We start from the raw sequence: 57671 nt of genomic DNA, 5'->3' as shown, positions 1-57671 counted from the left end.
TACAGTGATTTCAGAAGTGAAGCCTTTCGCTTCTTTAACAAACTGAGCAGCAGGGCGGGTGTGCAGACCGTTCGGAGCGGTAATGGTAACTTCTTGCTGGAACATTGTATTTCCCCAACTTATAGGTTTAGTGTTGTGGAACTAAAGTCTAGCCTGGCGGCTTAACTTTAGCCTGTATTGTTAGCGCTGACGTTTCAATCGTCATTAAACATTATGCAGCGAAAGGAAGACTTGAACCAAATCATAAAATCGATTCAGCAAGGGTATTTCGTTCACTGATTAATTTCACGCTTCAAAATAATTGCTGGTTTAAATACCAGACACATCGGGGTGAAGCAATGCCAGGAGGGGCAAAAGTCTGAAGCAGGTCACAAAAAAGCACCCGAAAAGGTGCTTTTTTACGCGTTATTAACATACTGGCACTACTGTTGCAGCTCTTTTTCCGTGAACAGATCGGCAAACAGTGCGGTGCTCAAGTAACGCTCACCCGAGGAAGGAAGGATAACCACAATATTCTTATTGGTAAAGGCTTCATCTTCCTGAAGTTTGAGCGCTGCCGCAACGGCCGCACCGGAAGAGATACCCGCCAGAATGCCTTCTTCATCCATCAGACGACGCGCGGTAGAGATGGCTTCTTCGTTCGTGATGGCAACGACTTTATCGATCAGCTTCAGATCCAGGTTACCCGGAATGAAGCCCGCGCCGATGCCCTGAATTTTATGCGGGCCAGGCTTAAGCTCTTCACCCGCCAGCGCCTGAGCGATAACAGGGGAGTCGGTAGGTTCAACGGCAACGGTAATCAGCTCTTTTTTACCTTTTGTGCCTTTAATATAGCGAGACACGCCGGTCAGCGTGCCGCCGGTGCCGACGCCGGAGATAAATACGTCAACCTGGCCGTCAGTATCTTCCCAGATTTCCGGGCCGGTAGTCTTCTCGTGAATTTCAGGGTTAGCCGGGTTGCTGAACTGCTGCAGCAGAAGATATTTCGCCGGATCGCTGGCCACGATCTCTTCCGCTTTCTGAATGGCACCTTTCATGCCCTTCGCGCCTTCGGTCAGGACCAGGTTCGCCCCCAGCGCTTTCAGCAGTTTGCGACGTTCGATGCTCATGGTTTCCGGCATGGTCAGGGTCAGCTTGTAGCCGCGTGCGGCAGCAACATAGGCCAGAGCGATACCGGTATTACCGCTGGTCGGTTCCACCAGCTCAACGCCTGGCTTCAGCACGCCGCGTTTTTCAGCATCCCAAATCATGTTTGCACCGATGCGGCATTTTACGCTGAAGCTCGGGTTGCGTGATTCGACCTTCGCCAGAATGCGTCCATTACCGATACGGTTCAGTCGAACCAGGGGCGTATGACCGATAGTCAGCGAGTTGTCTTCATAAATCTTACTCATGGCCTGTCCTTAACTGTATGAAATTGGGATACCGACCCAGCATACCTGCTAAGCAGGTAGGGGGAAGTAAGGAATTCGCATATCTATATACTGCAAGGAAATAATGGGGATCAGTATGGAATAAGGGGCGGCATAAGCCACCCCTGCTTTACACATTTTTGCATTATTTCCATAACGCGTGCTTAGCACGATAACAGTCCACCCACATCGCCGTCGCGCCGCAAACCGCAACCGGCATGATGAACAAGTTAAGGAAGGGAATCATGGTGAACAGGCTGGTCAGCGCGCCGAACTGCATATTGGCGACCTTCCGGGTGCGCAGCGCGGTGCGCATCGCTTTGAACGGCACCTTGTGGTTATCGAACGGATAGTCGCAGTACTGGATGGCCAGCATCCAGGCGCTGAACAGAAACCACAGCACCGGCGCAACCGTCTGGCCAATGCCTGGGACAAAATAGAGGGCAAGGAGTACAACCGCGCGGGGGAGGTACCAGGCAAACTTCTGCCACTCGCGCTTCATAATGCGCGGGATATCTTTCACGATCCCCAGCACGCCCGTGTCCGGTGGCGTCGCGCCGGTAAGCCGCGCCTCCAGCTGTTCCGCCAGCAGGCCGTTAAACGGCGCGGCTATCCAGTTCGCGATCGTTGAGAATAAATAGCCGAATACCAGCAGCACGGAGATGACCGCCACCGGCCAGAGCAGGTAGTTAAGCCACTGCAGCCAGTCCGGCACGTAGCTCATCAGCGACGGGATCCAGCTTTCGAGCTTTGTGAACAGCCACCAGAACGCGCCGCCCATCAGAATAATGTTGATCAGCAGCGGCAGAATGACGAAGCGACGGATACCTGGCAGTGAGACCAGCTTCCAGCCCTGAGAAAAATACCAGACGCCGCTGCGCGGGGGAGAAGACGATGTTGAAACCATAACCAGGCTGTACTCCTTTTTTCACAACCAGTGGAATTGCCCGCCTATATTATCCACTTACGGACCAATGACCAGTTCGGAAATGTTCGAAAAACCAGCAAAAAGCACGATTTACTTCATCTTTATGCTGCGAATGCTCTGCACACACTTGCACTTGACGTAAACGGCAAATACTCTTAGTGAGTAAATGTTTGCCGTGGTGGCAAGGTGTTAGAACAACAGAGAATATAATGATGCAGGATTTGCGTCTGATATTAATCATTGTTGGCGCGATCGCCATAATCGCTTTACTGGTACATGGTTTCTGGACCAGCCGTAAAGAGCGTTCCTCGATGTTTCGCGATCGCCCACTGAAGCGCATGAAGTCCAGTCGTGATGATGATGACACTGAAGATGACATCACCGGTAGCGACGACGACGGCGTGGGTGAAGTTCGTGTTCATCGGGTCAATACTGCGCCCGGCGCGGCTCATGGGGAGCATGAAGCCCCCCGCGCTCCGCAGCACCAGTATCAACCGCCGTATGCCTCTGCCCAGCCGCGCCAGCCAGCGCCGCAGCCAGTGGAAGAACCTGTACGTCAGCCGCCGCAACCGCCTGTCCAACAGCAGCCCGCTGCGCCACAGCCGGTTCAACAGCAACCTGTGCAGCAGCCCGTGCAACAGCAACCTGTGCAGCAGCCGCAGCAGCCTGTTCATGTACAGCCTGCGCCGCAGCCCGCTCCGGCTCCGCACGTTGAGCCAGAGCCGGTCGTCGAGCCTGAACCGGTTGTTGAAAAGCCGCAGCGTAAAGAAGCGGTGATCATCATGAACGTGGCCGCGCATCACGGCAGCCATCTCAACGGTGACGTGTTGCTCAACAGTATTCAACAGGCAGGCTTCAAGTTTGGCGATATGAACATTTTCCATCGCCACCTGAGCCCTGACGGTAGTGGTCCGGCGCTGTTTAGCCTGGCCAATATGGTCAACCCAGGCACCTTTGACCCGGAAATGACCGGTGATTTCGTGACGCCGGGTGTCACTATCTTTATGCAGGTGCCGTCCTACGGTGACGAGCTGCAAAACTTCAAGCTGATGCTGCAGTCCGCTCAGCACATCGCTGATGAAGTGGGTGGTGTGGTGCTCGACGATCAGCGTCGAATGATGACCCCGCAGAAGCTGCGCGAGTATCAGGACCGCATCCGCGAAGTGAAGGAAGCCAACGCGTAATTGTCGCGTTTACTTCAACTCCTCCTCAACCCCCGCCTGTCGGGGGTTTTTTCTCATTGATGGTGCGATATGGACTCAATCGAACAACAACTCACTGAACTGCGAACCACGCTTCGCCATCATGAATATCTCTATCATGTTATGGACGCACCGGAAGTGCCTGATGCGGAGTATGACCGGCTGATGCGCGAGCTGCGCGAGCTGGAGGCGCAGCACCCGGAACTGATTACGCCAGATTCTCCGACCCAGCGCGTCGGCGCCGAGCCGCTGGGGGCTTTCAGCCAGGTGCGTCACGAAGTGCCGATGCTGTCGCTGGACAACGTCTTTGATGAAGAGAGCTTCCTCGCGTTTAACAAGCGCGTGCAGGACCGTCTGAAAAGCAGCGATTCCCTCACCTGGTGCTGCGAGTTGAAGCTCGACGGCCTGGCGGTCAGCCTTCTCTATGAAAACGGCGTGCTGGTGCGCGCCGCCACGCGTGGTGACGGTACGACGGGTGAAGACATCACCACTAACGTGCGAACCATCCGCGCGATCCCGCTGAAGCTGCAGGGAGACAACATTCCCGCGCGTCTGGAAGTGCGCGGCGAGGTGTTCCTGCCGCAGGCGGGATTCGAGAAAATTAACGAAGAGGCGCGTCGCACCGGCGGGAAAGTGTTTGCTAACCCGCGTAACGCGGCGGCAGGCTCTCTGCGCCAGCTTGACCCGCGCATCACCGCGAAGCGACCGCTTACTTTCTTCTGCTACGGCGTCGGTATTCTGGAAGGTGGTGAGTTACCGGATACGCACCTCGGGCGTCTGCTGCAGTTTAAAGCCTGGGGCCTGCCGGTGAGCAACCGCGTTCAGCTCTGCGACTCGCCGGAAGCGGTGCTGGCGTTCTACCACAAAGTGGAAGAGGACCGTCCGACGCTCGGCTTTGATATCGATGGCGTTGTCATCAAGGTCAATTCGCTGGCGCTGCAGGAGCAGCTGGGCTTTGTGGCGCGTGCACCGCGCTGGGCGGTGGCGTTTAAATTCCCTGCCCAGGAGCAGATGACCTTCGTTCGCGACGTGGAATTTCAGGTGGGCCGTACGGGCGCTATTACTCCGGTCGCTCGACTGGAGCCGGTGCAGGTCGCAGGCGTGCTGGTGAGTAACGCTACGCTGCACAACGCCGATGAAATCGAACGCCTCGGCCTGCGCATCGGTGACAAAGTGGTGATTCGCCGCGCGGGCGATGTTATCCCGCAGGTGGTGAACGTTGTTGAGTCAGAACGTCCTGATGATACGCGCGAGGTCGTTTTCCCGACCCACTGCCCGGTATGCGGCTCTGACGTAGAGCGTGTGGAAGGCGAAGCGGTGGCCCGCTGTACGGGCGGCCTGATCTGCGGCGCGCAGCGTAAAGAGTCGCTTAAGCACTTTGTTTCCCGTCGCGCAATGGACGTTGAGGGCATGGGCGACAAGATTATCGATCAGCTGGTTGAGAAAGAGTATGTCCATACGCCAGCGGATCTGTTCAGGCTCACGGCGGGCAAACTGACCGGTCTGGATCGCATGGGGCCGAAGTCAGCCCAGAACGTGGTTAACGCGCTGGAAGCAGCGAAAGAGACGACCTTCGCCCGCTTCCTGTACGCGCTGGGCATTCGTGAAGTCGGCGAAGCGACGGCGGCAGGTTTAGCCACGTACTTTGGTACGCTGGAGGCGCTGGAAAAGGCAAGCATCGACGAGCTGCAGAAAGTGCCGGACGTCGGCATCGTCGTCGCCACGCACGTCTTTAACTTCTTTGCCGAAGAGAGCAACCGCGAGGTCATCGGCAAGCTGCTGGAAGAGGGCATTAAATGGCCCGCGCCGATGGTGGTCAACGCCGAAGAAATTGATAGCCCATTTGCCGGTAAAACCGTGGTGCTAACCGGTAGCCTTAGCCAGCTTTCACGCGACGATGCAAAAGCGCGTCTGGTGGCGCTGGGGGCCAAAGTGGCGGGCAGCGTGTCGAAGAAAACCGACCTGGTGATTGCCGGCGAAGCTGCGGGTTCGAAGCTGACGAAAGCCCAGGAGCTCGGCATTGAGGTTATCGACGAAGCGGAAATGATGCGCCTGTTAGGAGAGTAACGTGGAGAAAGAGCAGCTCGTTGAGATCGCCAATACGGAGATGCCGTTCGGTAAATATAAGGGCCGCAGGCTGATCGATTTGCCGGAGGAGTACCTGCTGTGGTTCGCCCGCAAGGACGAATTCCCCGCCGGGCGCCTGGGCGAGCTGATGGCTATCACGTTACTGATCAAAACCGAGGGGCTGACTCAGCTGGTGCAGCCCCTGAAGCGTCCTTAAGCCTTCGCGGCGCGGGTCTCTTCCTGCGCCAGCTTTTCCGTCTGGCGCTTGTAGCGACGCGCCAGCACCGCGCAGACCATCAGCTGGATCTGATGGAAAATCATCAGCGGCAGCACCATCATCCCGATCACCGAGGTGGGGAACAGAATGTTCGCCATCGGGATGCCGTTCGCCAGGCTCTTTTTGGAGCCGCAGAAGACGATGGTGATCTCATCGGCTTTGCTGAAGCCGCACTTGCGCGCCACAAAAACGTTCACCGCAATGACAATTGCCAGCAGAACGAGGCTGACCACCACGATAAACAGCAGCGAGCCTGCGCCCACCTTATGCCAGATCCCGTTCACGACCGCTTCGCTGAAGGCGGAATAGACCACCAGCAGAATCGACGACTGGTCGGTTTTGGAGATCCATTTCTTATGCTTCGCCACGAACGCCCCGGTCCACGGACGCGAGAGATGGCCCAGGACAAACGGCAGCAGCAACTGCAGGCAGATTTTCCCGACCTGCTCAAGGTTACCCTCCGCGCCGTGCATGTTCATCAGCAGGCCCACCAGCAGCGGGGAGACGAATATCCCTAACAGGCTGGATGCCGAAGCGGAGCAGACCGCGGCTGCAACGTTCCCTCCGGCAAGAGAGGTAAAGGCAATGGCAGACTGCACGGTGGCCGGGAGAATACAGAGATACAGGAAACCGGTGTAGAGCGCCGGATCGACGTTAACCGGTGCCCACCAGGCAAACAGCACCCCGAGGATCGGGAACAGAATAAACGTGCTGCACATCACCCAGAGGTGCAGTCGCCAGTGGCTACCGCCAGCGATAATCGCTTCGCGGGAGAGCTTTGCGCCGTGCATAAAGAACAGCAGCGCGATGGCGGCTGTCGTCAGTCCCTCAAAAAAAGGGACGAAACCGCCGCGAGCAGGGAAGAACGAGGCCAGTAAAACGGTAGCCACCAGGGTGAGCGTAAACGGATCAAGAATACGAAATAGTTTCATAATGACTCCTGAAAACAGATGTCGCTATTGTGCTTTTTTCCATTTGAGAAATAAAATTGATTTATTGCATCCATTCATGAATTAAACAGATGAATTATTCCCTACGCCAGCTTCGCATTTTCGTCACCGTCGCCCATGCCCGCAGCTTTAGCCGGGCAGGTGAAATGATCGGCCTGAGCCAGTCGGCGGTCAGCCACAGCGTGAAGGAGCTGGAAAACCAGACCGGCGTTAGGTTGCTTGATCGCACCACGCGCGAAGTGGTCCTGACCGAAGCGGGGCAGCAGCTGGCCCTGCGTCTTGAACGGCTGCTTGATGAGCTGAACAGCACGCTCAGAGACGTGGGGAGGCTGGGGCAGCAGCTGTCGGGCACCGTGCGGGTTGCGGCCAGCCAGACGATATCCGCGCACCTTATCCCGCAATGTATTGCCGAGGGAAACCATCGCTATCCTGATATTGATTTTGTCCTGCATGACAGACCGCAGCAGTGGGTGCTGGAGAGCATCCGCCAGGGGGATGTGGATTTTGGTATTGTGATCGATCCTGGCCAGGTGAGCGATCTGGAATGCGAAAGCGTTCTTTCTGAGCCTTTTTTGCTGCTCTGCCGTGACGACGACCCGCTGGCAGCGTTGCTCGAGGTCAGCTGGCAGTCCCTGCAGGGGGCGAACCTGGTTTTACAGGATTATGCCTCAGGCAGCCGTCCGCTGATTGATTCCGCGCTGGTGAATCAGGGCGTTAAGGCAACGATCGTGCAGGAGATTGGTCATCCAGCCACGCTGTTTCCGATGGTGGAAGCCGGAATTGGCATCAGCGTGTTGCCCGCTCTGGCGCTTCCCCTGCCGCAGGGAAGCCAGCTGGCGGTGAAGCGGCTGACGCCCGTTGTCGAACGAAAGCTTATGCTGGTGCGGCGAAAAAATCGTTCGCTCTCGGGTGCGGCGCAGGCCATCTGGGAAGTGGTGCGTATCCAGGCACAACGATTAACCGAGGCCCGCATACGCGATCCACTGTTTAACGCATCAGACGATTAGATGTAGATATCAATCTGATTAGTGTCTGACGGGCTATTCACGCCTTCTACTTTACCCAGTTTTTGATCCTGCTTCTTCTGAGCTTCTTCGGCCTGCTGGCGCTGCAGTGCGGCGAGCTGTGCCTGCAGCACTTTGATCTGGGTCTGAATCAGTTCCTGCTGCTTCTTCTTCTCATCTGCACTGCCGGGGCTGTTTGCCAGCTCTTTTAACTGCTGGGTCAGCTTTTTGATCTTGTCGAGAATGCGGGTGATTTGCGCAGAAATATCGTTACTGCTCGAAGTGCCACTCGCGCCGCTGGTTTGAATCTGTTGGGTTGAAGCCTGAATGGTCGTCATACTTTTTCCTCGCGTTATAAAACAGAGGTATCGGCACCGACGGGATTAGCTTGAGGAAAATGCGGCAGGTTCACATTTTTATATCGCAGATAGCAAAAAAGCGCCTTTAGGGCGCTTTTTTACATTGGTGGGTCGTGCAGGATGACTCGCTTCGCTCGCCCTTCGGGCCGTCGCCGTAAACGGCTCCGGTGCCTCACTGCGTTCGGCTCGAACCTGCTGCAGGTTCGAATCATCCAGATCGCAGATAGCAAAAAAGCGCCTTTAGGGCGCTTTTTTACATTGGTGGGTCGTGCAGGATTCGAACCTGCGACCAATTGATTAAAAGTCAACTGCTCTACCAACTGAGCTAACGACCCGAAATGGTGGGCGATGACGGGCTCGAACCGCCGACCCCCTCCGTGTAAAGGAGATGCTCTACCAACTGAGCTAATCACCCCCGCTGTGTGGAGTCGCATTATAGGGAGAGTTGAAAATGAGTCAACGCATTTTCTAAAGTTTTTATTCGTTCGTCGTAAAATTAAACAAAACGATCGCAAAACGGGCGGTGGCGCATGATTTCTAAACAAAAACAGCAAACTCCGCCACGATAAAGGGATCGACATTGAGGAATCCCCCCACAGTGATAGAATATTGCCCATCGTTTTTTCCCCGGGATTTGCCGATTGCCGGCATCTTTATAACGTAAGGCCATTTCATGAAAATCAAAACTCGCTTCGCGCCGAGCCCGACAGGCTATCTGCACGTCGGTGGTGCTCGTACTGCTCTCTATTCCTGGCTTTTTGCACGCCACAACCAAGGTGAGTTCGTGCTGCGTATAGAAGATACCGATCTTGAGCGCTCCACGCCGGAAGCAATTGAAGCCATTATGGATGGTATGAACTGGCTGAACCTGCAGTGGGACGAAGGCCCGTATTTCCAGACCAAACGTTTTGACCGCTATAACGCTGTTATTGATGAGATGCTGGTCGCGGGCACGGCGTATAAGTGCTACTGCTCCAAAGAGCGTCTGGATGCGCTGCGTGAAGAGCAGATGGCGAACGGTGAAAAACCGCGCTATGACGGCCGATGCCGCCACGATCACAGCGAGCATGCCGCTGATGAGCCATGCGTGGTGCGTTTTGCTAACCCGCAGGATGGCTCGGTGATTTTCGACGACCAGATCCGTGGCCCGATCGAATTCAGCAACCAGGAGCTGGACGATCTGATCATACGCCGTACCGACGGTTCCCCAACCTATAACTTCTGCGTCGTGGTTGATGACTGGGATATGGAAATTACCCACGTTATCCGTGGTGAAGACCATATCAACAATACCCCACGCCAGATCAACATCCTGAAAGCGCTGAATGCACCTGTTCCGGTCTATGCGCACGTCTCCATGATCAACGGCGACGACGGTAAAAAGCTGTCTAAACGTCACGGTGCGGTCAGCGTCATGCAGTATCGCGACGACGGCTATCTGCCGGAAGCGCTGCTGAACTATCTGGTGCGTCTGGGCTGGGCTCACGGCGACCAGGAGATCTTCAGTCGCGAAGAGATGATCGAACTGTTCTCTCTGAGCTCTGTGAGCAAATCTGCCAGCGCATTCAACACCGACAAGCTGCTGTGGCTCAACCATCACTACATCAATACCATGCCGCCGGAATATGTGGCGACTTACCTGCAGTGGCACATTGAGCAGGCAAACATTGATACCCGCACTGGCCCTGAGCTGGCGGACCTGGTAAAACTGCTCGGCGAGCGCTGCAAAACGCTGAAAGAAATTGCCGAAAGCTGCCGCTACTTCTATGAAGAGTTTGATGAGTTCGACGCTGACGCCGCGAAGAAGCACCTCCGCCCGGTTGCGCGTCAGCCGCTGGAAGTGGTGCGCGACAAGCTGGCTGCGCTCACCGAGTGGACCGCTGAGAATGTGCATCACGCCATTCAGGCGACCGCAGACGAACTGGAAGTGGGCATGGGCAAAGTCGGTATGCCGCTGCGCGTTGCGGTGACCGGCGCGGGTCAGTCTCCGGCGCTGGACGTGACTGTCCATGCCATCGGCAAGTCACGCAGCGTGGCGCGCATCAACAAGGCGCTGGATTTTATTGCAGAACGTGAAAATCAGCAGTAATTAAGCCATCTATAAGAAAAACGGCAGGGTATCCTGCCGTTTTTTTTGCCTTTTATTCGGCAATACCCAGACGAGCAAGAAAACCGCGTATGCCTTCGCGCTTCAGTAAGGTATCCAGACGCTGCTGTTCAAGCTCAGTCATACTCTCCAGCGTTTCGATAATGCCCGGACGCAGACGTGAAGACTGTTCATTGTAGGATGAGGCCACCTCAGCCAGATGATAAACCGCCTGGCGGTTACGGATAGCCGGGAGGCTCATAATATGCTCCTTCACGCGTGCATCAACGTGAATGAGCCGCGCCCGACCGCCTTTTACGCCATTGAGTCCTTCGGTTTTCCACCCCTGCTGCCGTATCCAGCGATTTACCGTTTGTCTGGCAACACCCAAATTCTCCGCCAGCTCTTCCGTGGTCATTTTGCTACGTAGTCTTTTCATATTAATTCTGGTCGCGAATCCCTAAACGTTGCAACAAACCGCTAATCCCTTCCCGCAATAGTAGCGATGTCATCTGCTTCTGCTCTTCCGGCGTCATTTCATTGGCCAGCGTCAGGAGTAGGGTATGAAGCGAACCGTCAGTGCTGATGCCGTCAGGCACAGCGGATGTTTCCGTTGCCCGGCGTGCGCTGCGGATAAAGTCACGCACCTTTTCGTTCACATGCACCAGGCGCGCTTTACCCCCCTGGACACCGGGCTTGGGCGACGTTATCCAACCCTCTTTGCGTACCCATTTATTGATGGTCTGTCGGCTATAGCCAGTGAGCAGGGCTAACTCTTCCGGCGTCATTCGTTCCTTGATCATGCAATTTCCTGAATATTCGTGGGGTTAATTAACGGCTCATTTTATAGCACCGTTTTACGTGAAAACGTGACAGGCTTAACTCATGACTGCGAGCAGGCTCGCAAAGTGATTCATTTGCATGATTTTTCGGCGATTGAACCGCGGCTATTGATTTTGCCGTTGACACTACGCGGCGGAATTCATATTATGCCGCCCGTCAACATGACAGCTTTACGATGGGGCTATAGCTCAGCTGGGAGAGCGCCTGCATGGCATGCAGGAGGTCAGCGGTTCGATCCCGCTTAGCTCCACCAAACTCTGAACCCAACAGAGTGTGGTTAGTAAAGTCACATGTGGGGCTATAGCTCAGCTGGGAGAGCGCTTGCATGGCATGCAAGAGGTCAGCGGTTCGATCCCGCTTAGCTCCACCAAAATTTTAAACCCTCGTCAAAAGACGAGGGTTTTTTTTATGTTTTTGTAACACCCCTAAACGTATTTTGTTGCCAAAATGGTTTTTTTCCATATCTCACCTCAACCGAAATCAATAAATCAGTCTATAAATAGACTTCAACTTGATTCGCGTAATTAATAAACCTATTATCCATGCGGTCAATGATATGAACGGATAATAATCTCCCCAGCTTAATGAATAGAAAATCGTATAATAATGTAAAGATATTTATAATTGCTCTGGCGATCTGTCTGATTGCGGTTCCCGTTTCCCGGTATCTCTCCCCGCGTGCAATTGTTAATGAACACGACGTTTATTTAGCGTGGCTCCCGTTAAGCGTTATGCTGGCGATTATGCTGTTATTGGGGCGCCGCGGTATTCTGCCTATTCTGATAAGTTTTATGGTTGCTAATATATTTAACGTTAATTTAGCACCGCTACAATATTCAGTATTACTGTTCTGTCAGACTTTCTCCGTATTCGCTGCCTGCGGTGTTCTGCGCCTTCTGCTGGGCCGGCGCTGGCGCTACTGTATGCCCAACAGGCACATTGGGTTACGCATATTTTGGCTCGGCTTTATGGTGCCGATAGGCATTAAAATGTCGATGTATCTCGCTGGCTATTTCTTTGATTTTCCGGTCACAATCTCAACTTTCTTCGGCGAAGGAACGGTAATTTATAACGTTGTTGATATTCAAAGCCTGATATGCGCGGCGATGATTTTTACCATGATGTTCTATTATCCGTTAAGAATGATTATTAATCCTCGTTATGCCATCAAGTTCTGGCGGCGAAGTGTGAAGCCCGTGTTTTTACACAAGAAATCATTATATATATTCGTCTGGTTGATGCTGTTAATCGCCATCATCGCAATTTTATGTGCGCCTTTTGAGTCGCCTGTTATTGCGGGCTATTTGATGCCGATTATTTTCATTCTCTTTACGTTAGCGATTAGCCGTCTGAGCTACGCGCTTATCTCTCTGCTGTGGGCCACCTCTGCGCTTCTGCTGTTGACCTACAACTACAACTTTCTAAACGGAGTGGAGTCGGGCCATTCGCTCTCCTTTATCCTGTCGGTACTGATCTCTTTTGCTATCTGCCTGCTTTATATGTCGCGTATCTATCAGCGAAGCGAATGGTTGAAGCAGGGCTGGCAGGACAGAGCGCTCACCGATCCGCTGACCGGATTACCCAACATTCGTGCGCTGGAAGATTTTCTCCTCGACCACCCGGATGCCAAAGTGTGTTGCCTGAGAATGGATAATCTGGAGTTTTTGAGCCGCCATTACGGCATTCTCATGCGGGTGCACTGCAAACGAATGATCACGTCCTCTCTCCAGCCGCTGTTGCAAAAAGATGAGACGCTTTTCCAGCTGCCGGGAAGCGAGCTGGTGCTGGTATTGCTTGGGCAGGGAACGGCCGAGCGCCTCCAGCATATGGTTGATCGGCTGAACAGCCGTAAGATTTTCTGGAACAATACCGGGCTGGATATCGAATTTGGCGCGTCCTGGGGAATGGTCGAAAACGGTGAGAAACTGCACCACACGCTGGGGCAACTGAGCTGGCTGGCCGAGCAATCCTGCGGAGCGCACAACGTTCTTGCGCTGACGAATAGCCTGGAAGCTGCATCAGGACAAACAACGGAGCGTGTCCTGATGCTGGCGCGGATTAAGCACGCCCTGGAGGCGGGGCAGTTCCATTTGTATGCGCAGCCGATCCAGAAGGCGGACGGTAGCGGGTACTACGAAATTCTGGCGCGTATGGAGAGCGAGGGCGAGATCATCACCCCTGACCGCTTTATTCCCCTGATTGCCCAGTTCAACCTCAGCCACCGGTTTGATATGTGCGTCATGGAAAAACTACTGCTGTGGCTGCGCGATCACCCAGCGACGCAGGCTGGTGCCCGTTTCTCTGTCAATCTGATGCCGCTTACGCTGATGCAAAATGAGGTGGCGACTGAGATTTGTGCGCTCTTTGAACGGTACGGCGTTGCGCCTCAGGCTGTCGTGATTGAGATCACCGAAGAGCAGGCCTTCTCCAATTCCGGCTGCAGCATCCACAACATTCAGCAGCTGCGGGACTACGGTTTCAGGATTGCCATCGATGATTTTGGTACCGGCTACGCCAACTACGAGCGTCTGAGACGCCTGCAGGCAGACATCATTAAAATTGACGGCTGCTTCGTGAAAGATATTTGTACTGATGATATGGACGCAATGATCGTCCAGTCGATATGTAATCTGGCGAAGACGAAATCACTGTGCGTGGTGGCCGAATATGTTGAGACGCCAGCGCAGCGGGAGATGCTGTTACGCTTCGGCGTGGACTATCTCCAGGGCTACCTGATAGGCAAACCCAAACCGCTGGAAGAATTGCGGGCATAAAAAACCGGGAGTAAGACTCCCGGTTTTTTTTTACGGTAAACGTTACAGAACCAGCGCAGCGATAGAAGCAGACAGGACGCTCACCAGGGTGGAGCCGTAAACCAGTTTCAGGCCAAAGCGAGAAACCACGTTACCCTGTTCTTCGTTCAGGCCTTTAATCGCACCGGCGATAATACCGATGGACGAGAAGTTCGCGAAGGAGACCAGGAATACAGACAGAATGCCTTCCGCACGTGGAGAGAGCGTGCTGGCGATTTTCTGCAGATCCATCATCGCAACGAATTCGTTAGAAACCAGTTTAGTCGCCATGATACTGCCCACCTGCAGCGCTTCGTGAGCCGGAACACCCATCACCCATGCGACAGGGTAGAAGATGTAGCCCAGGATGCCCTGGAAGGAGATGCCCAGCACGGCGGCGAACAGGGCGTTCAGTGCGGAGATCAGGGCGATAAAGCCGATCAGCATCGCGGCAACGATAATCGCCACTTTGAAACCTGCCAGGATGTACTCACCCAGCATTTCGAAGAAGCTCTGACCTTCGTGCAGGTTAGACATCTGGATGTTCTCTTCGCTGGCGTCAACGCGATACGGGTTGATCAGCGACAGAACGATAAAGGTGCTGAACATATTCAGAACCAGCGCTGCAACCACATATTTTGGCTCCAGCATGGTCATATATGCTCCCACGATAGACATGGAAACGGTAGACATCGCGGTTGCCGCCATGGTGTACATGCGGTTACGGGACATTTTGCCGAGGATATCTTTATACGCGATGAAGTTCTCAGACTGACCGAGGATCAGGGAACTTACGGCGTTGAAAGATTCCAGCTTGCCCATGCCGTTTACTTTGGATAACAGGAAACCAATGCCACGAATAACGAACGGCAGAACGCGGATGTGCTGCAGAATACCGATCAGCGCGGAGATGAAGACGATTGGGCACAGTACCTTCAGGAAGAAGAATGCCAGACCTTCGTCGTTCATTTTACCGAAGACAAAGTTTGTCCCTTCGTTGGCGAATCCGAGCAGTTTTTCGAACATTTCGGAGAAGCCTTTCACGAAGCCGAGGCCTACGTTGGAGTTCAGGAAGAACCACGCAAGTAAAACTTCAATGACCAGCAGCTGGACAACATAACGAATACGAATTTTTTTGCGGTCTGTGCTGACCAGCAATGCGAGTGCAGTAACGACAACAAGTGCCAGGACAAAATGAAGGACGCGGTCCATATTTGCTCCAAATATGAGGCAGGTTTAATTTTCGTGCACATTCTATGTAACAACCGAAAAGAAAACGAGATCAGGGACACACTATAGTTACATCCTGTGACGAGTCTCAAAATTAGTGATCCACAATACATTTTTGTTATGTTAGGTAAATGAGTGAAAAGTTAAGTTTGTGTGCTACGCTTCACAAATGACCGCGCATTTTCACATTCTGTGATGTCGCACCACCTGCCCATCTATTGTTCTTAGCTATCAGAGAAATCATTTTAAACTTTCTAAATGATCTTGATAATCATTCTCATTTTGGTAGCATTAAACATAGCAAAGGCTATATTTCCAGAGGCAGATAATGACAAACAGTCGCGTAGAGGGTAGCAGTGGTAGAGCCGCGCGCAAGTTGCGGTTCGCATTAATGGGACCTGCTTTTATTGCTGCCATCGGCTATATCGATCCGGGTAATTTTGCGACCAATATTCAGGCCGGGGCCAGTTTCGGCTATAAGCTGCTGTGGGTGGTCGTCTGGGCAAACCTGATGGCGATGCTGATTCAGATGCTCTCTGCAAAACTGGGGATTGCCACGGGTAAAAACCTGGCGGAGCAAATTCGCGACCATTATCCCCGTCCGGCGGTGTGGCTCTACTGGGTTCAGGCGGAAATTATCGCCATGGCAACCGATCTCGCTGAATTTATCGGGGCAGCGATCGGCTTTAAGCTGATTCTGGGCGTGTCGCTGTTACAGGGAGCGGTGCTGACCGGGATTGCCACATTCCTGATCCTGATGCTGCAACGTCGGGGTCAAAAACCGCTGGAGAAGGTCATTGGTGGCCTGCTGCTGTTTGTTGCTGCGGCGTACATCGTCGAGCTGATTTTCTCACAGCCGAATCTGGCGCAGCTCGCGAAAGGCATGGTGATCCCAAGCCTGCCAACCTCGGAAGCGGTTTTCCTGGCCGCCGGGGTCCTTGGGGCGACCATTATGCCGCATGTCATTTATTTGCACTCCTCGTTGACCCAGCATCTGCACGGCGGGACGCGTAAAGAACGCTACTCGGCAACCAAATGGGATGTGGCAATCGCCATGACCATCGCGGGTTTTGTGAATCTGGCGATGATGGCCACCGCAGCCGCCGCTTTCCACTTTAACGGTCATACTGGTGTCGCCGATCTCGACCAGGCTTACCTCACGCTCGAGCCGTTACTGAGCCATGCTGCTGCCACGATATTTGGTCTGAGCCTGGTTGCCGCCGGTCTCTCCTCCACGGTGGTGGGGACGCTGGCAGGACAGGTGGTGATGCAGGGATTTGTTCGCTTCCATATTCCATTGTGGGTGCGTCGTTTTATCACCATGCTTCCGTCGTTTATCGTGATTATGATGGGGCTCGATCCAACGCGAATTCTGGTGATGAGCCAGGTGTTGCTGAGCTTTGGTATTGCGCTGGCGCTGGTGCCGCTGCTGATTTTCACCAGCAATAAAACTCTGATGGGCGAACTGGTTAATACGACGCTGGTGAAACGGGCCGGGTGGGCCATCGTGGTGGTCGTCGTGGCGCTGAACTTGTGGTTGTTGGTGGGAACCGCGCTGGGTCTTTAACAAAAAAGGAGCCGCAGGGGCTCCTTTTGGATTAATGATGATGGCCGTGACCATGACCTTTGCCGCGACCCCAGCCGCGACGGTCGTCACGATCCCGCCAGCCTTCACGGTAACCGCGCTCATAGGCGTTGTCTTTATACCAGCCGCGGTGTCTGCCGTTGTCATGTTTCCACCAGCGATCGCCGCGCCACTCATAGTGACGATGCCAGTAATCACGGTCGCGCCAGTAGCCACCGTCCCAGTATCTGCCGTAGTCGTCACGATCGCCAATTTGTAATTTTACTGATGGCAACAGGGTGATTTCGCCCGCAGTGGCGACGAGCGGGGCCGAAGCCAGTAATACCGCTGCAAGAATCAGTGACCTGAACATACTCTTTCTCCTTCACGATCGGGGCCTTCGTGGGGCCTGTTAACGCAATATTACGAGTTGGTAAAGGCTCGTTTCATCGCCTCAACTCCGAATTCCCGAGGGAGAGCACTTTTTGCTAAAAGTGGTTTTATTTTGAACTGCTCAGGATCTGGTCGATTAGAGAAAGTTCTTCTGCGGTAAACTGGCGGTTTTCCAGCATACCCACGGCATCATCAATCTGAGCCGTTTTGCTGGCTCCGATCAGCACCGACGTGACCTCCTCATGGCGTAATACCCAGGCAAGCGCCATCTGCGAGAGTTTCTGGCCGCGGCTTTCTGCCAGGGCGTTTAGCTGGCGCACTTTCTCAAGCTTCTCTTCGGTGATCTGTTCCGGGTTAAGGAATTGACTGCCGCTTGCCGCACGGGAATCGGCGGGAATACCGTTAAGATACCGGTTGGTCAACTGTCCCCCTGCCAGCGGCGAGAAGGGAATACAGCCGACCCCTTTTTCCTGCAGAACATCCAGCAAACCCTCTTCCGGCGCACGTTCGAACATCGAGTATTTCGGCTGGTGGATCAGGCAGGGCGTGCCCAGGTCATTCAGGATATCAATCGCTTTTCGCGCCAGCTCGGCAGGATAGTTGGATAACCCGACATACAGGGCTTTGCCCTGGCGCACCAGATGGTCAAGCGCTTTCATGGTTTCCTGTAGCGGCGTTTCCGGGTCCGGACGGTGATGATAGAAGATATCGACATATTCCAGCCCCATGCGCTTCAGGCTTTGATCGAGGCTTGCCAGCAGATATTTACGCGATCCCCAGTCGCCGTAAGGGCCGTCCCACATGGTATATCCCGCTTTCGTGGAGACGATCAGCTCGTCGCGCCAGGGCAGGAAATCCTCCTGCAAAATACGGCCGAAATTACGCTCGGCGGACCCCGGCGGGGGACCATAGTTATTGGCAAGGTCGAAATGTGTAATACCCAGATCGAACGCGCGCTGTAAAAGTTGACGGCTATTTTCGATAAGCGTAACGTCACCAAAATTATGCCACAGCCCCAGCGAGACCGCGGGCAACCTGATTCCGCTTCGCCCACAGCGGCGATACTCCATTGTCTGATAACGATTTTTGTCCGGCTGATAACCCATTCGTATGACCTCTCGTGCTGAAGAGAAAAATCAGTGTATACGTTTACATTAACGTGAAAAAAAGCAGCATAGCTCAGCATTTTTTGTAAAGCATTCTTTCCATAGCCTTCTTATCGCCAATTCTGGACAGCCATCACGCTTATTTAATACTCAAAGTGAGGTCAACATCAGAAGGATACCTGTTTATGCGTACCCCGTACTGCGTCGCCGATTACCTGCTGGACCGTCTTACAGATTGTGGAGCCGATCATCTGTTTGGCGTGCCGGGCGACTATAACCTGCAGTTTCTCGACCACGTAATAGACAGCCCGGATATCTGCTGGGTGGGCTGTGCCAACGAGTTAAACGCCTCTTATGCCGCTGACGGATATGCCCGCTGTAAGGGCTTCGCCGCGCTGCTGACGACGTTTGGCGTCGGAGAATTAAGTGCCATGAACGGCATTGCGGGCAGCTATGCCGAGCATGTTCCGGTGCTGCATATTGTTGGCGCGCCGGGGATGGCGTCTCAGCAAAGGGGGGAACTGCTGCACCATACGCTGGGCGATGGTGAGTTCCGCCATTTTTACCATATGAGCGAGCCGATCACCGTTGCACAGGCGATCCTGACCGAACAAAACGCCTGTTATGAAATCGACCGGGTACTGACGACGATGCTCCGGGAACGTCGCCCCGGCTATTTGATGTTACCTGCCGATGTGGCAAAAAAAGCCGCTACGCCGCCTGTAAACGCTCTCACGCTCCGGCATGCCCATGCCGATAGCGCCTGCCTGAAAGCGTTCCGGGATGCTGCGGAGCGTCAACTGGCAGCGAGTAAGCGTACCGCGCTGTTAGCGGATTTTCTTGTCCTGCGCCATGGGCTGAAGCACGCGCTGCAGAAGTGGGTGAAGGATGTGCCGATGGCGCATGCCACGATGCTGATGGGCAAAGGCATTTTCGACGAACGTAACGCCGGTTTTTACGGTACCTACAGCGGTTCGGCCAGTGCCGGTCCGGTAAAAGAGGCGATAGAGGGAGCGGATACGGTGCTGTGCATCGGCACGCGTTTTACCGATACTCTGACGGCCGGGTTTACCCATCAGTTAACGCCTGCACAGACGATAGAAGTCCAGCCTCATGCCGCCCGCGTCGGCGATATCTGGTTTACCGGCATCCCGATGGCCCAGGCCATTGAAGCGCTGCTGGAGCTGTGCAAACAGCATATTCACGATAAGCCTGTTCCGGCATCGCACAGCGCGATGAATTTCCCTCAGCCGGACGGCTCGCTTACGCAGGAGAATTTCTGGCAAACGCTGCAAACGTTTATTCGCCCGGGAGACATCATCCTGGCCGATCAGGGCACCTCGGCCTTCGGCGCGATTGACCTGCGTTTGCCTGCCGACGTGAATTTTATCGTCCAGCCGCTGTGGGGCTCGATCGGCTACACCCTGGCCGCGGCGTTCGGTGCGCAAACGGCATGCCCGAACCGGCGGGTGATTGTGCTGACGGGGGATGGCGCGGCACAGCTGACCATTCAGGAGCTCGGGTCAATGTTGCGTGATAAACAACATCCCATCATTCTGGTGCTCAACAACGAAGGATACACGGTTGAAAGGGCAATTCACGGGCCGGAACAGCGTTACAATGACATTGCGCTATGGAACTGGACGCAAATCCCGCAGGCCCTGAGCCTCGATCCTCAGGCCCAGTGCTGGCAAGTCAGTGAAGCGGAGCAGCTGGCGGACGTGCTGGAAAAAGTGGCGCACCACGAGCGGCTCTCGCTAATTGAGGTGATGCTGCCAAAAGCGGATATCCCGCCGCTGCTGGGAGCGATTACCAAAGCGCTGGAAGCGCGCAATAGCGCCTGATTATTTGTCGTTTCGCCAGGCCATCATCATCGGTTTGCCCGCCAGCAGGAGCCAGGCGGGCAACATCACGATGCAGAGCAGCGGGAACAGCGTCGAATCCGGCACCACCACCGCCGCCATAAACAGGCTCAGCCATGCATCGCGCGTCACCACCAGTACCAGCCCCAGAATAGAGCAAGAAACGGTAATCGCCGCCGGAACCGCGTCGACATGCTCGTGCAGCATCAGCCCCAGCGCCACGCCGACAAACACCGCCGGGAAGATACGCCCGCCGCGGAAACCGCACGCTGCAGCAACGACAAGCGCCGCCAGCTTGATGACGGCAAACAACAGGTAATCGGACACGCTAAATACCTGGCTGAAGGCCAGCTGCTGCATCTCGTCCAGACCTTTGAACAGGGTCACCGTTCCGCCAATTGCCCCTAAAACACCGAGGATTAGCCCCCCTGTTCCCAGAATCAATACCGGATGTTTGAGTTTATGCACCAGCCGGTGCAGGCGCGGAAGACACCATACCGCTACCATGCCCAGCGCGATGGCGATCGCGACGACGATGGCGCCGCTGAATATATCTGCAATCCGCATCTCTCCGTAGTGCGGCAGAGAGAGGGAAAAATGGGGATGGAAAAACAGGCTTGTCGTCAGCGCGCCGGCAGCCGCGGCCATCAGTGGAGCGAACAGCTTATCCCAGAGTGGGACGTCGTTATCACTGGCCAACGTCTGAGAAAAGATCAGGGCAGCAGCGACAGGCGTGCCAAAAAGCGCCCCGATGGTGCCTGCGGAGGCGAGGATGGTCCAGTCCAGCGCGCCGACGCGAGGCAGAATACGTGCGCCGAGGAACACCGCCAGGCCAATATTCACCGCCATAATCGGATGCTCGGGACCCAGGCTGACGCCGCCCGCCAGGCCCACGATCAACGCGACGATCAGCCCCGGCAGTGCAGAGGGGGGAACCGGAGCGCCAATCAGAGGTTCCAGCGCCGGGTCCGGTCCGGCGTGGCCGGGACTGAAACGGATCGCCAGACCCACCGCAATACCGGTTAACGTCAGCATCAGGATGATCCACGCCGAAGAATCCGCGGTGACCCCCAGTTTTGCCGGAAGCGCTGTCCATAAGAGAGTTTGCAGCACCGACGCGATTTTCATCACGACGATAAGGACCAGGCTTGAGGCCACGCCAATGATCAGCGCCGGAATTGCCAGCAACAGCATGGTTCTGGCTCGCGGGTGGAGCATGATGATTTCCTTGTACAAAATGCAATGACGTTACTTTGCACATTAAGCCTTATGGCAATAGTGCAAAAGGTGCTGAAACGGTAAAGTTATTCTGTGACGAAGATCGATAATCCATGGGCATTCACCTTCCGGTCGTTGTTGTTATCACGCCTTGAATTTACAGTGTCCCAAAGATTTATTCTGACTTTAGCGGAGCAGTAGAAGAATGACAAAGTATGCTTTGGTAGGTGATGTGGGCGGCACGAACGCGCGCCTCGCATTATGCGATGTAAGTAGCGGTGAAATTTCCCGGGCGAAAACCTATTCCGGGCTGGATTATCCAAGCCTTGAGGCCGTTGTTCGCGTCTATCTGGAAGAGCATCAGGTGAGCGTCGAGGACGGCTGCATCGCCATTGCCTGTCCGATAACCGGCGACTGGGTCGCCATGACCAACCATACCTGGGCATTCTCCATCGCAGAGATGAAAAAGAATCTCGGTTTTGCGCATCTGGAAATCATCAATGACTTCACCGCGGTGTCCATGGCGATCCCGATGCTGAAGCCGGAACACCTGATTCAGTTTGGCGGCGCTGAACCGGTCGAGGGCAAGCCGATTGCGGTTTACGGCGCCGGTACCGGCCTGGGCGTGTCGCACCTGGTGCATGTTGCTCAGCGCTGGGTGAGCCTGCCGGGTGAAGGCGGCCATGTGGACTTTGCGCCAAACAGCGAAGAAGAGGGCATTATCCTTGAAGAGTTGCGCGCGGAGATCGGCCACGTTTCCGCCGAGCGCGTCCTGTCAGGGCCGGGGCTGGTGAACCTGTATCGTGCGATTGTGAAATCGGACGGTCGTCTGCCGGAAAACCTGCAGCCGAAAGACGTCACTGAACGCGCGCTGGCGGACAGCTGCATCGACTGCCGTCGCGCTCTTTCGCTGTTCTGCGTCATTATGGGACGGTTCGGCGGCAACCTGGCGCTGACGCTGGGCACCTTTGGCGGGGTCTATATTGCGGGCGGGATCGTGCCGCGCTTCCTCGACTTCTTTAAAGCCTCCGGTTTCCGCGGTGGGTTTGAAGATAAAGGGCGTTTCAGAAGCTACGTACAGGACATTCCCGTTTATCTCATCGTGCATGATAACCCAGGCCTGCTGGGTTCGGGTGCCCATCTGCGTCAGGTTCTCGGCCAAATCCTCTGATGCCTCATTACCCTCTCCCGCGGGAGAGGGCTCTTTCGTTACAGGTGCATCAGCTGGCGGAACTCTTTCACTTTGCTGCGGCTCACCGGCACCTGAAAATCCAAATCCTTCAGGCGCAAAATATAGGTGTTGTTAAACCACGGTTCGATCTCGCGGATCTTATTTAAATTGACGCAAAACGAACGGTGGCAGCGGAAAAAGTGGGCTGCCGGAAGCTTGCTGCAGAATTCAGTAATGTTCATCGCCATGACATACGATTCCCGCCGCGTATAGACAAACGTCATCTTTTCGTGCGCTTCGGCGTAGTAGATATCGTTGACCGGGGTCACGATGATGCGCTCATCTTTGACCAGATTGATGGTGTCGTTTTCCCGTATCGTCGGGCTGGCGGTAGCCGGAGCGCTCTGTTGCTGCCATGCAGCCTCCAGCTTTTGCAGCATGCTGACAATTCGCGACTCCTGGTAAGGCTTCAGAATATAGTCAAATGCCTCCAGCTCGAAGGCTTCTACGGCATGCTCTTTCCATGCGGTAACGAACACAATAAACGGCTTATGGGCAAACTGATTGATATTTTGCGCCAGCAGCACGCCGTCCAGCGAGGGAATATTGATATCCAGAAAAATCGCGTCAACCCGGTTATGCTGCAGAAACTTCAGCACGTCCAGACCATCATCAAACGTACCCACAATCTCCATCTGGCTGTGGGTTTTGATAAGCCAGGTTAGTTCCTGTTGAGCCAGGAATTCATCTTCAACGATGATGACTTTCATATTACTCACCCTGAGGTAATAAAGATGTCGCCGCATGAACAGGGGAGCGCTCATTCGGGACGTAAAAAGCGATTTCAGTGCCTGGTTCAAGACGATGAATATGCAGCCCGTCGCCGTAGAGAAGCTTGACTCTGTGGTGCACGTTCAGCAGCCCGATTTTATTCCCGGGCATCTCGTTAGACTCCACGCGCTCAATGACTTTTGGGTCAATCCCGTGGCCGGTATCGCGTACCGCAATTCGCACCCGGTTGCCGCTTTCGGTGATGCTGATGGTGACCACACCTTTGCCTTTACAGGGCTGAATACCGTGAACAATCGCGTTTTCAACCAGCGGCTGGATCAGCAGGCTCGGGATCACGCAGTTGACCTCTTCATCAATATCGTAAATCACCGTGAGCTTGTCGCCAAAGCGCGCCTGCTCAATCGCGATATAGTCTTTGATCTGATAAAGCTCTTTTTTAATGTCGATCTGCTCGTCATCTTTCAGTTCGATGTTGTAGCGCAGATAGCGCGACAGGTTAAAAATCAGCTGGCGCGCGGTGTCCGGATTCAAACGAATGGAAGAGGAGATAGCGTTGAGCGCGTTAAACAGGAAATGGGGATTAATTTTGCTCTGCAGCGCGCGCAGCTCTGCCTTATTTGCCATCTCACGCAGCTGTTCTGCCCGGGAGACCTCAAGCTGAGTAGAGATAATCTGCGACAGGCCAATGGCCATCTCCTGAAGCGTGGAGGTGATCTGATGCGCGTGGCAGTAATAAATTTTCAGCGTGCCCGTCACAACGCCTTTTTCCCATAGCGGGATCACCAGCATCGAGTGAATTTCCGGCGTTCGGTGAGCTTCATCATTGTTTTTAATGATGATTTTTCCGTAGTTAATCGCCTGTCTGGTGGTCGGACTAATGGTATCATCACTGTCGCGATAGTTGTGTTCTCCAACGCCTACGTAGGCCAGCACGTGGTCGATATTGGTGATGGCGACGGCGTCAGCGTGAATGTCGTGGCGGATAATCTCGCAGACCTGGCGCAGCGACTCCGCGTTAACGTGGCGAAAGAGCGGCAGCGTTTTGTTGGCAATATCCAGCGCCAGCTTGGCCTGACGGGCGGCGCTGGCCTCTTTTTCCCCTTCAACGCTCTGTACCAGCAGCACGATAAAACCGATGCAGACGCTGCCCAGGATCATAGGAATACCGATTTTCGAGACGATATCCAGCCCCAGCGCGGTGGTGGGGGCCCAGACGACGACAAGGATCATGGTCAGCGTTTCGCACACCATGCCCGCAGCAATCCCGGCGCGCCAGCGCTGTTTTTTGGGGATCTTGCGGCCGATCCAGCCGGAAAGCACCCCGGCGATAATGCTGGTGATAAAGCATGGCACTGCCGTTACGCCACCGATATCAATCAAGTAGCGATGGGTCCCGGCAATCACGCCGGTGATGACACCCACCCACGGGCCAAACAAAATTCCGCCGGACATGACGGCGATAATGCGCACGTTAACCAGCGAACCCTCTACCGGCACCCCGGACCAGGTGCTGAACAGTGCGAACAGGGAAAAGATGGCGGTAACGGCCAGCAGCTCTTTCGGCGAGTGTGCGGATTTATGCAAAAGCTCGCGAAACAGGCGAATGCGAATCAGGAAGAACAGGCAAATTAGCATTAATGCCGCACGGTCAAAAACCGCCAGCAGCATAGTGAATATCTCGTGCACGGAGCAGACCTGGGCAAACGGGAAAGGACCATGATAAAAAACCTGGGGCGTATTGACCAGCTATCCGTCGGGTTTATCAAATGAGGAAAAACCATATTTTACAAAGGGGATTGTCAGATGAGGATTGATGCTACCCGATTTTTTCTCAGCGCCAAATCACCAGGTAACTGTTTTGATATCATTGTGTTAAATAACGGCTAACGGAAAGCCAATATCAGAACCCTGCTTTCACTTTCATGTATTGCAGTGTTCCGGTTTTCACGCGGGCGCTTTTTTTTCATTTCCCTCTCGACAGGGTGATTTTTTTCAGGTTATTTTCTAAGCACGCCACATCGGTGGCAGCGTCGCTCGGACGGTCCGGGCGCTAACGTTAATCTGAGGAATCTATGGCTGAATTCAGTCCTGAACGCCGTTTTACGCGTATCGATCGTCTCCCCCCTTATGTTTTCAATATCACTGCTGAACTGAAGATGGCTGCGCGTCGGCGCGGCGAAGATATTATCGATTTCAGCATGGGTAACCCTGACGGCCCAACGCCACCGCATATCGTTGAAAAGCTCTGCACGGTTGCCCAGCGCCCGGATACGCACGGCTACTCAACCTCGCGCGGTATTCCCAGGTTACGTCGCGCGATCTCGCGCTGGTATCAGGATCGTTATCAGGTTGATATCGATCCTGAAAGTGAGGCGATTGTCACCATCGGCTCGAAAGAAGGGCTTGCACATCTGATGCTGGCCACGCTGGATCACGGTGATACGGTGCTGGTACCCAATCCAAGTTACCCAATCCATATCTACGGCGCGGTGATTGCCGGGGCGCAGGTGCGCTCTGTTCCGCTGGTGGAAGGTGTCGATTTCTTTAACGAACTGGAACGTGCCATTCGCGAAAGCTACCCGAAACCCAAGATGATGATCCTCGGTTTCCCGTCGAACCCAACGGCCCAGTGCGTGGAGCTTGATTTCTTCGAGAAAGTTGTCGCTCTGGCCAAGCGTTATGACGTGCTGGTGGTTCATGATTTAGCCTACGCCGATATCGTCTATGACGGCTGGAAAGCCCCGTCGATAATGCAGGTTCCTGGCGCGCGTGACGTGGCGGTGGAGTTCTTTACCCTGTCGAAAAGCTACAACATGGCGGGCTGGCGTATTGGCTTTATGGTGGGTAACAAAACGCTGGTAAGTGCACTGGCGCGTATCAAGAGTTACCACGATTACGGTACCTTCACGCCGCTGCAGGTTGCCGCTATTGCCGCTCTGGAGGGCGATCAGCAGTGCGTTCACGACATTGCTGCTCAGTATAAACGTCGCCGCGACGTACTCGTAAAAGGGTTACATGAGGCTGGCTGGATGGTGGAGATGCCGAAAGCGTCCATGTATGTCTGGGCGAAAATTCCGGAACCGTACGCAGCGATGGGTTCGCTGGAGTTTGCTAAAAAGCTGCTGCAGGACGCGAAGGTGTGTGTGTCCCCGGGTATCGGCTTTGGTGATTATGGCGACACCCACGTGCGCTTTGCTTTAATCGAAAACAGCGACCGTATTCGTCAGGCGGTGAGGGGCATCAAGAGTATGTTCCGGGCCGATGGCCTGCTCTCAGCAAAGAGCGTTGCTGAAAACCCCGTGTCCTCATGACAAAAAAACAGGAGCCAAATGGCTCCTGTTTTTTTGACTGCATGTTCTCACTAGATCATCAGGGCAAAGGTTCCGGCCCAGACTAAAACGATCACCGAAATGCCCATAAAGAAATATTTCACGTTTCATCGCTCCGCGTATCTTGTGGTACGCATTTAAAAACAGAGTCCAACTGATTATAGAGAACTGAAATCCCGGCTAAACAGAAATGAGAATTTTCCCGTTACGCCGATGACTCCCGCTCAGAATTCTGTGCTTTCCTGGTGCCAGACGGCGCTAATGTACGCTTAAAAATGAGGGGTGACAAGAGGGATTTTTTTAAATAATTTCCGCCACTTACGAGTGTCGTGGAACGGCGACAGTTTGATTTCACAGCGCAATAAATTCACTTTGGGCGACGCCATCAAAGACGGTTTTGCAGTGAGATGACAGGTGATTGAAAAGGCTAGTTTCTTAGCGAAACTAACCTTCATGCAGGGCTTAAATATAGAGGGAGGCTTCGCCAAGAGGACGCGTTTTGAAACGGCGATGCATCCAGAGATATTGCTCCGGTGCGCGCATGATTTCAGTTTCGATGACCTTATTGATAAACGCTGCCGCTTCACACTCGTTTTCCGGATAGTTAGCCATTTCCGGAGAGATGTGCAGACGGTAGCCTGACTTATCCGCTTTTCTCACCATCGTCACGGTCAGCATGGAGGCACCTGACAAACGCGAAATGACGAAAGTCCCGTTGGTCGTCGCTACATCCTTCACGGCAAAGAAGGGGGCAAAGCTGCTGCCTTTGCGTCCGTAATCCTGGTCAGGAGCGAACCAGACGGCCTCACCTTTCTTCAGGGCGCCAACCATACCGCGCAGGTTGTTACGGCTGATCATCGCTTTATTGGAGCGCATGCGGCCTCGCGTCTGAACCCACTCCATCAGTGCACTGTTGTGCGGTCTGTAGGTTGCCATCATTGGCTGACAAAGGCCCATCACGCGCCCGCCAAGCTCCAGCGACATAAAGTGCACGCCAACAACCATCACGCCGCGTTTTTGCAGCTGAGCGCGTTTAAGGTTGTCCAGTCCTTCTACATCAAACCATTTACGGACGCGTTCATCCGGCCAGAACCAGGCCATGCCGGTTTCAAGCAGCGCCATGCCGATGGATTTAAAGTTTTCAGAGATCAGTTTTTCGCGCTCTTCAGCATTGTACTGAGGAAAGCAAAGCTCGATGTTTTTACGCGCGATAGATTCGCGACGCTTCAGGAAATAGCGGGATGCGCTGCCCAGTTTCGACCCCAGCATACGCAGCACAGGGTAGGGGAGTTGTACCAGCAGCCAGAGAACGCCAAGACCAAACCATGTAAACCAGTAACGCGGGTGTAAAAACGCGCGTTGAAATTTGGATTGAGACAAAATAGAGAAACCTATGTAGAGCCGGTGAAAGTAACGCTTAGTGCGATACCACGTGCCTATTAGACCGTAGTACAAGGTCATGGTTGCAGGCTTTACCGATCTTTACGGCGTTACCTGGCCATAGCTGACGTTGGGTGGGCGGTATAATGTAACACCGTTATACGATATGTGCTATTACTCGTTTTTGATTAAAAAAGCGACGATCCAGAAGGTGTTTGATTTTACAGATTTTATAAACAGCCGCATTGAGAGCATCCCTCCTTCTTGGGCGGCGAGCAGAAGCCTCTGTGCAAGGATAAAGTCAATTCACGAACAAGCACGGTATTAATGATTGACGACTCGTTAAGTATCCGGAAATGAATTTTTTACTACATATAATAAATAAGAATTTTCATAAGGAAAAATCTTATTTATTATTCATGCCATCAATAAAATATTCACTTTTCATAATTTTTCGTTTCTTCTTTTTTTGTGTTCCTCAATAGCTTCTTTCAGTTAATTCATGCTTTTTTGACAAAGTGTCGTGATGCAAATCAAAATAAGTTGTTTTTATTTGTATCTCACTGGTTGCGATCCTTTTAACGATATAAATATTTGGTTTGCGCGAAAAGAGTAGTTTCTTTTTCTGCCTTGGCAGGGCATTACACAATAATAGTTTAGCAGAAAATTCTTAAGAAATTTCTCATTGCGGGTTAATGATCTGCGTATTTGATTTTGTGTCGATCATTATTCTATGATTGCGCATCAACGCGATACCGTGAAGTTGGCATAGCAAAACCAAAGAGGGATGATGAGATGGCTGACAGTTTTCAGAATGAAGTGCCTAAGGCACGTATTAACCTAAAGCTTGACCTGCATACTGGCGGAGCAAGCAAGAAAATGGAATTACCATTGAAATTGCTTGTTGCGGGTGATTTTAGTAATGGGCAGGACACAGCGCCAATATTTGAGCGCGAAAAGGTTAATATCACGAAGAACAATTTTGATAGCGTTCTTTCCGAATATTCCCCAAAAGTTAATCTGACCGTTAAAAATACGCTGGCTGATGATGGCGGTGAGGACAACATTCAGCTGACTTTCCAGAGCATGAAAGATTTCACGCCAGAGCAGGTGGCTGCTCAGATACCGCAACTGAAGGCGATGCTGGCGATGCGCAACTTGCTCCGTGATTTGAAAGCCAACCTTTTGGACAACCAGACTTTCCGAAAAGAGCTGGAAAAAATCGTTCTTGACCAGTCGCTTAGCGCTGAGTTGCGAAATGAATTATCCGCACTGGCGTCAAAAAAATCCTAACCATCAGGCTGTTTTAACGGATTAATCAAGGAATGCTCATGTCTGTACAAAATAATATTACTGGCGGTGAAAGCGTGGTGCTGGAGCGCCCAGCAGCGGGTGGGGTTTACGCTTCCCTGTTTGAGAAAATCAATCTGAGCCCGGTCTCTGAGCTGAGCGCGCTGGATATCTGGCAAGATGCGCAGGCGATGTCGGATGCCACCGCCGATGAACGTCTGACTGCAGGTATGCAGGTCTTTCTGGAGTGTCTGACCAAAGCAGGCTCGAAAGTCGAAAAACTGGATAAAAGCCTGATTGATCACCACATCGCTGAGCTCGATTTTCAGATCAGCCGCCAGCTGGACGCTGTAATGCACCATGATGAATTTCAGGCGGTTGAGAGCCTGTGGCGTGGGGTGAAGTCGCTGGTGGATAAAACCGATTTTCGCCAGAACGTGAAAATTGAGCTTCTGAGTATGTCTAAAGAAGACCTGCGCCAGGACTTTGAAGACTGTCCGGAGGTGATCCAGAGTGGTCTTTATAAACACACCTACATCGACGAATATGATACCCCGGGCGGCGAGCCGATTGCGGCGCTGATTTCCGCTTACGAGTTCGACGCTTCAGCGCAGGATGTCGCTCTGCTGCGCAATATCTCTAAAGTCTCTGCTGCGGCACATATGCCATTTATCGGCTCGGCAGGCCCGAAATTCTTCCTCAAGGATTCAATGGAAGACGTTGCTGCGATTAAAGATATTGGTAACTATTTTGACCGCGCCGAGTACATCAAGTGGAAATCGTTCCGCGATACGGACGACGCGCGCTACATCGGTCTGGTGATGCCCCGCGTACTGGGACGTTTGCCGTATGGCCCGGATACCGTTCCGGTTCGTAGCTTCAATTATGTCGAAGAAGTCAAAGGTCCGGATCACGACAAATACCTGTGGACCAACGCATCGTTTGCTTTTGCGTCCAACATGGTGCGCAGCTTTATCAATAATGGCTGGTGTGTACAGATCCGTGGGCCACAGGCTGGTGGTGCGGTTCAGGACCTGCCTATCCATCTGTACGATCTCGGTACCGGCAATCAGGTAAAAATCCCGAGCGAAGTGATGATTCCTGAAACCCGTGAATTCGAATTTGCGAATCTGGGCTTCATTCCTTTGTCCTATTACAAAAACCGCGACTACGCCTGCTTCTTCTCGGCTAACTCCACGCAGAAACCGGCGCTCTATGACACCGCAGATGCAACGGCGAACAGCCGCATCAATGCGCGTCTTCCGTACATCTTCCTGCTGTCGCGTATCGCCCACTACCTGAAGCTGATTCAGCGCGAAAACATTGGCACCACTAAGGATCGCCGACTTCTGGAGCTGGAGCTGAACACCTGGGTCCGCAGTCTGGTGACCGAAATGACCGATCCGGGCGATGAACTTCAGGCGTCTCACCCACTGCGTGACGCGAAAGTAGTGGTAGAAGATATTGAGGACAACCCGGGCTTCTTCCGCGTGAAATTGTACGCTATCCCGCACTTCCAGGTGGAAGGGATGGACGTCAATTTGTCGCTTGTTTCACAGATGCCGAAAGCGAAAGCGTAAAAACAGGCAGGAAGCCGATGAAAACGGAACAACCGTTATGGGGTAGGGGCATTATGGTCTCTCCCCAGCATTTTCAGCAACAGGTCGCGTATGCGGCCTGGTCTGCCGAATGTATTGCCCGGCTGGGACTCATCTCACCCTGGGGGGTCATTGACGCCACTTTCGAACCGGAATCTCTCAAGCTTGGATGTCTCCAGGCCCGTCATCTGCATGTCCGTTTTCAGGACGGAACGCTGATTGATACAGACAATGCAGATTCTCTGCCGCCTGTGTTGTCGCTTGAAAGTGAATCGCAGGAGGTGACGGTGATGCTGGCGCTTCCGCTACTGCGGGCGAATGGCGGTAACTGCCTTAAACCCGATGAAGTGGCCGAGCGCCCGGTGCGTTATCGCCAGCGCTGGCGGGATGTGCGCAATGCATTTGGGGAAGACACCCGTCAGATTGCGGTGATGCAACCGGAACTGACGCTGCGTTTTGACCATCAGAACAACAGTGATTATCTGACTTGTCCGGTCGCCCGCCTGCAGCAAGATTCGCAGGGGTTATGGCAATTAGATGAGACGTTTCTTCCTCCGCTGTTGACCATTCAGGGCAGCCCCTGGTTGGTAACCCAACTGGAACAGCTCATGACCCAGCTACGGGCTCGACTCTGTCGTCTGATGGCAATGCGGCGCGAAAGCAATGAGCGTATGGCTGACTTTGCCGTGGCTGATGTCTCTCTGTTCTGGCTGCTCAACGCGCTGAATAGCGCTGAGCCCGTACTGGGTCAGTTCCAGCGTAATCTGCAAAGCCCGCCGGAACGTCTGTATCCGGAGCTTTCTCGCCTGGCGGGGAGCTTGCTGACATTTTCTCTGGAGCACCAGGTGAACGCTATTCCGGTCTGGCATCATGAGCAACTCAACGCGGTATTTCCGCCGTTGTTTGATTTACTTAGCGATCTGCTTGAAGCCAGTCTGCCGTCCCGCGTGGTGGCTCTGACGCTCGACTATGACCCACGACTGCACTTCTGGCAGGCTCGCCTGCATGACCCGCGTCTGCGCGAAGGAGCGGATTACTATCTTTCTGTACGGTCGCCGATACCGGTGGCGCAGTTGCAGGAACAGTTCCCGCGCCAGTGTAAGGTGGGCAGTCCTGACCATGTGCGTGGGATCGTCAACTCATCCCGCGTGGGTGTACCGCTGATGCCGCTGCGTCATGTGCCAGCCGCCATTCCGTTGCGCCTGGAAAATCAGTATTTCAGTCTCGACCTCTCGCATCCTTTGGCGGCCGAAATGCTCCAGAGCGGGACATGCATGTTTTACGTCCCGGGCATGCTTGGTGAGCCTGAACTTGAACTCTTTGCGGTACTGAGAACATGAGTGAGCGTAAACGCGGCATTGCCGTGCCTGTTGATATTGACGCACTGCTGCAGGATACCTGGCTTCAGGTCATCAGCCTTCGCCATGGCCCGCTGTTTCAGGAAGGTGAAGGTCGGGTCTTATGGGAACGCTGTATCGCTGATGTAGAGCGCGTTCAGCGTGAACTAAAAGCGAGTGAGCTCGATGAAGCCAGCTGTAGGCATATCCTCACTGCACAATGTGCATTGCTTGATGAAGCGGTAAAAGGCCGCGGTGTAGAGGATGATGCCTGTGTGCAGTGGTATGACATTCCTTTGCAGGGACACTTCCTCGGCACGATGGATGCCGGTGACACCTTGTGTGACAGGATGCGCGATGTGCTGCGTGAACCTGCACCAGACAATGCCGTACTGACCTGCTTTCAGCGGGTAATGATGCTCGGTTTTCTGGGTAGTTACCGCTCGCTAAGCGATCCTGAGCGTCAGAAGCTGGTCAGCGCCCTCAATGAACGTGTTACGCCGTTCAGCTATCCGCAGACTCACCCTGTTCTGGCAGAGAGTCGCACCGGACGGGGGACGGGAGGCTGGCTGGCGTCATGGCCCGCTCGTATCGGCCTGAGCGTGATTGTTCTTGCCGCGCTCTGGTGGGGACTGGATCAATGGCTCGATCAGATGCTGCTGACCCTGTTGCCGGGAGTCATAAAATGAGTCCTGTACAACAGCGCGGGCTTGCGCTGTGGGCCGCCCTGCTGAGTGCTGTGGTATGCCTGGCTTTTTTGCCGTTATCCCGGCTGGCTTCAGTGCTCGTTCTGCTGGCGATGATCGGGGTTATCGTCGCGTTCTGGTATATCGCCAAACCTCGTGCGGAGCATGACGCCAGCCTGCGTCTGGATGACCTTCCTGAAACCACTTACCGTCAACCTGTGGTGCTGGTTTGTGGTGATATGCCTCTGACCTGGCCGCAACAGTCACCGGTACTGACCGTCACGCAGGGATGCTGGATCCGCGTTGAGGATCATCAGGATCTGGAGCAGGTTGCCCGTCAGGTACTGTTGCAGCGCCCGGACTGGGGGCGTCAGCTGTCGGTGATGGTCAGTGTCTGTCCGCAGAAACACGTCGACAGCGAAGCCCTGACAAGTCGTCTGTTGGCTTTGCGCTGGCAAATTAGTCAGTTGCGTAAAGAAACGGGACATTCTGTGCCATTGATTCTGAATGGTCAGATAGGCAGTGCGATGACGGATGACATGCTCTGGCAGGCCGCTATTCCGGGTGAAGGGTGGACTGTCTGGCGTGAGTCGAATGCGCCTTGTTCAATTGCCGCATGGGTCACCACCGGCGGTGCGCCTGTGATGCAGCAGCAGGTGCTGATGAATAGCCTGATGAGTTGGTTCCATCAGCATGTCCAGGCGGTATTCATCGATGATAATCCTGATGTTCCGGCCATTGCACCTGCAGCAATGCTGTGGGGAATGGGGCCGATTCTTGCCGGAAGCCTTGCGTCATCGGCCTGGACGGCGTGGTTGTCGCGTCATACCGCCATGCAGCAGGTGTCTGGCTGGCACCCGGTGGGAACGGACAGTACGGTGATCTCCCCACTTCCGGATTTCATCCTGCCACAGCTACCGGAAGGGGGAGGACTCACTCCCCGTGCCCGGACCTGGCGCTGCGTCCTTGGCATTTTCACCCTGGCTGCTATTACCGCGCTGCTTTGTAGTGGCTGGAATAATCGCCAGCTATTGCATCGCGTGAGCTTCGATATTATCCGTTACGATCGCATTTCTATGGATGACTACGGTCCGAAAGCCGACGCCGTTGCCGTCCTGCAAAAGGATGCGGCATTGCTGGATGACCAGGCGCGTAACGGCGTACCGGCCCGATTAGGCCTGGGGCTTTATCAGGGGGAGCGACTCCGGATGCCGGTGCTGGAGGCCATCCGTTCGTATGTTCCTCCGCCCCCCAAACCTCAGCCGCAGCCCAAACCAGTACCGAAAATTGTGCGCCTCGACAGCATGTCGCTGTTCGATACCGGCAGATACGACCTTAAACCCGGTTCGACGAAGCTGCTGGTCAATTCCCTGGTCGGTATCAAAGCAAAACCGGGCTGGCTGATTGTTGTGTCAGGGCATACCGATAACACCGGCAATCCACAATTGAACCAGACGCTGTCCCTGAAACGTGCCGAAGCGGTACGCAACTGGATGCGTGACACCGGCGACGTGCCGGAAAGCTGTTTTGCGGTACAGGGCTATGGCGAAAGCCGTCCTGCCGCAACCAACGACACTCCGGAAGGGCGGGCGCTCAACCGTCGTGTCGAAATCAGTCTGGTACCGCAGGCCAATGCCTGTCAGATACCCGGCAAACACCCGGCGTCATCGCAGGATGATGGCGTCTCAGAAAATAAAACGGAGTAATTAACATGGCAATTCCTGTTTATCTTTGGCTGAAGGACGACGGCGGCGCGGACATTAAAGGGTCTGTGGACGTTCAGGATCGTGAAGGCAGCATCGAAGTGGTGGCACAGCAGCACAACCTGTACATCCCGACCGATAACAACACCGGCAAGCTGACCGGGACCCGTATCCACACCCCGTTCCTGTTCACTAAGGAAATCGACTCCTCCAGCCCGTACCTGTACAAGGCGGTGACCACGGGTCAGACCCTGAAATCCGCTGAGTTCAAGTGGTACAAAATCAACGATGCGGGCCAGGAAGTGGAGTACTTCAACACCAAACTTGAGAACGTCAAAGTGGTGAAAGTGAACCCGGTGATGCACGACATCAAGGATCCTTCTTTCGAGAAGCATAACCACCTTGAGCAGATCGAGCTGCGTTACGAAAAAATCACCTGGACCTACAAAGACGGCAACATCATTCATTCCGATTCCTGGAACGAACGCGCCACCGCGTAATCCTGATGCGGGCAGGTTTTTCCTACCCGCAGTTTTTTGCTGAGCGCCTGAGACGCGGGCGCTCAGCAAAGAAAACACAACCTGCCTGCCTGACCTTATGCGCTTTGGTGAACAGCGAGGGGCGGTAGCGTGTCCAGGAACCGACAAAGAGAGAATCTCATGGAAAATCCAGCCATCCTGTTACGTCGTCTGAACCCTTACTGCGCCCGCGCGATGGAAGGGGCGGCATCGCTCTGCCAGACCCGTGCCCATGCCGAAATTCTGCCGGAGCACTGGCTGCTGAAGCTGCTGGAGCAAGGCGAGGGGGATCTCACTGTGCTGGCACGCCGCTACGAGTGGGATATGGATGGCATCTGGCAGGATCTGCTCGGCTGGCTGGATAAACAACCTCGCTCCGTGCGCCATCGGCCCCAGCTCTCAGAAGACATCCAGACTCTGATGCAGCAAGCCTGGCTACTGGCCTCACTCAATGGTGAAGAGCACATTCGCAGCGTCCATCTGCTGATGGCGCTGGTGGAAAAACCAAAACTGGCTCGTTGTGACGGCCTCTGGCCGTTGTTAACGCTTGGCCAGAGCCAGCTGGAGCGCCTGAGACCGTTGCTGGATGCGCAATCGGATGAACGTCCGGAAATGCAGCGCGAAGCTGAACTGGCACAGAGCCACGGTGGTGAGGTGGAGTTTGTCGGGCGTCCGGCTGGTGAGGAAATGGAAGAGGGGGAACTGAGTCCTGCGCTGCAGAACGCGCTGGATAAATTCACCCTTGATGTCACCGCCAAAGCGAAGGAAGGAAAGGTCGATCCTGTGTTTGGCCGTGACACAGAAATCCGCCAGATGGTAGACATCCTCTCTCGTCGCCGCAAAAACAACCCGATTCTGGTCGGCGAGCCGGGCGTGGGGAAAACCGCACTGGTTGAAGGTCTGGCGCTGCGTATTGCCGAGGGCAATGTGCCTGAATCCCTGAAAACGGTCACTCTGTGTACCCTCGACCTGGGCCTGCTACAGGCCGGCGCGGGCGTGAAAGGTGAGTTCGAACAGCGGCTGAAAAACGTCATCGACGCGGTGCAGCAATCCCCGTCCCCGGTCCTGTTGTTTATTGATGAAGCGCATACCATCATCGGCGCAGGCAACCAGGCAGGCGGCGCCGATGCAGCGAACCTGCTGAAACCAGCGCTGGCGCGTGGTGAACTGCGTACCATTGCGGCCACCACCTGGAGTGAGTACAAGCAGTACTTTGAACGCGATGCCGCACTGGAGCGCCGCTTCCAGATGGTCAAAGTGGACGAGCCGGATGACGACACCGCCTGTCTGATGCTCCGTGGTCTGAAATCCCGCTACGCAGAGCACCATAACGTGCACATTACCGACGATGCGGTGCGCGCGGCAGTTACGCTTTCTCGTCGCTATCTGACGGGCCGCCAGCTGCCGGACAAGGCAGTTGACCTGCTCGACACCGCCGCAGCGCGCGTCCGCATGAGCCTCGACACCGTGCCGGAGCAGCTGACCTGCATTCGCTCGCAGATCACCTCTCTTGAAATGGAGAAGCAGGCACTGCTGGAAGATATTGCTGTCGGCAATCAGAGCCATGGTGAACGCCTGACCGTCATTGAGCAGGAAGAGAACGATCTTATCGTTGCTCTCGACGAGCTTGAAACTCAATACGGGCAGGAACTGAAACTCACCGAACAACTGCTGGAAAGCCGCCAGGACATCTCCCGTCAGAGCGAGACGCACGCGCTGCAGCAGGAACTGCACGGCATGCAGCACAGCAACCCGCTGCTCTCGCTAGATGTGGATGTGCGCACCGTTGCCAATGTGATTGCTGACTGGACAGGCGTTCCGCTGTCATCGCTGATGAAAGATGAGCAGACCGAACTGCTTACCCTGGAAGATGAAATTGGCAAACGTGTGGTCGGGCAGGATGTGGCGCTCGCGGCCATCGCCCAGCGTCTGCGTGCGGCAAAAACGGGTCTCACCTCCGAGAATGGCCCGCAGGGCGTATTTCTGCTGGTGGGCCCGAGTGGGGTGGGGAAAACCGAAACCGCCCTGGCTCTGGCGGACGTGATGTACGGCGGTGAAAAATCACTGATTACCATCAACTTGTCCGAGTACCAGGAGCCTCATACTGTTTCCCAGCTGAAGGGCTCCCCTCCGGGCTACGTTGGCTACGGTCAGGGCGGTATTCTCACCGAAGCCGTGCGTAAGCGACCGTACAGCGTGGTGCTGCTCGATGAAGTCGAAAAAGCGCACCGCGACGTGATGAACCTGTTCTACCAGGTGTTCGACCGTGGCTTTATGCGCGACGGTGAAGGTCGTGAAATCGACTTCCGCAACACCGTTATTCTGATGACCTCCAACCTCGGCAGCGACCACCTGATGCAGCTGCTGGACGAACAACCTGAATCCACCGAAGGCGATCTGCACGAACTGCTGCGTCCGATCCTGCGTGACCACTTCCAGCCCGCGTTGCTGGCCCGCTTCCAGACCGTGATTTACCGTCCGCTGGCGGAAGCGGCCATGCGTACCATCGTGGAAATGAAGCTGTTACAGGTTAGCAAGCGCTTGCATCGCCACTACGGCCTGACCACGCAGATTAATGAGAGCCTGTATGACGCCCTGACCGCCGCCTGCCTGCTGCCGGATACCGGGGCGCGCAATATCGACAGCCTGCTGAATCAACAAATTCTGCCGGTGCTGAGCCAGCAGTTGCTGACCCGTATGGCCGACAGACAAAAACCACGGTCGTTACACCTGAGCTGGAGCGAAGAAGAGGGCATTGGCCTGGAATTTGACGTTCAGGAAGGAGTGGACGCATGAGTAATAATCCTCCGTTAAGGTTCAGCCATAACCACCACCTGCTGGCGGTGAAAGGCTGTGAGTCCGCGCTCGACGTGCTGGCGTTTGAAGGCGATGAAGCCCTGAGCACACCGTTCCGCTACCGTATTGAATTCACCAGCGGTAACCACGCCATCAGTAAAGAGATGATGCTGATGAAAGGGGCTTCCCTGACGCTGCAGGCCCCGGTAGACCAGGGTTACGGCATCAGAGTGCAGCAGGCCGTGCGCACCCTTCAGGGGGTGGTGACCGGTTTTGAACGCCTCAGCACATCAAAAGACGAAACCCGTTATGCCCTGACGCTCCGGCCGCGACTGGCGCTGCTTGACCGCTCGCACCAGAACGCCATTTACCAGGACATGTCGGTCCCGCAAATCGTGGAAAAAATCTTGCGCGAACGTCACGGTATGCGCGGCCAGGATTTTCTGTTCTCGCTCACTAAAGAGTATCCGCGCCGTGAGCAGGTGATGCAGTACGGCGAGAATGACCTGCACTTCATCACCCGCCTGCTGGGTGAGGTCGGTATCTGGTTCCGCTTCACCACCGACACGCGCCTGAACATCGACGTGGTGGAGTTTTACGACAGCCAGCAGGGGTATGAAAAAGGCCTGACCCTGCCGTCGGTGCCGCCGTCAGGCCAGCACTCGCATGGCGTGGATTCGGTGTGGGGGATGGAGAGCCATCACAACGTGGTGCAGAAGCAGGTCAGCACCCGGGACTACAACTACCGTCAGGCCACGCAGGACATGAACACCCTGGTGGATGCGACCCGCGGGGATGTCACCACGTACGGTGATGCCTATCACTGGGCGGATAACTACCTGACGCCGGGCAGCACCTGTGACCGCAATCCGGCCCCGGAGTCCGGGGCGTTTTATGCCCGCCTTCGTCACGAACGCTACCTGAATGGTCAGACCCGGGCGCAGGGCATTACCAGCTGTCCGACCCTCTCGCCGGGCCAGGTACTGAAAGTCACCGGCGGGTATGAAGTGGCGGAGGTGTTTGCGCAGGGCGTGGTCATCACGGCGATGCAGACCCACGCGCGGCGGGATGAAGACTTCAGCCTTCGTTTTGACGGTATTCCGGACAGCCCGGATTTCAGCTTCCGCCCCGAGCCGGGAGAACGTCCGGTGATGGCCGGTACGCTGCCGGCCCGCGTCACCAGTACCACCGAAAATGACACATACGGCCATATCGATAAGGACGGGCGCTACCGCGTCAACATGCTGTTTGATCGTGACAGCTGGGAGACGGGATTCGAAAGCCTGTGGGTGCGCCAGTCACGCCCGTATGCCGGGGACACTTACGGCCTGCACCTGCCGCTGCTGGCGGGCACCGAGGTGGCGATTGGCTTTGAGGACGGTAACCCGGACCGGCCGTACATTGCCGGCGTGCTGCATGACTCGGCGCACGGCGACCACGTCACTATCCAGAATTACAAACGCAACGTCCTGCGCACCCCGGCGAACAACAAAATCCGCCTTGATGACGAGCGCGGAAAAGAGCATATCAAGGTCAGCACGGAGTACGGTGGCAAGAGCCAGCTGAATCTGGGTCACCTGGTCGACAGCGAAAAACAGCAGCGCGGTGAGGGGTTTGAGCTCAGGACGGACAGCTGGGGTGCGATACGGGCGCAGAAAGGGATATTTATCAGCGCTGATGGCCAGATGAAAGCGCAGGGTCAGGTGCTGGAGATGCAGGCAGCGATGAGCCAGCTGGAGCAGGCGCGGTCGCTGGCTGAAGCGTTACGCAGCGCGGCAGAAGCGGCGAGGGCTGAACTGGCAGATGTGCAGACGCAGAAGGCGCTGCTGTCAGAGGCGCTGACGGATTTAAAGAAAGCGGCGCTGCTGGTCTCGGCGCCGGAAGGAATAGCGCAGGTGACAGGGAAAAGCCTGCAGCAGTCGGCGGGAGACAACATCATCAGCACCAGCGGCGGGCACACGGATTTCAGCGCACTGAAAAGATTCACCGTGGCGGCCGGGGAGCGGGTAAGTCTGTATGCGCAAAAGCTGGGCATCAAAATGTTTGCCGGCAAAGGGAAGGTGGAGATCCAGGCGCAGGGGGATGAGATGACGCTGGATGCGCTGAAGGATATCCGCATCAGCAGCAGTGAGGGAAAACTCATCATCAGCGCGAAGCAGGAGATAGTGCTGACGAGCGGCGGAGGATATATCCGGATAGCGGACGGAACGGTGGAGTGTGCGGCGCCGGACAAAATCATCGAGCGCGGGGCGGTGTGGCAGAAGTTTGGTGGACAGAGTTTTAGTCAGGCGGCCCAGAAGTGGGAGAGCAGCGAATTTGAAATGGGGCCTGAAGTTCTGTGGCCCTATTCTGAGACACCCGTAGCGGGTCAGAAAATCAGCCTGACGCACAGCGATGGTACCGTGCAGGAGTTAATGACCTCGGCATCCGGCCGTGGGGAAAAGCAAAACCTGATGGACCCTGCATTGATGCAAATAAACCTGAAGGATGAGGACTAACCGATGATTGAAGCCACTGACAGCAATAGTGTCCTGCTGGGGTACGACAAGTTTGGTCATCCACTCTATAAGGTCATTGCCACGCCGAAAGAAAAGGAGCAATGGCTCAAACTTTATAAGATGCCGGACAGAGTCATCCCGGTTGTATTTTTACCGGGGGTGATGGGGAGTAATTTGATGAGTCCTGACGGCAAGTCTATCTGGAAAGTAGATGGAACATGGAGCATGAAATCCTGGTTAGTGCGGGGCGCCGAGGAAAGAAAAAAATTACTGGATCCTACCAAAACCGTTGTCGATCCCAGCGGGAAAATCGAGACCGAAAGTCCGGAAGAGCGGCTGTTATTTTCATCGCGTCGGGAGAGAGGCTGGGGGGAGGTGGGGGCAATGAGCTACGGCACTTTCCTTCCCTGGCTTCAGGAAGCGCTGAACGATAACCAGACAATGTTAAAAAACAAGACCAGCAAAAATGGCAGCCAGACTCTGCGTGAGAGGCTGATGGATAAACAATTGGGGGCCGAAATTGGCGAGAGTAACCTGACCTCTGACGAAGTGGCGCTGAGCTATCAGTACCTCTTTCCGGTCCATGCGGTGGGCTATAACTGGCTGCAGTCGAACGTGGATTCTGCACAAGCACTTGCCGGGCGCATTGATAGCATCATTAACGATTACAAAGCCAGCGGACGCAAATGCGAAAAGGTTATTCTGGTGACCCACTCAATGGGAGGGCTGGTTGCTCGTTACTATTCAGAACTGCTGGATGGTGATTACGGGAAGAAAAATATTCTGGGTATTGTACACGGGGTGATGCCGGACTGCGGTGCCCCGATGGCCTATAAGCGTATGAAAGCGGGAGAGGCAGTGCCGGTTGGTTTAGTGATTGGCAGCAGTGGCGCTGAAATGACCCCTGTACTGGCGCAATCGCCGGGCCCTTTACAGCTCCTGCCTGGCAAAGGATACGGTATGGGCTGGTTTCACGTCGAGGGTCTTCAACAGCCTTTGCCTCAGACAGACCCCTACAAAGATATCTACACTGAGCGATCGGCGTGGTGGGGGTTATGTGAGGAGCGCTTTATTAATCCGGATAACAAAAAGATGGATAAGCTCCAGTTGGAAAAAGATTGGCAATCTTATGTAGATATTATTGATGGTAAAGTCAAAATATTTATAGAGGGGCTTAATGGGCATTACCATGAATATACCTATGCCTTTTATGGAAATGACGGGAAAAAATACCCTTCTTATGCCGAACTGCACTGGAAGGACATAAGTGGAAAACATACCCCAGAAGCTTACCGCTCGCAGGTCAGCGAACAGGGGGAAGTTTTCTACCCGGCAGACAAATTTAACCAGACCATTCGCTATGCAACGCTGGAAACACCGGACCAAGGGTATGTTAGCCGCAAATATGAATTATTACCTCCTGTGGAAGACGGTGACGGCACTGTACCGGTCAGAGCGGCAGTGATTAATTCTCCGAAGTTAAAGGCCCAGCTCGGTGTGGGCGTTGACCACGAGGGGGCTTACAAACCTGACAACACCATGGATGCGCGCTGGTTTACTCTTCGCTCAATTATAAGAATTGCACAGCAGGTGAAAAATACAGGGCTTGCTTACCATGAATAAGATAAAACAAAAAGCAATGATCCTGGTCGCCTTCATCGTAGCGGGATATGGGTTGTATCAGTATTTTCGCCCTTACAATCCATCACCGCAGACACTGACGTCATCACAGCAGGTAACCATGAACAAAATAAACGCTGAAATGAAACCTTATTGCGTCGGGCGCTATATGCTCGACCTGCCATCATCCTTTACGGCTTATAATGACGCTGCACCGCTGGATAATAATATCTGGGCGGCGGTGATTTCCCGGCCTGAGGATACGTATAAAACCTATCTGGCGACAAAGAAAATGTATCATCCGGGTTTTAAGCAGTTAATCGCATTACGTGAAAAGGCTCTGCGAGAAAGTAAAACTATTGACGCTCAGGATATGCCTTTTTTAAAAAAAGTCTGGTCTTTGCCGGACGGTATGGATGGTGTGATTTTTGAACGGAATGATAATGGGGGTACCGCAGATTTTATTCGAACACTGGAAGGCTATTTATATACTAATGGCGTAGTTATTAAACTTCAGAAGCAAACCATTAATGATTCCAGCTCTGTATATAATGAGCAACGAAGAGGGCGACCCGCCAGAAACTATGTCACAAGTGACGTCAGCCAGATGCAGTCGCTGATGGCGAGAATTAGTGGCAGGGATAATGACGTCATTCCGACGAAACCAGGTTCCTGTATCACCCATGCGTTTATTGCCACCGACCCGACGGCAAGGGAACGGGAAGATATCTCCGTTGGGCTTGAAAGTAAAACACTGGAACATATCAGAGTTATTCTTTCTACTGATAACTTCACCCGAGAAAAAGACACGGTGCTGGAGAGAGCAGGTGAGATAGAGAGTAACTTGTACCGTGGCCATGTGGAAAGAAAAGGGGCCTTTAGTATTAACGGACTGCAGGCCCAGGAGTTTCTGGCAACGGGTTTACAGGCATCTCAGGACGAGCCACGTTACGGCTTTGATATGTTCATCAATGAAATGACAGCCAGCTACAAGACTCCCAATTTTATTCTGACCCTGGAGAATGATTCCATGCCGCCAACCTCCTACAGCAAGGAGGAAATTATCGCCTTCTGGGACACGATCAGCCGTAGCGTACGCGTGCGCCCCGGCGCGTTTTGATTATGTATTTTCATACAGAGAAAATTAAAATTTTATCGATAATAATTAAGTGGGGCGCTGTCTTGGTCGCAAACCATTATATTGTCGTAAATTAATTTTTAAAAAAGAGGAAGATATGCCTGGAATTGTTTGCCTGGGTGATGATACCACCCATGGTGGAAAGGTTATTACCGCGTCGTCGACAATGTTTATCAATGGTATTCAGGTTGCCTTGGTCGGTGATTTGGTTTCATGTCCAGAACACGGAATTAATCCGATAAAAGAAGGTGATCCCGGAGCGTCAGAAAATGGGATTAACGTTGTTGTTAATAACTGCGCCTGTTCCTGTGGATGCAGAGTCATTAGTTCTCACATCGAAAATACTATTGAGTCTTGATATTATGTGGCCTATCCCCAAAGTACCCAAAAAAAGTACAATTGCCAGCTTGTCATACAAGCGATGGGGGATTGTTCTTATTTCTATTTTAATGGTTTGTTCTGTTTTTGGTTTTTCTTTGTGGGGAACGGAGGCATATACTAAAATAGTATTCTTCCTGCTACTTCCGGCATTTTTCATATGGTTATGTATTTTTGGCGCAGCGCTAAACCGTTATGAGCAGTCAAGGAGCGCTCTTTCTGCCTGGAAAGAAGAAACTGATAGAACTAAGGCTTTATGGCAGCACTGGAGCCGACAGCAGTTGTCAGTGGTTGGTAATGTTATCTTTACTCCTGAGGAAAACGGGGCCGCGAGTTTTCTTGGACCTCTGTCTGATATTCCAGCATATCCAGATAAAGTCAGGTCGTTGTCACATTCCTGGGGCTCCCTTCGTGTTTTGTCTGATATGATCGACAAACAGCTTGAGCAACAGTATCCTGGTTATCGGAAATTTTTGCATACTATTTATGTATTGCAACCCTCTGGTTGGGACAAAAAGAACGTATGCCAGATTATTCTGTCTCAATGGGATCTGCTTCCTGAAGTAAATTGTTCCGTTGAGTGTATTGGAAAATTCCACGATAACGTTAATTTTGATGGTTTGATATTAGTTCTTAGTTTCCAATGCTGGTTGGCAGGTGTATCGAAACAATCCAGCGAAATGGTCTCTGCCCAGCTTTTATCATCCTCAACTTTTTCCAGACAACATGCTGTACCGGTACTTGCCGGATTAGGCCGTGTTATGCCTGTGGATAATGAGAATATTGAAAAAGATTTAGACATGCTTTTTGAATACAATCGAATTGACAAGCGTGATTTACGCCATGTCTGGCTTTCTGGTATTCCTGCTGATATTAATTCAAAACTGATTCAGTATGCCGATCGATGTCAGTGGAAACTTCTAGAGAAACATCCTTTTAATTTGATTGATTTTTCTTTTGGTCCCCCTGGTGAAATGGTATTCCCTGTTTCACTCGCATTGTTGGTTGACGCGGCTCAAAAGACTGAAGCTAACCAATTATTAATTATTCAGGCATCACCTCAGTCCAGACTGCTTTGTTTGATTACTCGGAAACTTTACTTATGACCCAGGAAAAGGAATTACAGTCAGCACGTTATGGATCTTGGGGCTATCTTGTTTTAATTGTTGGCCTTGCGGGTATAACTGCGTTTTTACTATTTATTAATCAAGATGCCTTGCTTAAATATGGACTGACATATCGCCAAATTTGGTCGGTGTGGGGTGGTGTATTTGGTTTTTTATTCTTAGGCACTATTTGCTCTCCTTTTTATTGGCGCTGGAAGCAAAGAAAAAAACAACTCATTTATTTACCACCGGAACCCTCAAGTGCTGAAACTAAAACAACTCCAGATGTGAGTACAACCATCAGAGATTATACCGATTTAAAACAGCATCTTAATCTTCGTTATGGCGTCCTTTGGCGACGCAAAGTCCACCTGCTGCTCGTCACTGGCAATGAAGCCGCTATAGAGCAATTGGTACCAGGCCTGCAGGAAAGCCAGTGGCTTGAAGGCAACCGCACCGTGCTGATTTACGGCGGGAGCCTGGCATTAGAGCCTGGCCGGGAGAAATATACCGCGTTGCGTAAACTGCGTCGCGGTCGTCCTCTGGACGGAATAATTCGCGTCGTACCGCAGTCGCTTAATCTCACCCCTCAGATTAGCGACAACGATTTACGCGGGCTGGAAAAAATCAGCGAATTGCTCCGTTATTCCGCGCCGGTCTGGCTGTGGCAACTGTGTGACAGCAAATGGTCGCAGGCAAAACGTACTGAACAGGCGGTAGGAGCCCGTTTCCCGCTGCGTGCCAAAGCTGACGATATTAGCCGTCAGCTTGAGCTGATGCTGCCTGCATTGCGGATACAGGGGATGAGTCAGGTCGCTGAGAACAACGGCCACGATTTCCTGCTGCGTCTGGGCCAGTACCTCAAAGACGGCGGTATCGCCCGCTGGACTCAACAACTGGTGCCATGGTTGGCTGCCTCTCAGCAGCGTGTTCCGTTGCGTGGTCTGATGTTCAGCCTGCCGGAAAGTTACCCTGTTCATACTACAGAGGGGACAGCCGAACCTGAGAAATATATCCCCGAATCACAACGCCATGCCCTCGCCCTGCCCGTAACCTGGCAGGGCATTGTGGATGACTGCATCCGTGTGCGTGGCCGCCGTGTCGGTATGGCCTGGGAACAGACGCTGGCCTGGACACTGATGACTATCATCGGTATCTGGGGAGCGGGAATACTGCTGTCGTTCGCGATCAACCGCATGCAGATAGTCTCTGTTGCCGAGCAGGCGCATGCGCTGGTGGAGCATTCTTCCGTATCGGATTACCAGCTCACGGCTCTGCATACCCTACGTAATGACGCCGGCCGCCTGCAGCACCGTATTCAGGAAGGAGCGCCCTGGTACCAGCGCTTCGGTCTGGACCATAACCAGCAGCTGCTCGATGCGTTGCTGCCCTGGTACGGCGTGGCAAACAACCGCCTGATACGCGACCCGGCGAATCAGGCGCTGACACAAAAACTCAGCGCATTGGCAAACTCTGCCCCCAACAGCGACCAGCGTGCACAGCTGGCGAAGCCAGGTTATGACCAGCTTAAAGCCTGGCTGATGATGGCCCGTCCGGATAAAGTCGACGGCGCGTTTTATGTGCAGACCCTGAAAACCGTGCAGCCGACACGAATGGGTATTTCTACCGGTCTGTGGCAAAGCCTGGCGCCGGATTTGTGGGCCTTCTACATCACCGAACTGCCTAAGCAGCCACAGTGGAAAATCACACCGGATGCGCAGCTGGTCAGCCAGAGTCGCCAGCTGTTGCTGCAGCAAATTGGGCGTCGTAACGCTGAAAGCACACTGTATGAAAATATGCTCAAGTCAGTGCGTCGTAACTTCGCCGATGTCTCCCTGGAGGACATGACCAGCGGTACCGATGCGCGTCGACTTTTTACTACCGAGGAGGTCGTGCCGGGCATGTTCACCCGCCAGGCCTGGGAAGGTGGCATTCAGCAGGCTATCGAAAAGGCTGCAAATTCCCGCCGGGATGAAATTGACTGGGTGCTGAGTGATTCCCGTAAAGCCGTATCGGCGGATCTGTCGCCGGAAGCGCTCAAAGCACGCCTGACAGAGCGTTATTTCATTGACTTTGCAGGCAGTTGGTTGAATTTCCTTAACAGCCTGCACTGGAACCCGGCAAACAATATTGCGGACGTTACCGACCAGCTTACGCTGATGAGCGATGTCCGCCAGTCGCCACTGATTGCCCTGATGAATACCCTCGCCTGGCAGGGACAGACAGGCCAGCAAAGCGAAGGTCTTTCGGACTCCCTCATCAAATCGGCTAAAGATCTCGTCGGTGGAAAAGATAAACCTGCCATTGATCAGTCTGCGTCAGGGCCGCAGGGGCCGCTGGACGATACCTTTGGCCCGCTGCTACAGCTTCTGGGTAAAAACAAAGGTGGTAATGTCATGTCGGCGGACAACTCCCTGAGTCTGCAGACGTATCTGACCCGTATCACCCGCGTGCGTCTGCGACTGCAGCAGGTGGCCAGCGCTTCTGACCCGCAGGCAATGATGCAGACCCTGGCGCAGACCGTATTCCAGGGCAAAAGCGTGGACCTCACCGACACTCAGCAATACGGCAGCCTGATTTCGGCAAGTCTTGGCGAGGAGTGGAGCGGATTTGGCAGCACAATGTTTGTGCAGCCGCTGACCCAGGCCTGGGAGACCGTGCTTCAGCCGTCGGCAGCCAGTCTGAATGACAAATGGAGCCGTTCGGTTGTCGCGAACTGGCAAACTGCCTTTGACGGTCGTTTCCCGTTTGCTGCCAGCAAAAGCGATGCCTCTTTACCGATGCTGGCTGAATTTGTGCGTAAGGACAGTGGACGGATAGAGCGCTTCTTGTCGACAGAGCTCAACGGTGTGCTACACAAAGAGGGTAGCCAGTGGGTACCGGATAAGGTCAACAGCCAGGGACTGAATTTTAACCCGGCCTTCCTGCGGGCCATTAACCAGCTGAGCCAGCTGTCAGACATCCTGTTCACCGATGGCAGTCAGGGCATCAGCTTTGAGCTGCAGGCGCGTCCTGTGCCACAGGTGGTGGAGACGCAGCTAACCATTGATGGACAAAAGCTGCACTACTTCAACCAGATGGCCGACTGGCAAAGCTTCCGCTGGCCGGGAGAGACTTACAAGCCGGGAACGATGCTGACATGGATCACGGTCAACGCCGGTGCGCGCCTGTTCGGGGATTACAGCGGGACCTGGGGCTTTATCCGCTGGCTGGACTTGAGCAAGCGTCAGCAGCTTGACCGCAGCCAGTGGATGATGAGCTTTACCGCACCGGATGGTCGCACCCTGCAGTGGGTGCTGCGCTCCCAGCTCGGAAAAGGCCCGCTGGCGCTGTTGGACCTGCGTGGTTTCACGCTGCCGGATCACATATTCAGTGTCGACAGCGCGGTCACCGCTCAGGCGCTGATGGCTAATACGAAAAACAATGACATGGAGGGCGTCGAATAATGAGCACATTGCAGAATTTGGTTACCGCCTGTCAGGCTGACGATGCTCAGCTGCGTGAACAGGCGCAGACGCGCACGGATAACTGGCAGCCCTGGCTTGCTCCGGTAAGCGTTGCCAGTCCGACAGGGGAAGACCCGGGATATGACGATGATTTTCAGCGTATCCGCGAAGAGGTTAATAAGCTCTCCGGGATTGATACCGAACTGATATGCACGCTTGCTGAAAAGTTACTGACCACCACGGCCAAAGACATCCGGATTGCGACCTATTACTGCTGGGCGCGACTGCACCAGGATGGCGAAACCGGCTTTGCCGAAGGACTTGAGCTGCTGGCGGGATTGCTGCAGCGCTACGGCACGCAGCTCCATCCCCGGCGGGACCGCAGCCGCAAGGCCGCGCTGGAATGGCTCGCCGGTACCCGTGTCCTGGACAGCCTGTCACTGTATCCGGAAGTCGTGCGCGAGGATGCGCAGCGGACCTCCGGGGCGCTGCTGCTGATCCGCGACAGCCTGGAGACAGAGCCGGAAGCGTCGCGGCCAGAGCTGAATGCCCTGTACAGCGGGCTGGAGTCTCGCCTGATGAAGGCCGGTGGTGTGGATGCCGTGGTACCGCAGAACGCAGGGAATAAGGCGGAGTCACAGCCCTTTACGCATGCGACCGAGTCAGATGCGCCGGTTCTGAGCCGCATCACCTCCGGTCAGGATTTGCTGGCCCAGGCCCGTACCCTGACGGGATATCTGCGCGAGCAGCCTGATGGCTGGCTAGCCGCACACCGGCTGATGAAAAGCTTGCGCCATGACACGCTGAGAGCGATCCCTGCACCGGATGCCGAAGGGAAAACACGTATCGAACCACCGCGGGCTGACCAGCGGGCAATGCTTAAACGGTTGTACCTGCAGCAGAGCTGGCTGGAGATACTGGAGCAGGCGGACAGCACCTTCTCGCGTGGCGCTAATCACCTCTGGCTGGATTTGCAGTGGTATATCCACCAGGCTCTGGTGAAATTGGGGCACGATGTGCTGGCCGATATCATCATCGCCGATCTGAAAGGGCTGCTGAGCCGTCTCACAGGACTTGAAACGCTGGCCTTTAATGACGGAACGCCGTTTGCCGATGAGGTCACGCTCAACTGGATAAATCAGAGCGTGCTGGACGATTTGTCCAACTGGCGGGATGAGCCGGTCAGTGCTGCTGGTGAGACAGATAACGATATCCTGCTCCTCGAGCCGGAAGCGCTGGATAAAGCGGACACTGACGGTCTGGATGCCACCCTTCACTGGCTCCAGACCCGTCCTGGTTGCGACTCTACAAAAGACAAATGGCTGCTGCGCCTGCTGATGGCCCGCATAGCCGAGCAAAAGGGTAAAAATGAGCTGGCCCTGCATCTGCTGGGTGAACTCGATAGCGCCGCACGGTCAATCACCCTCACGCAGTGGACACCGGCCCTGTTATTTGAAGTGAAATCCCGTCGCCTCAGACTGCTACGCATGAAAGCTACACGCAGTGAAACCGATAAATCACGTCTTCAGCCTGAGATGGACCAGCTTCTTGCCGGTCTGATTGCGCTCGACCCGGCAAGTAGTGCGGTGCTTTGCGGATAAAAACGCCTGGCTACCTTTAACATTCCTATATTCAGGTTTTTTATGGACGACTTAACCCTGCGTTACTACGACGCTGAAATGCGCTATCTACTGGAAGCCGGCGAAGAGTTTGCCCGTGCTCACCCCGAGCAGGCAGCAATGCTCAACCTTGATAAAGCCGGAGCGCGCGACCCGTATGTTGAACGCCTGTTCGAGGGCTTTGCCTTCCTGATGGGGCGCTTGCGTGAAAAGCTCGATGACGACCTGCCTGAACTGACCGAAGGGCTGGTCAGCCTGCTGTGGCCGCATTATCTGCGCACCATACCGTCGATGTCGGTGGTGGAGTTCACCCCTGACTGGCGCGAGATGAAAGAACAGATGCGCATCGCCAAAGGTTTCGAAGTTAACTCGCGGCCGATCGGCGAGAAGGCCACGCGTTGTCGGTACACCACAACCAAAGAGATCACGCTCCTGCCGTTGTCGCTGGAGCAAGCCCGCCTGTCGACTGACCCTGACGGGCGTTCGGTTATCAGCCTGCGCTTTAACTGCAGCCATCTTGCCGACTGGAGTCGTATCGATCTCAGCCAGATCCCGCTCTACTTCAACGCTGATGCACCGCTGGCCTGCGCCATGCATGAAGCCTTTACCATGAATACAGCTCGCCTCTGGCTGCGTATGCCGGGCGACATGGACAGAAGACCGCTCGACGGGTATTTCGCCGTGCTGGGCTTTGGCGATGATGACGTCCTGTGGCCGAAGGGAAGCAGCAGCTTTAGCGGCTATCAGCTGCTGCTGGAGTACTTCACCTTCCGTGAGAAATTCATGTTTACCGGCTTGCGTGGGCTGGAGACCGTAGTCTTTCCGGCTGAACTCCCCTGGTTTGAAATCGACGTGGTGCTGGCAGAACGCTGGGAGCATGATTTCAGCTTTACCGAAAAGCATCTGCGCCTGAACTGTGTGCCGGTGATCAACCTGTTCCCGCTGGAATCTGACCCGCTGACGCTCAACTCCCTGCAGACCGAATACATGCTGCGACCGATGCGGGTGCAGGACGGCCATACTGAGATTTACTCTGTGGACTCGGTGATGTCATCCAGCCAGCATACCTACGTGCCATTCTCGAGCTTCCGTCACAAAGGCGGCATGATGCGTCATGAAGCCCCGGAATATTATTATCACACTCGTGTGCGGCGCGGCCCGTCAGGCCTGTACAACACCTGGCTTATTCTGGGCGGCGAAGCGTTTGATAACCACACGGTACCAGAAGATGAAAGTCTGTCCCTGACGCTCACGGGCACCAACGGCCAGCTACCACGGCGTGCGCTGCAGAGTACCGTGCTCGATACGGTGATGAAAACCACCTCGGCCAGTATCGCCGTGCGTAACCTGTGTGCGCCAACGCTGCCCTGTTATCCCCCGGCGCAGGATCGCTTTCACTGGCGTGTACTGAGTCATCTTGGCAGCGGCTTCCTGTCAATGATGGATAACGCCGACGTGCTGCGCGGCACCCTGGCGCTGTACGAGTGGACCGACAGCGAGATGAACCGCCGTCGCCTGGAAGCCATCATTGACGTGAAGCACAGTGAAACCGAACGCTTTGAGCAGGGCTACCTGGTGCGCGGCGTGCAGATTGAGGTGACGCTCGACAGCCATGGCTTTGCCGGGCGCGGTGACATCTGCCTGTTTGGTGAGATGCTGAGTCGTTTCTTTGCGCTCTACACCGACATTTATCTGTTTAACCGCCTGATTATCATTCTGCAACCGACCGGAGAACGCCTGGAATGGCAAGAGAAGCACAACCGCCGTATTCCCGGCTGAGCCCACGGCTGGAGGCGGATCTTCACCGCATTAACTTTTACCGTTTCTGTCAACTGCTGGAGAAGCGCAATCCAGGTAAGCCGTTGATGGGCTCGACCAGCCATCCCGCAGATGACCCGGTACGTTTTGCACCGCACTCGGGGATGGGATTCCCATCCAGTGAGCTAAAGGCTGTCGAGTATGCCGAGGATGATGACAGCAGACCACCGCTCATCCGCACAACCTTTATGGGGATGTACGGTGTCGACTCACCTCTGCCGACAGCCTATCTCGATGATATCACTCAGCGTCGTGAAGGGTATGAAGCGCTGCAGGGTTTTCTGGATATCTTCAGCCATCGCATCCTGACGCAGTTTTACCGCATCTGGCGCAAATACTCCTATCCCGCAACGTTTGAGCCGGGGGGAACGGACAGCATTTCACAGTCGCTGCTGGGGCTGGTAGGGCTGGGCATACCGGGAACCGCAAACCACATTGCCACCCCGGTTTCCCGCTTTCTGGCGTTACTCGGGGTTCTGCAGCAGCCGGGCAAAACCCAGGAGGGGATGCAGGCCCTGGTGACACTGCTGGCCCCGGATACTCTCGTGAAGGTCAGTCCATACTGCCTTCGACCGGTGGAGGTCAGTCAGCAACTGGGCTTCTACGGTGATGACGATTTTCAACTGGACGGCAATACCCCGCTGGGTGACGAAGCAATGGATGCCAGCAGCCAGTTGCTGGTTGCGCTCGCGACGGAAAACGAACAGGAGGCGCAGGGCTGGAAGCCGGACGGCCAGCTGTATCAGGATTTCCTGGTCATGCTCCGGGTGTACCTGGGCTGGCGGTTCAAGGCCAGAATTACATTGACCACTTCAGTCCGGCTGCTGGCCGTTCCACCGCTGGGCGAAAGCCCTTTCTGGCTGGGAATGAACGGTGTGCTGGGAGTAGAGGGTGATACTCTTTCGGATGAAATACCCGATACCTTTACGACAGAACTGGGTGATTACCGCGGGCTGGAGCCTGCGAAACCGCAACAAGGAAATCGACGTGTTACCTACAAGTTTAATTAAGACCATGCGCTGGATTATACCTTTTATGGCGATTAGCCTGACAGGCTGCGGCGTGGCGCAGAGCGTCACCGACGGCACCAAATCGGCGTTTAATTCTGTGTTCTATAAAAAGATTAAAATACTGCATCTGGATTTCACTGCACGTGAGGCGCTGAACATTGATGCCCGAGAAAGTAATCCGCTTTCTGAACCAGTCGTGGTGCGGGTTTACCAGCTTAAAGATCGAAAAATATTTGATAAGACGGTTTATATGCAACTGCTTCAGGATGATAGCAGCATTTTGAAAGACGATATGCTAGCGAGCCGTGATGTCGTGGTAAAACCAGGCGGTGATGCAAGCCTTGATATGCCGATGGAAGAAGCTGCGCAGTTTGTGGCTGTGGTGGGGCTGTTCCGCCATCCGGATGAGGTCAACAGCACCTGGAAGCAGGTTATTAAACGCAGCGACCTGGATCCGGATAAACCGCGTACTCTGGAAGCTGGCGAGAATCATCTGACGCTGCAACCGCTTAAGGACAACTGATGCCCCACGGACATAACACACCTTCGCTCTATGAAATGCTAACCGGAAATTTTTCCGGTGGCCTCAACCTCAACCAGGTGAGTGAAGAAAATCAGGTCATCCTCTCAGTGTTGGATAATATGCAGCGCGTTCTCAACTGTCGCGCCGGCACGCTCGCGCATCTCCCTGACTTCGGCTTGCCCGATATGACGAAAATCCTTCAGGGTATGCCAGGGACGGCCCATGAACTTATGAGCACGCTGTCGACTGTCTTGCTCAAATATGAACCTCGACTGAAGAAGATAGATGTTGTTCTGCTGGACCAAAAAGTTCCAGGCGAACTGCGCTATGCCATTGACGCTGAACTCAAGGGGATTGGCCTGGTGCGCTATGGCACTGAGTTTATGCCCGAAGGACGGGTTCTGTTGAGGCACCTCAGGCAACAGCAGTACCTCGATACCACAGCCCGTATTTAAGGCCAGGAAACACTATGTCAGTAAAATCACAATTCATAAAAAAACTGCAGGCCAGTCAACCTTCACCCGTTCCTCCAGTCAGTAAAACTCAGGCAGATATTGCAGCGTTTCGCCTGCGAATGGAGCAACTTCAGCAGCAGATGGATGAGTGGCTCACAGGTACCGGACTGAATGTGAGCACTGTCTCTGCTTCCGTTTCGGACCTGCTGGTGGAGGGAGGGGCTTTTGAGATTTCCGGTATTGTGCTTCGTTATGACAGTCGGGCGGTAAAGTTTATGCCGATCTTTCTGTATGGACAGGGCGTCGCCGGTTGTGTCGAGGTGACTTTCTGTTCCGGAGAAAATGTTATTTCTCAAGGGCGGCTCTTTATGCGGGTAGGGGGGGGAAGTGACTGGATCTTCACTCCCCCAGATGCACCATCCCGGTCAGGACAATTATTTGATGAAGGTATTTTTTTCGGTCTGATTTTAGCGCTGTTGCCATAGCGATAACATTATTTCATCAACTGACGAAATCAACTGACACGAATATGCAGGCCCTCCAGAATGACTATAGATATAACGTTAAAAACCGGCGGCGACCCGCGCACGCTTCCGGATTATGCCGCCCTTCGCGATGAACTGAGTAAATTAAGCCATCCCGCTCGACCGGACGTGAACTGGGTATACGTTGAAAAACGCTGCCTTTCATTATTCGAGCAAAACGGTGTTGAGTTGCAGACTGCAGCCTGGTACACCCTCGCCCGTACGCAGCAGTCTGGAGTCGCTGGCCTGAATGAGGGGCTGGCGATCCTGGAGGCTCTGATTAGCCACCAGTGGGAGGTTTTCTGGCCGCATTCGCAACACGTGCGAATGGAAATCCTTAGCAGCCTGAGCCAGCGCCTGCAGCAACTCATGCGTATGCTCACTTTGGATGACAGCAATCTGAGTGAGCTATATAACGCTGAAGCGTTGCTTTCCAGGCTGGGGGCGGTGCTCCAGACCCTTGAGCTTAAACACCTTAGCCAGTTCGAGACATTACGAACGGTGATACATTCTAATGCGGCAAGACTGGAAAAAAATCATGGAATAACAGATTCGCATGAGATGAAGCCCGACAGGGAAGCGCCTTTGGAAAAGGATGAACCGATCCAGGCGGTGAAAAGGGTATATGTTGTCCAGCAGAAAAATGAGCCGAACGGTGAGGAACCTGTGATGCCCTCCCGGATTGCCGGGCAGTGGAAGCCCTTTGTCGCCGGGATGTGTTCTGCGCTGCTGGTCTGCGTCGCCATAGCGTGGGGTGGGGGCTTTCTCTCCAGACCCGATCCCTTAACGACTCAGGCCATTGCCTCGCTGGCACCATTACCTGAAGCGCTCACACCTGTTCAGCAAAACGCGTTAACGCAGCGAGGAACGTTACCGTCTACGTTTATCTCAGATACGCAGCAGCAGCTTGCACGGCTGGATAAACTGTCTCCTGACTGGAATATTTCCTACAGCCTACAGCTGTTAAAGCAGCTCCAGACATTACGGCCCGAAGAGGCTAAAGCGCTGATAATACAGTGGCAAAAAAAGTTTAACGCGACGGCGTTGCCCGTAGACGCAATGAACAGCTGGTATCAGGGGATGATGACGCTTCAGCAACTGAGTGATCGGCTGAGTAGTCTGGATGAGCAAAAAGGAAAATATCTAACCGTGAGTGAGCTTAAATCCGTGGTTTTTTCGACTATGCAGTCATTTAACCATGCGATACCCGCTGAAGAGCAGCTCAGGCGCCTGTCGCAGTATCCTGCAGGAAGTGCGCTCCCTGAAGCAGAAAAGACCCAACTTGAGCTTCACCTAAAGCAACTGGCAACGCGTTATGCTCAAATAAAGCAGGATGCTTCTGCTCAATGAGTTTTTGCAGCGAACAGACTAATTTGGGTTAAAAACAGAGGAAGATAAAAGTGTCCCCTGCAGGAATCGAACCTGCAACTAGCCCTTAGGAGGGGCTCGTTATATCCATTTAACTAAGGGGACGAGGCGGCACGAGTATAGCGTTATTTACACTTTGCGTTAAGCGCGTTGCCGCCTGACTGCTCAAAGAGTCACCATTCAGGTTGATTTTTTTGCTGCTTTATCCTTTTCTGCCTGCGCCTTAAGCTCGGCTTTGCGTTTATTCGACATGTCGTTACGGATTTGGGCATGGCTTAACAGCGCGAAGATAAACGTTCCACCGCAGATATTCCCCGCCAGCGTCGGAATGGCGAACGGCCAGAAAAAATCGCTCCAGTGAAGCGTACCGTTAAAGACCAGGTAAAGTATTTCAACGGTACCGACCACAATATGCGTGGTATCCGCCAGCGCAATTAGCCAGGTCATCAGTATGATCACCACGATTTTAGCGCTACCGGCAGAAGGGAACATCCACACCATTGTGGCGATAATCCACCCAGAGATAATGGCATTTGAAAACATTTCGACTGGCGTGTTTTTCATCACATCCATACCGATCTTCACAAACGCGTCCCGGGTGGGTTCATCAAATATCGGCATATATTCAAATGCCCAGGCCGCGATGCCCGTGCCGATGATATTTCCCAGCAGAACCACGCTCCAGAGCCTCATCAATAAACCAAAATTGCCGAGAGTAGGGTTTTGCATCACCGGCAGTACGGCGGTCACCGTGTTCTCAGTAAACAGCTGCTGGCGGGCCATGATGACGATAATAAAGCCGAAGGTGTAGCCGAGGTTCTCCAGTAAAAATCCGCCGGGCACGCCCTCCAGCTGCACATGAAATATCCCTTTAGCAAGCAGCGAGGCGCCCATTGACAGTCCAGCCGCGATAGCTGACCAGAAGAGGGCCATAGCATCGCGCTCCATCTCCTTTTCCCCGTCCTGGCGTATATGTTCGTGAATTGCCATCGCGCGGGAGGGGAGGCGATCCTCATCAATCTCTATCTCCTCCCCGCGCGCTTTCTCCTCGCTTTCAATTTCATGTTCCTCATTACTTTCGCCAATTTTGTCTTCACCCACTTCTTTCATATCTGCTCCCGGAGGTTGATCTTTCTTTTAAGCGTAGCGGCTTTTATCGGGATGCCTGTGGGGATGCTCTTAAATTGGCGGGAATGACAACAAAGGTGATACATCTTGTTCAAAGACATTATAAAATTGCCAGCGAAACGAATTCCAAAAGTCAGGCTATGCTGAGATCAGAGTCACGGTGATTACTGCCCGTAACTGTACTCATAGACATCGGTAAACGTGCTGTTACAATCACTTGCATGTTTTCAGACGGAGCGCCAGACGCTCCGTTACGGATGGCAATTAACGATAGCCATACTGAACAGGGAGATATTTATGAAACTTCGGCTGTCGGCGCTTGCGCTGGGCGCGACGATGCTTGTGGGCTGCGCCAGCTCCGGGGAGCAAACGGGACGCTCCGATCCTCTCGAAGGATTTAACCGCTCTATGTATAGCTTCAACTACAACGTGCTGGACCCGTATGTGGTTCGCCCGGTGGCAGTAGCATGGCGCGATTACGTTCCACAGCCCGCGCGTAACGGGTTAAGCAATTTTACCAGCAACCTCGAAGAGCCTGCGGTGATGGTCAACTATTTCCTGCAGGGCGATCCGTATCAGGGGATGGTGCACTTTACGCGCTTCTTCCTGAACTCCCTGCTGGGTATGGGTGGTTTTATCGATGTTGCAGGTATGGCAAACCCGAAACTGCAGCGTGAACAGCCGCACCGTTTCGGCAGTACGCTGGGGCATTATGGTGTCGGTTACGGCCCTTACGTCCATCTGCCGTTCTATGGCAGCTTCACCGTGCGTGATGATGGCGGCGATATGGTCGATACGCTGTATCCGGTTCTGTCGTGGCTGACCTGGCCGCTGTCGGTGGGTAAATGGACGGTGGAAGGGATTGAAACCCGTGCGCAACTGCTTGATTCAGACGGTCTGCTGCGCCAGTCGTCCGATCCGTACATTATGGTGCGTGAAGCGTACTTCCAGAATCATGACTTTATCGCCAACGGCGGCAAGCTGAAGCCGGAAGATAATCCAAACGCGAAGGCTATTGAAAACGAACTCAAAGATATTGATTCGGAATAAATAAAAAAGGTGAGCAACGCTCTAATGCCAGTCAGTTAAGCAACTGACTGGCTTTTTTTCGGGGCTGTGGGGTATCTCCAGGGCCTTTCCTTTACCA

47 protein-coding genes, 5 tRNA genes and 1 other RNA gene (1 of these 53 running past the window's edge) are annotated in these 57671 nt (G+C 54.0%); 33 read left to right on the top strand and 20 right to left on the bottom strand.

Annotated elements, in window-relative coordinates; genetic code table 11:
- The 3 genes from ptsH to cysZ form a co-directional block, all read right to left on the bottom strand.
- A protein-coding gene (ptsH, locus tag IM299_RS19355) for a phosphocarrier protein Hpr (RefSeq protein WP_000487600.1) crosses the window boundary here: on the bottom strand, nucleotides 1-105 show its 5' portion. It extends 153 nt beyond the left edge of the window; only the first 105 of its 258 coding nucleotides appear in the window; it begins with the start codon at nucleotides 103-105; the stop codon falls past the left edge of the window.
- A gap of 317 nt (nucleotides 106-422) precedes the next feature.
- Nucleotides 423-1394 carry a cysteine synthase A gene (gene cysK, locus IM299_RS19350; RefSeq protein WP_028013996.1) on the bottom strand — a complete coding sequence of 324 codons (972 nt, stop codon included), beginning with the start codon at nucleotides 1392-1394 and terminating at the stop codon, nucleotides 423-425.
- 163 nt (nucleotides 1395-1557) lie between these two features.
- Nucleotides 1558-2319 carry a sulfate transporter CysZ gene (gene cysZ, locus IM299_RS19345; protein WP_028013995.1) on the bottom strand — a complete coding sequence of 254 codons (762 nt, stop codon included), beginning with the start codon at nucleotides 2317-2319 and terminating at the stop codon, nucleotides 1558-1560.
- Between the two features lie 230 nt (nucleotides 2320-2549).
- On the opposite strand from cysZ, the gene zipA reads away from it, so the two are divergent.
- From zipA to IM299_RS19330, 3 genes are all read left to right on the top strand, one after another.
- Complete coding sequence (zipA, locus tag IM299_RS19340) at nucleotides 2550-3524, top strand: cell division protein ZipA (RefSeq protein WP_047368055.1); 975 nt, start codon at nucleotides 2550-2552, stop codon at nucleotides 3522-3524.
- A gap of 69 nt (nucleotides 3525-3593) precedes the next feature.
- Complete coding sequence (gene ligA, locus IM299_RS19335) at nucleotides 3594-5609, top strand: NAD-dependent DNA ligase LigA (protein WP_193357960.1); 2016 nt, start codon at nucleotides 3594-3596, stop codon at nucleotides 5607-5609.
- Nucleotide 5610: 1 nt separating this feature from the next.
- Complete coding sequence (locus IM299_RS19330) at nucleotides 5611-5826, top strand: DUF3820 family protein (RefSeq protein WP_003861328.1); 216 nt, start codon at nucleotides 5611-5613, stop codon at nucleotides 5824-5826.
- Here the strand turns inward: IM299_RS19330 and IM299_RS19325 are convergent.
- Nucleotides 5823-6818, bottom strand: coding sequence for a bile acid:sodium symporter family protein (locus tag IM299_RS19325; protein WP_041908807.1), 996 nt, complete (start codon nucleotides 6816-6818; stop codon nucleotides 5823-5825). The genes IM299_RS19330 and IM299_RS19325 overlap by 4 nt on opposite strands.
- A gap of 89 nt (nucleotides 6819-6907) precedes the next feature.
- Here IM299_RS19325 and IM299_RS19320 point away from each other — a divergent pair, with 89 nt between their 5' ends.
- On the top strand, nucleotides 6908-7843 hold the full coding sequence (locus IM299_RS19320; protein ID WP_041908810.1) for a LysR family transcriptional regulator: 936 nt from the start codon (nucleotides 6908-6910) through the stop codon (nucleotides 7841-7843).
- Here the strand turns inward: IM299_RS19320 and IM299_RS19315 are convergent.
- The 4 genes from IM299_RS19315 to IM299_RS19300 all read right to left on the bottom strand — a co-directional run bounded on the left by IM299_RS19315 (nucleotide 7840) and on the right by IM299_RS19300 (nucleotide 8614).
- Entirely contained in the window at nucleotides 7840-8178 is a 339-nt protein-coding gene (locus tag IM299_RS19315; protein WP_041908812.1) for a FlxA-like family protein, read from the bottom strand. The two genes, IM299_RS19320 and IM299_RS19315, sit on opposite strands and share 4 nt — an antisense overlap.
- Nucleotides 8179-8303: 125 nt before the next feature.
- Nucleotides 8304-8432, bottom strand: a non-coding RNA gene (locus tag IM299_RS19310) — RtT sRNA.
- A gap of 26 nt (nucleotides 8433-8458) precedes the next feature.
- Nucleotides 8459-8534, bottom strand: a tRNA-Lys gene (locus tag IM299_RS19305).
- A 4-nt stretch (nucleotides 8535-8538) separates the two neighbouring features.
- Nucleotides 8539-8614, bottom strand: a tRNA-Val gene (locus IM299_RS19300).
- Nucleotides 8615-8872: 258 nt separating this feature from the next.
- On the opposite strand from IM299_RS19300, the gene gltX reads away from it, so the two are divergent.
- Complete coding sequence (gene gltX, locus IM299_RS19295) at nucleotides 8873-10288, top strand: glutamate--tRNA ligase (RefSeq protein ID WP_045631029.1); 1416 nt, start codon at nucleotides 8873-8875, stop codon at nucleotides 10286-10288.
- A 52-nt stretch (nucleotides 10289-10340) separates the two neighbouring features.
- On the opposite strand, the gene IM299_RS19290 is transcribed toward gltX, so the two are convergent.
- Both IM299_RS19290 and IM299_RS19285 read right to left on the bottom strand, forming a co-directional pair.
- Nucleotides 10341-10724 (bottom strand): YfeC-like transcriptional regulator, encoded by a 384-nt coding sequence (locus IM299_RS19290; RefSeq protein ID WP_048958534.1) that lies wholly within the window; start codon nucleotides 10722-10724, stop codon nucleotides 10341-10343.
- A gap of 1 nt (nucleotide 10725) precedes the next feature.
- Nucleotides 10726-11088 carry a YfeC-like transcriptional regulator gene (locus IM299_RS19285; RefSeq protein WP_193357959.1) on the bottom strand — a complete coding sequence of 121 codons (363 nt, stop codon included), beginning with the start codon at nucleotides 11086-11088 and terminating at the stop codon, nucleotides 10726-10728.
- A gap of 217 nt (nucleotides 11089-11305) precedes the next feature.
- Between IM299_RS19285 and IM299_RS19280 the strand changes: the two genes are divergently transcribed.
- From IM299_RS19280 to IM299_RS19270, 3 genes are all read left to right on the top strand, one after another.
- Nucleotides 11306-11381, top strand: a tRNA-Ala gene (locus IM299_RS19280).
- A gap of 41 nt (nucleotides 11382-11422) precedes the next feature.
- Nucleotides 11423-11498 (top strand) — tRNA-Ala (locus tag IM299_RS19275).
- A 214-nt stretch (nucleotides 11499-11712) separates the two neighbouring features.
- Nucleotides 11713-13902, top strand: a complete 2190-nt coding sequence (locus IM299_RS19270) for an EAL domain-containing protein (RefSeq protein WP_045631031.1) — start codon at nucleotides 11713-11715, stop codon at nucleotides 13900-13902.
- 42 nt (nucleotides 13903-13944) lie between these two features.
- Here the strand turns inward: IM299_RS19270 and IM299_RS19265 are convergent, their stop codons facing one another.
- Complete coding sequence (locus IM299_RS19265; RefSeq protein WP_008501591.1) at nucleotides 13945-15132, bottom strand: NupC/NupG family nucleoside CNT transporter; 1188 nt, start codon at nucleotides 15130-15132, stop codon at nucleotides 13945-13947.
- A 346-nt stretch (nucleotides 15133-15478) separates the two neighbouring features.
- On the opposite strand from IM299_RS19265, the gene IM299_RS19260 reads away from it, so the two are divergent.
- A complete protein-coding gene (locus tag IM299_RS19260) occupies nucleotides 15479-16717 on the top strand; it encodes an Nramp family divalent metal transporter (protein WP_045631032.1) in 1239 nt (412 codons plus the stop codon).
- A 31-nt stretch (nucleotides 16718-16748) separates the two neighbouring features.
- Here IM299_RS19260 and IM299_RS19255 read toward each other — a convergent pair whose 3' ends face one another.
- Both IM299_RS19255 and mgrA read right to left on the bottom strand, forming a co-directional pair.
- Nucleotides 16749-17087: a DUF2502 domain-containing protein gene (locus tag IM299_RS19255; RefSeq protein WP_041908820.1), complete on the bottom strand. Its 339-nt coding sequence runs from the start codon at nucleotides 17085-17087 to the stop codon at nucleotides 16749-16751.
- A gap of 127 nt (nucleotides 17088-17214) precedes the next feature.
- A complete protein-coding gene (gene mgrA / locus IM299_RS19250; protein ID WP_193357958.1) occupies nucleotides 17215-18213 on the bottom strand; it encodes an L-glyceraldehyde 3-phosphate reductase in 999 nt (332 codons plus the stop codon).
- A gap of 185 nt (nucleotides 18214-18398) precedes the next feature.
- Between mgrA and ipdC the strand changes: the two genes are divergently transcribed.
- A complete protein-coding gene (gene ipdC, locus IM299_RS19245; protein WP_028013983.1) occupies nucleotides 18399-20057 on the top strand; it encodes an indolepyruvate decarboxylase in 1659 nt (552 codons plus the stop codon).
- Here ipdC and IM299_RS19240 read toward each other — a convergent pair whose 3' ends face one another.
- Nucleotides 20058-21293, bottom strand: coding sequence for an ion channel protein (locus IM299_RS19240; protein ID WP_041908826.1), 1236 nt, complete (start codon nucleotides 21291-21293; stop codon nucleotides 20058-20060).
- A gap of 205 nt (nucleotides 21294-21498) precedes the next feature.
- On the opposite strand from IM299_RS19240, the gene glk reads away from it, so the two are divergent.
- Complete coding sequence (glk, locus tag IM299_RS19235) at nucleotides 21499-22464, top strand: glucokinase (RefSeq protein WP_028013981.1); 966 nt, start codon at nucleotides 21499-21501, stop codon at nucleotides 22462-22464.
- A gap of 38 nt (nucleotides 22465-22502) precedes the next feature.
- Here the strand turns inward: glk and IM299_RS19230 are convergent, their stop codons facing one another.
- Together IM299_RS19230 and IM299_RS19225 are read right to left on the bottom strand one after the other, a co-directional pair.
- Entirely contained in the window at nucleotides 22503-23234 is a 732-nt protein-coding gene (locus IM299_RS19230; RefSeq protein ID WP_028013980.1) for a LytTR family DNA-binding domain-containing protein, read from the bottom strand.
- A gap of 1 nt (nucleotide 23235) precedes the next feature.
- A complete protein-coding gene (locus IM299_RS19225; RefSeq protein WP_041908832.1) occupies nucleotides 23236-24942 on the bottom strand; it encodes a sensor histidine kinase in 1707 nt (568 codons plus the stop codon).
- A gap of 386 nt (nucleotides 24943-25328) precedes the next feature.
- Here IM299_RS19225 and alaC point away from each other — a divergent pair, with 386 nt between their 5' ends.
- Nucleotides 25329-26567 carry an alanine transaminase gene (gene alaC, locus IM299_RS19220; protein ID WP_028013978.1) on the top strand — a complete coding sequence of 413 codons (1239 nt, stop codon included), beginning with the start codon at nucleotides 25329-25331 and terminating at the stop codon, nucleotides 26565-26567.
- A gap of 50 nt (nucleotides 26568-26617) precedes the next feature.
- Here alaC and ypdK read toward each other — a convergent pair whose 3' ends face one another.
- Together ypdK and lpxP are read right to left on the bottom strand one after the other, a co-directional pair.
- Complete coding sequence (gene ypdK, locus IM299_RS23115; protein WP_099458937.1) at nucleotides 26618-26689, bottom strand: membrane protein YpdK; 72 nt, start codon at nucleotides 26687-26689, stop codon at nucleotides 26618-26620.
- Nucleotides 26690-27047: 358 nt separating this feature from the next.
- Complete coding sequence (gene lpxP / locus IM299_RS19210; RefSeq protein ID WP_028013977.1) at nucleotides 27048-27968, bottom strand: kdo(2)-lipid IV(A) palmitoleoyltransferase; 921 nt, start codon at nucleotides 27966-27968, stop codon at nucleotides 27048-27050.
- A gap of 792 nt (nucleotides 27969-28760) precedes the next feature.
- On the opposite strand from lpxP, the gene tssB reads away from it, so the two are divergent.
- The 20 genes from tssB (at nucleotide 28761) to IM299_RS19110 (ending at nucleotide 55378) form a co-directional block, all read left to right on the top strand.
- Entirely contained in the window at nucleotides 28761-29258 is a 498-nt protein-coding gene (gene tssB, locus IM299_RS19205; protein ID WP_041908834.1) for a type VI secretion system contractile sheath small subunit, read from the top strand.
- A gap of 32 nt (nucleotides 29259-29290) precedes the next feature.
- A complete protein-coding gene (gene tssC / locus IM299_RS19200; RefSeq protein WP_041908836.1) occupies nucleotides 29291-30835 on the top strand; it encodes a type VI secretion system contractile sheath large subunit in 1545 nt (514 codons plus the stop codon).
- 17 nt (nucleotides 30836-30852) lie between these two features.
- Nucleotides 30853-32193: a type VI secretion system baseplate subunit TssK gene (tssK, locus tag IM299_RS19195; protein ID WP_060573457.1), complete on the top strand. Its 1341-nt coding sequence runs from the start codon at nucleotides 30853-30855 to the stop codon at nucleotides 32191-32193.
- Entirely contained in the window at nucleotides 32190-32879 is a 690-nt protein-coding gene (gene tssL / locus IM299_RS19190) for a type VI secretion system protein TssL, short form (protein ID WP_041908837.1), read from the top strand. The genes tssK and tssL overlap by 4 nt, the downstream gene beginning before the upstream one ends.
- Nucleotides 32876-34582, top strand: a complete 1707-nt coding sequence (locus tag IM299_RS19185; RefSeq protein WP_193357957.1) for an OmpA family protein — start codon at nucleotides 32876-32878, stop codon at nucleotides 34580-34582. Before tssL ends, IM299_RS19185 begins: the two co-directional genes overlap by 4 nt.
- 5 nt (nucleotides 34583-34587) lie before the next feature.
- Nucleotides 34588-35079 carry a type VI secretion system effector Hcp gene (gene hcp, locus IM299_RS19180; RefSeq protein WP_028019678.1) on the top strand — a complete coding sequence of 164 codons (492 nt, stop codon included), beginning with the start codon at nucleotides 34588-34590 and terminating at the stop codon, nucleotides 35077-35079.
- Nucleotides 35080-35238: 159 nt separating this feature from the next.
- On the top strand, nucleotides 35239-37893 hold the full coding sequence (gene tssH / locus IM299_RS19175) for a type VI secretion system ATPase TssH (protein WP_193357956.1): 2655 nt from the start codon (nucleotides 35239-35241) through the stop codon (nucleotides 37891-37893).
- Nucleotides 37890-40391, top strand: coding sequence for a type VI secretion system Vgr family protein (locus IM299_RS19170; RefSeq protein ID WP_193357955.1), 2502 nt, complete (start codon nucleotides 37890-37892; stop codon nucleotides 40389-40391). The genes tssH and IM299_RS19170 overlap by 4 nt, the downstream gene beginning before the upstream one ends.
- A 3-nt stretch (nucleotides 40392-40394) precedes the next feature.
- Complete coding sequence (locus IM299_RS19165) at nucleotides 40395-42014, top strand: hypothetical protein (protein ID WP_193357954.1); 1620 nt, start codon at nucleotides 40395-40397, stop codon at nucleotides 42012-42014.
- A complete protein-coding gene (locus tag IM299_RS19160) occupies nucleotides 42007-43131 on the top strand; it encodes a T6SS immunity protein Tli4 family protein (RefSeq protein WP_193357953.1) in 1125 nt (374 codons plus the stop codon). Before IM299_RS19165 ends, IM299_RS19160 begins: the two co-directional genes overlap by 8 nt.
- Before the next feature lie 115 nt (nucleotides 43132-43246).
- Nucleotides 43247-43507, top strand: a complete 261-nt coding sequence (locus IM299_RS19155; RefSeq protein WP_193357952.1) for a PAAR domain-containing protein — start codon at nucleotides 43247-43249, stop codon at nucleotides 43505-43507.
- Nucleotides 43419-44633 carry a hypothetical protein gene (locus tag IM299_RS19150; protein ID WP_227013177.1) on the top strand — a complete coding sequence of 405 codons (1215 nt, stop codon included), beginning with the start codon at nucleotides 43419-43421 and terminating at the stop codon, nucleotides 44631-44633. The genes IM299_RS19155 and IM299_RS19150 overlap by 89 nt, the downstream gene beginning before the upstream one ends.
- Complete coding sequence (locus IM299_RS19145; RefSeq protein WP_193357951.1) at nucleotides 44630-48079, top strand: ImcF-related family protein; 3450 nt, start codon at nucleotides 44630-44632, stop codon at nucleotides 48077-48079. Before IM299_RS19150 ends, IM299_RS19145 begins: the two co-directional genes overlap by 4 nt.
- The gene (gene tssA / locus IM299_RS19140) at nucleotides 48079-49680 is read left to right on the top strand and encodes a type VI secretion system protein TssA (RefSeq protein ID WP_193357950.1); all 1602 of its coding nucleotides are present in this window, start codon (nucleotides 48079-48081) and stop codon (nucleotides 49678-49680) included. The genes IM299_RS19145 and tssA overlap by 1 nt, the downstream gene beginning before the upstream one ends.
- A 42-nt stretch (nucleotides 49681-49722) precedes the next feature.
- The gene (tssF, locus tag IM299_RS19135) at nucleotides 49723-51477 is read left to right on the top strand and encodes a type VI secretion system baseplate subunit TssF (protein WP_048958002.1); all 1755 of its coding nucleotides are present in this window, start codon (nucleotides 49723-49725) and stop codon (nucleotides 51475-51477) included.
- Nucleotides 51441-52526, top strand: coding sequence for a type VI secretion system baseplate subunit TssG (gene tssG / locus IM299_RS19130; RefSeq protein ID WP_063155677.1), 1086 nt, complete (start codon nucleotides 51441-51443; stop codon nucleotides 52524-52526). The genes tssF and tssG overlap by 37 nt, the downstream gene beginning before the upstream one ends.
- Nucleotides 52504-53049, top strand: coding sequence for a type VI secretion system lipoprotein TssJ (tssJ, locus tag IM299_RS19125; protein ID WP_063437052.1), 546 nt, complete (start codon nucleotides 52504-52506; stop codon nucleotides 53047-53049). Before tssG ends, tssJ begins: the two co-directional genes overlap by 23 nt.
- Complete coding sequence (gene tssE, locus IM299_RS19120; protein ID WP_041908863.1) at nucleotides 53049-53504, top strand: type VI secretion system baseplate subunit TssE; 456 nt, start codon at nucleotides 53049-53051, stop codon at nucleotides 53502-53504. Before tssJ ends, tssE begins: the two co-directional genes overlap by 1 nt.
- Before the next feature lie 14 nt (nucleotides 53505-53518).
- Nucleotides 53519-53989: a hypothetical protein gene (locus tag IM299_RS19115; RefSeq protein WP_060571933.1), complete on the top strand. Its 471-nt coding sequence runs from the start codon at nucleotides 53519-53521 to the stop codon at nucleotides 53987-53989.
- 60 nt (nucleotides 53990-54049) lie between these two features.
- Entirely contained in the window at nucleotides 54050-55378 is a 1329-nt protein-coding gene (locus tag IM299_RS19110) for a VasL domain-containing protein (protein ID WP_193357949.1), read from the top strand.
- Between the two features lie 51 nt (nucleotides 55379-55429).
- Here the strand turns inward: IM299_RS19110 and IM299_RS19105 are convergent.
- Together IM299_RS19105 and IM299_RS19100 are read right to left on the bottom strand one after the other, a co-directional pair.
- Nucleotides 55430-55501 (bottom strand) — tRNA-Arg (locus IM299_RS19105).
- A gap of 75 nt (nucleotides 55502-55576) precedes the next feature.
- Nucleotides 55577-56506, bottom strand: a complete 930-nt coding sequence (locus IM299_RS19100; protein ID WP_041908869.1) for a formate/nitrite transporter family protein — start codon at nucleotides 56504-56506, stop codon at nucleotides 55577-55579.
- Nucleotides 56507-56821: 315 nt separating this feature from the next.
- Between IM299_RS19100 and mlaA the strand changes: the two genes are divergently transcribed.
- Nucleotides 56822-57574, top strand: coding sequence for a phospholipid-binding lipoprotein MlaA (mlaA, locus tag IM299_RS19095; protein WP_041908870.1), 753 nt, complete (start codon nucleotides 56822-56824; stop codon nucleotides 57572-57574).
- Nucleotides 57575-57671 lie beyond the last annotated feature (97 nt).

It is taken from the genome of Enterobacter cloacae complex sp. P47BA, from assembly GCF_014930485.1.
GTDB classification, from domain to species: Bacteria; Pseudomonadota; Gammaproteobacteria; order Enterobacterales; family Enterobacteriaceae; genus Enterobacter; species Enterobacter bugandensis.
This window is presented reverse-complemented; position numbering and strand designations above follow the sequence as displayed.

Bases quoted from the DNA above. Each gene is read 5' to 3' on its own strand.
- cysK (WP_028013996.1), bottom strand. From the start codon at position 1,394: ATGAGTAAGATTTATGAAGACAACTCGCTGACTATCGGTCATACGCCC.
- cysZ (WP_028013995.1), bottom strand. From the start codon at position 2,319: ATGGTTTCAACATCGTCTTCTCCCCCGCGCAGCGGCGTCTGGTATTTT.
- zipA (WP_047368055.1), top strand. From the start codon at position 2,550: ATGATGCAGGATTTGCGTCTGATATTAATCATTGTTGGCGCGATCGCC.
- ligA (WP_193357960.1), top strand. From the start codon at position 3,594: ATGGACTCAATCGAACAACAACTCACTGAACTGCGAACCACGCTTCGC.
- IM299_RS19325 (WP_041908807.1), bottom strand. From the start codon at position 6,818: ATGAAACTATTTCGTATTCTTGATCCGTTTACGCTCACCCTGGTGGCT.
- IM299_RS19320 (WP_041908810.1), top strand. From the start codon at position 6,908: ATGAATTATTCCCTACGCCAGCTTCGCATTTTCGTCACCGTCGCCCAT.
- IM299_RS19315 (WP_041908812.1), bottom strand. From the start codon at position 8,178: ATGACGACCATTCAGGCTTCAACCCAACAGATTCAAACCAGCGGCGCG.
- gltX (WP_045631029.1), top strand. From the start codon at position 8,873: ATGAAAATCAAAACTCGCTTCGCGCCGAGCCCGACAGGCTATCTGCAC.
- IM299_RS19290 (WP_048958534.1), bottom strand. From the start codon at position 10,724: ATGAAAAGACTACGTAGCAAAATGACCACGGAAGAGCTGGCGGAGAAT.
- IM299_RS19285 (WP_193357959.1), bottom strand. From the start codon at position 11,088: ATGATCAAGGAACGAATGACGCCGGAAGAGTTAGCCCTGCTCACTGGC.
- IM299_RS19270 (WP_045631031.1), top strand. From the start codon at position 11,713: ATGAATAGAAAATCGTATAATAATGTAAAGATATTTATAATTGCTCTG.
- IM299_RS19265 (WP_008501591.1), bottom strand. From the start codon at position 15,132: ATGGACCGCGTCCTTCATTTTGTCCTGGCACTTGTTGTCGTTACTGCA.
- IM299_RS19260 (WP_045631032.1), top strand. From the start codon at position 15,479: ATGACAAACAGTCGCGTAGAGGGTAGCAGTGGTAGAGCCGCGCGCAAG.
- IM299_RS19255 (WP_041908820.1), bottom strand. From the start codon at position 17,087: ATGTTCAGGTCACTGATTCTTGCAGCGGTATTACTGGCTTCGGCCCCG.
- mgrA (WP_193357958.1), bottom strand. From the start codon at position 18,213: ATGGGTTATCAGCCGGACAAAAATCGTTATCAGACAATGGAGTATCGC.
- ipdC (WP_028013983.1), top strand. From the start codon at position 18,399: ATGCGTACCCCGTACTGCGTCGCCGATTACCTGCTGGACCGTCTTACA.
- IM299_RS19240 (WP_041908826.1), bottom strand. From the start codon at position 21,293: ATGCTCCACCCGCGAGCCAGAACCATGCTGTTGCTGGCAATTCCGGCG.
- glk (WP_028013981.1), top strand. From the start codon at position 21,499: ATGACAAAGTATGCTTTGGTAGGTGATGTGGGCGGCACGAACGCGCGC.
- IM299_RS19230 (WP_028013980.1), bottom strand. From the start codon at position 23,234: ATGAAAGTCATCATCGTTGAAGATGAATTCCTGGCTCAACAGGAACTA.
- alaC (WP_028013978.1), top strand. From the start codon at position 25,329: ATGGCTGAATTCAGTCCTGAACGCCGTTTTACGCGTATCGATCGTCTC.
- tssB (WP_041908834.1), top strand. From the start codon at position 28,761: ATGGCTGACAGTTTTCAGAATGAAGTGCCTAAGGCACGTATTAACCTA.
- tssC (WP_041908836.1), top strand. From the start codon at position 29,291: ATGCTCATGTCTGTACAAAATAATATTACTGGCGGTGAAAGCGTGGTG.
- tssK (WP_060573457.1), top strand. From the start codon at position 30,853: ATGAAAACGGAACAACCGTTATGGGGTAGGGGCATTATGGTCTCTCCC.
- tssL (WP_041908837.1), top strand. From the start codon at position 32,190: ATGAGTGAGCGTAAACGCGGCATTGCCGTGCCTGTTGATATTGACGCA.
- IM299_RS19185 (WP_193357957.1), top strand. From the start codon at position 32,876: ATGAGTCCTGTACAACAGCGCGGGCTTGCGCTGTGGGCCGCCCTGCTG.
- hcp (WP_028019678.1), top strand. From the start codon at position 34,588: ATGGCAATTCCTGTTTATCTTTGGCTGAAGGACGACGGCGGCGCGGAC.
- tssH (WP_193357956.1), top strand. From the start codon at position 35,239: ATGGAAAATCCAGCCATCCTGTTACGTCGTCTGAACCCTTACTGCGCC.
- IM299_RS19170 (WP_193357955.1), top strand. From the start codon at position 37,890: ATGAGTAATAATCCTCCGTTAAGGTTCAGCCATAACCACCACCTGCTG.
- IM299_RS19165 (WP_193357954.1), top strand. From the start codon at position 40,395: ATGATTGAAGCCACTGACAGCAATAGTGTCCTGCTGGGGTACGACAAG.
- IM299_RS19160 (WP_193357953.1), top strand. From the start codon at position 42,007: ATGAATAAGATAAAACAAAAAGCAATGATCCTGGTCGCCTTCATCGTA.
- IM299_RS19155 (WP_193357952.1), top strand. From the start codon at position 43,247: ATGCCTGGAATTGTTTGCCTGGGTGATGATACCACCCATGGTGGAAAG.
- IM299_RS19150 (WP_227013177.1), top strand. From the start codon at position 43,419: ATGGGATTAACGTTGTTGTTAATAACTGCGCCTGTTCCTGTGGATGCA.
- IM299_RS19145 (WP_193357951.1), top strand. From the start codon at position 44,630: ATGACCCAGGAAAAGGAATTACAGTCAGCACGTTATGGATCTTGGGGC.
- tssA (WP_193357950.1), top strand. From the start codon at position 48,079: ATGAGCACATTGCAGAATTTGGTTACCGCCTGTCAGGCTGACGATGCT.
- tssF (WP_048958002.1), top strand. From the start codon at position 49,723: ATGGACGACTTAACCCTGCGTTACTACGACGCTGAAATGCGCTATCTA.
- tssG (WP_063155677.1), top strand. From the start codon at position 51,441: ATGGCAAGAGAAGCACAACCGCCGTATTCCCGGCTGAGCCCACGGCTG.
- tssE (WP_041908863.1), top strand. From the start codon at position 53,049: ATGCCCCACGGACATAACACACCTTCGCTCTATGAAATGCTAACCGGA.
- IM299_RS19115 (WP_060571933.1), top strand. From the start codon at position 53,519: ATGTCAGTAAAATCACAATTCATAAAAAAACTGCAGGCCAGTCAACCT.
- IM299_RS19110 (WP_193357949.1), top strand. From the start codon at position 54,050: ATGACTATAGATATAACGTTAAAAACCGGCGGCGACCCGCGCACGCTT.
- IM299_RS19100 (WP_041908869.1), bottom strand. From the start codon at position 56,506: ATGAAAGAAGTGGGTGAAGACAAAATTGGCGAAAGTAATGAGGAACAT.
- mlaA (WP_041908870.1), top strand. From the start codon at position 56,822: ATGAAACTTCGGCTGTCGGCGCTTGCGCTGGGCGCGACGATGCTTGTG.